Raw genomic sequence first — 57,671 nt, 5'->3', positions numbered from 1 at the left:
GAGATTCTACCATGTACCTGGAAAAATATATTCAGAACCCAAGACACGTGGAAGTACAGATTGTCGCGGACAGCTTTGGCAATGTAATCTGTCTTGGGGAGAGAGACTGCTCCGTGCAGAGAAGACATCAGAAGATGATTGAGGAGTCCCCGTGTACTGTGTTGGAGGATGAGACTCGTCTTCGTCTGCACGAAGCAGCAGTGGAAGCGGCGAAGGCGGTGGGGTATGAGAGTGCAGGTACCGTGGAGTTTTTGTGTGACAGTGATGGGAATTTCTATTTCATGGAGATGAATACGAGAATCCAGGTGGAACATCCAGTCTCCGAGGCGGTGACAGGTGTAGATTTGATAAGAGAACAGATTCGAGTAGCTTCTGGCCTTCCATTGTCGAAAAGACAGGAAGAGGTCTTCGTGAGAGGACATGCGATAGAATGCCGGATAAACGCAGAGGACCCTCAGCAGAATTTTTCTCCGTGCCCGGGAAAGGTAGAGTATTTGCATATTCCTGGTGGAAAAGGAGTGAGGGTGGATACGGCCATGGAGAGCGGAAGCGAAATTTTACCCTATTATGATTCCATGATTGTCAAGATCATTGTGCATGAGCAAAACCGGGAGCTGGCACTTCAAAAGATGCGATGTGCTCTCAAGGAGTTTCAGATCAGGGGAGTCAGGACAAACCGGGATTTTTTGGAGAAAATTTTAAACGAACCGGATTTCTGTGAGGGAAAGGTAACTACGGGATATTTGGAAAAACATTTTAATTGAAAACAGCTATGCAGAAAGGGGCAATTCCCAAATAGGAGGAATTGCCCCTTGTCATCGTCAAGTAAATCTAATATTTTGATAAGTCACAGCACATATCCGGGTCTAAAATACGTTCTTTTACGATTCCAGGCTTCTTTTTCATTAACATTTCGTAGAGTTTTTTATGCTCCTTGTAACGCTGAGCATTGGTCTTTTTTGTGACTCTTCCCACTTCCGCTAGATAGGAGCGATGAATGGGTTCTAAGTTTTCCATAGCATTGTAGAGAAAAGAATTTTTAGAACCACGGATGATTGCCATGTGGAAAGCGCGATCATAAATTGCGAATTGTTCTCGGTCTTCACCGCAGGCAAACATTCCATCCAGAGCTTTTTTTAGCTCCTCTTCGTCATTCTTTGTAGCGTGGATGACGAACAGTTCAATGGCTTTAAACTCAATGGCTTGCCGGAATTCAAAGAATTCGCGGAAAGCTTCTCCTGCGATCTGTTGTGTCAACAGTCCGTCCGGTTCGTTGTCTTTTTCCGGGCGGCAGACGAAAGACCCCACACCAGGTTTGGTGGTGATTAATCCCTGGCCTTTCAGTTTCTGAAGTGCTGCTCGAACACTGATCCGGCTTACATGAAACATCTCACAGAGCTGGCTTTCAGATGGAAGTTTTTCACCTTCCACCCAATCGCCCTCTGAGATACGGACTACGATTTGATTAAAGACTTCTTCACTCAATGGCAATCTGTCATCGTTCATATAGGCCTCCTACATTGGGTATGTGTTCTTACAGTAATCCACCAATGCTTGCAAACAGAGGTGCAAATACCAAGGCAATGATGGTCATTAGTTTGATCAAAATATTGATAGATGGTCCAGAAGTATCTTTAAACGGGTCACCTACTGTGTCTCCTACGACGCCAGCTTTGTGAACTTCACTGCCTTTTCCGCCGTAATTGCCTGCTTCGATATATTTTTTTGCATTATCCCAGGCACCGCCGGAGTTACTCAGAAAGATCGCAAGCAGAACACCAGTTACCAGTGCGCCGGCAAGCATACCTCCCAGTGCGGTCGGCCCGAGGAGTACGCCCATGACGATCGGTGCGAGTACAGCGATGATACCGGGACGAATCATTTCCCGCAAAGCTGCCTTTGTAGAAATATCCACACAGGAAGTGTAATCTGGTTTTCCAGTTCCTTCCATGATGCCAGGAATCGTGCGAAACTGTCTGCGGACTTCTTCGATCATGGAGTATGCGGCTTTGGAGACGGATTCCATGGTCCAAGAGGAGAACAGGAATGGCAGCATACCACCAATAAACAATCCGATGATAACGTCGGAGTCCAAAATGTCAATGGCCGTCAGGCCGACGGTCTGTGCATAAGATACGAATAGGGACAGAGCTGTCAAAGCGGCAGAACCGATCGCAAACCCTTTACCCATGGCAGCGGTAGTGTTTCCGACTGCGTCCAGTTGGTCTGTGATTTTGCGCACACCTTCATCTAAGCCAGCCATCTCAGCAATTCCACCGGCGTTGTCTGCGATTGGACCGTAGGCGTCTACAGCGACTGTGATACCTGTGGTGGACAGCATACCTACAGCGGCCAGAGCAATGCCGTAGATTCCAAAGGAAGCGAAGGATACATAGATTCCAACTGCGATACACAGAATGGGAAGCGCATTGGATTGCATACCCACAGCAATACCGGTGATAATGTTGGTTGCAGGGCCGGTCTGAGACTGCTCAGCAATCCGTTTTACATAAGAATAACGTTCGGAAGTATAAACTTCTGTAAAAAATCCAATTAATAGTCCAACGATTAATCCAGCGACAATAGCGATTGCGGCATTAAAATTACCGAAGGTTACATGGCTGAGCCAGAATGCCGCGATGGTTACAACGACTGCTGACACATAGGAACCCATTTTCAGAGCCTTATGAGGATTACTGTTTTCGTCACCGCGCACGAACAGGCAACCGATGACAGATGCGAGGACACCGATGGCAGCCAGCACCAGTGGGAAGATAGCTCCGTTGGCCTGATATTCCATGATTCCAAGAGTGACGGCAGATACGATGGCGCCCACGTAGGATTCGAACAGGTCAGCCCCCATGCCGGCCACGTCGCCCACATTGTCGCCCACATTATCAGCAATAACAGCGGGATTTCGCGGATCATCCTCTGGAATTCCACTTTCCACCTTACCAACCAGGTCTGCACCGACATCGGCGGCCTTGGTGTAGATACCGCCGCCCACACGGGCAAACAGTGCGATGGAAGAAGCTCCTAAGCTGAATCCTGACAGCACGTTTGCGTCTCCGGTGATATAGTAGATCAGCGTACAGCCCAAAAGACCGAGGCCTACGACACACATTCCCATCACGGCGCCGCCACGAAAAGCGATGGCCAGAGCGGAGACCATACCGCCTTTTTCAGCAGCACGGGCAGTTCTGACATTTGCCTTAGTAGCTACATTCATTCCACAGTAACCGGCCAGAACAGAGGCGCCTGCTCCGCAGACGAAGCAGATGGCAGTCACCCAGTTTCCCAGGCCGAAGCCGATAGCCAGGAATAAAACAATGACAAAGATGATTAATACTCGATATTCAGCAAACAGAAAGGCTTTTGCCCCCTCATGGATTGCGGTGGAGATCTCTTTCATTCGATCAGATCCCGATTCCGCTTTGCCAACAAAACTTGAGAGAATGTAGGCAAATATCAGACCTACAATTCCCATGGCGATGGCAAAATAAATACTCATTTTTGTTACCTCCTCTTTTTTCCTTTTACTCCTTTTTGATATTACCCCCCAACATTAAAAACGTAGGGTGCCGGACAAGAAATTGGGGTTTTCATGGCCGTGCGCCCATGCCGTTCTTAATAAAGTAATACCTGTAATACAGGTATTATATATCTGCGGATTTCTGATGTCAACAAAATAATTTATTGTTCTTATTAAAGTACAATATACGGGATAGTAGTATTATCAGGCAAAGATTTCTTTCGTGTACAAGGTTCTTTTATTAATAGTTAGCTAGATAAATAAAAGAAATGAGATTTATAGAAGGTTTATACAAATATTAAATATGAAATAAGTGTGAATCTTACAAAAAAAGGTTGAAAATAGAAATGGAAATGATTATAATTAGTTAATCGACTAACTAAATGAAAGAGGTGAGCACACGACTGTGAGACAAGAAGAAAAGATAGAAATTCAGGAACTCTTGATGGGTGTATCCCATGCGTATTTCGTAAAGATTTATCATCAACTGAAACAGATTGGAATTCATCCGGGACAGCTCCCGATCATCAAACTTTTGGACTTTCACGATGGTTTAAGCCAGAAAGAGATAGCGGGGAAATTGTTCTTGAGTGCGCCTACCGTGACCATGAGCATCCGGCGGATGGAGAAGGCCAATATGGTCAGCCGAAGGCAGGATGAGAAAGATCAGAGAATTAGTCGGATTTATTTGACTGAGGAAGGGCGTGCGAGCGCTGCCAAGATTGCGGCACTGCAGGAGGAGAATGAAAAAATGCTGCGTCGAGGTTTTAGTGAGGCTGAGATTTATCTGTTTAAGCGTTTCTGTGAGCAGATAAAAGAGAATATAAAGGAATTGGAAAGGGGATATAAGTTGGATGTTTAAAGTGCTGAAATATTTGAAACAGTCGCTAGGTTATGTGCTCTGCATTATTCTATTGCTGTTTCTGCAGGCCTATTGCGATCTCTCTCTGCCGGATTACACCTCGCGTATTGTGAATGTGGGAATTCAACAGCAGGGAATTGAGAATGGAGTGCCGGACAAAATACGAGTTTCTTCTATGGAACAGCTGTTTGTATTTATGGATGAGAAAGATCAGAGTGAAGTGGAGGATGCCTATAATAAAGAAGGAGATATCTATAAAATAAAAAAAGATGTCTCTGAGGAGAAGGAAGAGCGGTTAAACGAGATCTTTGGGGCTCCGATGCTGATGGCACAACAATTGTCACAAGACAGCGAGCAGACAGAGTTGATTCGGAAAAAACTAAAGCTTCCGCAGGATGCAGATTTGCTACAGGCTATTTCTCAGCTTCCACAGGATGCGAAAGCTCAAATGTTTCAGGAAGTGAAGGATCAGATTTCCCAGATGCCAGAGTCGATTGTGACGCAGACAGCCGTTACCTATGTACGCAGTGAGTATGAGCAGATGGGTGAAGATGTAGATCAGATTCAGATCACCTACATTCTTCACGCTGGCATTCAGATGGTTGGATTGGCCTTGGTTATCATGCTGGCTGCTGTCTCTGTGACGTTTCTGTCAGCAAGGGTTGCGGCGACTTTAGGACATGATCTAAGAAATGCAGTGTACCGCAAGGTCGTAGGTTTTTCTGGAGCAGAATACAATCGTTTTTCTACGGCATCGCTGATTACCAGGAGTACCAACGATATTCAGCAGATTCAGCTTATGACTGCCATGATTTTCAGAATTGCGCTTTACGCTCCTATCTTGGGAATCGGTGGTGTACTAAAAGTGGTGAAGACAGACGTGTCGATGTCCTGGATTATCGCCCTTGCCGTCGTGCTGATCTTGATTGTGATCGGACTCTTGTTTAAGATTGCAATGCCCAAATTTACGAAATTGCAGTATTTGATTGACCGTCTGAATCTAGTGACTAGGGAAATCTTGATGGGAATTCCAGTAATCCGAGCGTTCAGCAGGGAAAAGTTTGAGGAAGAACGGTTTGAAGGGGCGAATCAGAAACTGACTCGCACAAACCTGTTTGTGAATCGCTGCATGACTTTTATGATGCCGACGATGATGCTGATTATGAATGGAATCTCTGTGATGATTGTATTTTTCGGTTCTAAGGCGGTGGATGCGGGAACCATGCAGGTTGGCAATATGATGGCGTTCATTCAATACTCGATGCAGATCATTATGGCATTTCTTATGATTTGTATGATGTCAATTATGCTGCCGAGGGCGGACGTAGCTGCTAAGCGAATTAATGAGGTGCTAGAGACGACGGAGACAATTTTAGATCCAGAACAGCCGAAACAGCCAGAGGAGAGTCAAAGAGGCACAGTTCAGTTCGACCATGTATCTTTTACCTATCCGGGGTCCAGTGAAAAGATTTTAAGAGATATCTCATTTACAGCAGAGAGAGGGCAGACGGTGGCCTTTATTGGAAGCACAGGAAGCGGTAAGAGTTCTCTGGTAAATTTGATTCCTCGTTTTTATGATGTGACATCAGGAGCTGTACGGGTAGACGGTGTGGATGTCCGGGAGATGACGCAGAAGGAGCTGCGTTCCAAGCTGGGTTATGTGCCCCAGAAGGGCGTCCTGTTTTCTGGAACAATCGCCTCGAATATTCGGTATGGATGTCCGGATGCAGATATGGATGTGGTGAGACAGGCGGCGCAGGTAGCTCAGGCTACGGAATTCATTGAAAATAAGCCGGATACCTATGATTCTCCCATCGCTCAGGGAGGAACCAACGTCTCAGGAGGCCAAAAACAACGGCTTTCCATCGCAAGGGCAATTGCGAAAAAACCGGAAATCTTTATCTTTGATGACAGTTTTTCCGCTTTGGACTATAAGACGGATGTGGTTCTTCGACGTGAGCTGAAAAAAGCCACGAAAGATGCAACAACTTTGATTGTGGCTCAGAGAATCAGCACTATTTTACAGGCAGATAAGATTATCGTGTTAGATCTGGGCAAAGTAGTAGGGATGGGAACTCATAAGGAATTGCTGAAGTCCTGTGAGGTGTACCGCCAGATTGCAATGTCGCAGTTGTCAGAGGAGGAATTGGCCAATGAGTGAAAATCGTAGGATGCGCGGCCCTGGAATGCGCGGGATGCGCGGCGTGGAGAAAGCCAAAGACTTCAAGGGTGCCGTAAAAAAGTTAGTGAACTATTTGAAGCGCTATAAATATCGCTTTCTGCTGATGCTGATTTTTGCGGTCGGCAGTACTGTTTTTAATATTGTAGGACCTAAAATTCTGGGAAATGCCACCACGGAGCTGTTCTCCGGGCTGATGGAGAAAATACAGGGAACCGGTGGCATAGATTTCGGGAAGATCGGGTCCATCTTGCTGTGGGCTTTGAGTCTGTATCTGGTCAGTGCGTTGTTTTCCTTCGTCCAGGGGTTTGTGATGACGGGAATTTCCAACGATGTGACCTATTCTATGCGTAAAGAAATTTCTCAGAAGATCAACAAACTTCCGATGAAATACTTTGAGAGTCGTACCAACGGAGAAATCTTGTCCAGAGTGACCAATGATATCGACACGTTACAAGTCAGCCTGAATCAGAGTATCACGCAGTTGATTACTTCGATTACCATGTTGATCGGCGTGTTTGTAATGATGTTGAGTATCAATGTCTGGATGACGCTGATTGCAGTTTTGATTCTTCCGATTTCTGGGTTTATCATTGGAAAGGTCATGAAAAGATCACAGAAATATTTCCAAGCTCAACAAAAATATCTAGGCGAGGTCAATGGGCAGATCGAGGAGACTTATGGTGGGCACAATGTGGTGAGAGTGTTCAATCAGGAAGAAGCAGTTTTGGAGGAATTTGAGAGGGATAACCGCAAACTTTATGAGTCGGCTTGGAAATCTCAGTTCTTCTCTGGTATGATGATGCCGATCATGCAGTTTGTGGGAAACTTGGGATATGTGATGGTAGCTCTGCTGGGCGGTGTCTTTGCGATTAAGGGCGTGATTCAGGTGGGAGAAATTCAGTCTTTCTTCCAGTATATCCGAAATTTTACCCAGCCGATTCAGCAGATCGCTCAGGTCAGCAATATGCTTCAATCCTCAGCGGCTGCGGCGGAACGTGTCTTTGAGTTCTTAGAGGAAGAGGAAGAAGATCAGACTGTGGAACAGCCGGCGGATATCGCACAGCTTTCAGGAAATGTAGAATTTGAACATGTGAAGTTCGGCTACAATCCGGAAAACATCATTGTCAAAGACTTTTCAGCGAGAGTGAAGGATGGTCAGAAAGTGGCGATCGTAGGTCCGACCGGCGCGGGCAAGACGACGATGGTAAAACTCTTGATGCGTTTTTATGACGTCAATGGCGGAGCGATCAAGGTGGACGGCCATGATGTGAGGGACTTTAACCGGAGCCAGCTTCGAGAGATGTTTGGAATGGTGCTTCAGGATACCTGGCTGTTTTCGGGAACCATTATGGAGAATATTCGCTATGGCCGTCTGGATGCCACGGATGAGGAAGTGAAGGCAGCGGCAAAAGCAGCCCATATTCACAACTACATCATGACGCAGCCGGACGGTTATCAGACGATGCTGGATGAGGAGACCAGCAATATCTCCCAGGGTCAGAAACAGCTTTTGACCATTGCCCGCGCGATTCTGGCGGACAATAAAATTTTGATTCTGGATGAAGCTACTTCATCGGTGGATACCCGGACGGAGATGCAGATACAGAAAGCGATGAATAACCTGATGAAAGGAAGGACCAGTTTTGTGATTGCGCATCGTCTGTCAACGATCAAAGACGCAGATTTGATCTTGGTTATGAAGGACGGAGATATCATCGAACAGGGCAGCCACGAGGAACTATTGGCTGCGAAAGGTTTTTATTCTCAATTGTATAACAGCCAGTTTGAAAAAGCGGAGGCAGTGTAGGAGACTGGCGAATGTATGTTCGTGTAAACAATGCTGGTCAGGTTTAACGCGAAAAATATCCCGTATGGAGTCAATACTCTGTACGGGATTTCTTATGTTATAGAAGGTTACTGTTCACTTACTTGCAGTTCGTGGGCAGTAACACGCTTCGCGTTGCACATGAACTGCTGTAAACAGCAGTTTGGCGCGAGTATGTCTTGGGATTCTTGTACAAAATGTACGAAAACACCTCGTGGGAAATTGAAGGCATGGACTGTAACATAAGAAGGGCCTCGTCATGCCTAGGATTATTGATTGACGTGCTTTGCTGAAAAAGATACAATAGAAAAAAGAAAACTCTTTTGTGAGAGATAAAGGAGAAAAAGATGCGAAAAGCCTATAGAATTCAGTTGTGTTTGACTGCGGCGCTGTTGGCGGGTTGTCTGGCAGGTTGCGGCGGCAGTGAAAAGACCTCGGCACCTGTGAAAGAGGAGGCCCAGATTGCTGCAGAGACACCCACGGCGACTCCAAAACCCACGGCCACAATCACGCCGACGCCCATGCCGGAACCTGTGAAGTATCAGACAGAAGATAAAAAAATGATTTTATACCTTCCAGATAAGAGCTGGGAGAATGTCTCAGATCAGGACGGCATTCGGCTGTTTGAGTCAGAAGGAAAGGGAAATATTACAATTTTGCACGGGACAAAGGAAGAGCTAGAAGACTTCATAATTCCTGACAGTGAGAAAGCTGTGGGGCAGTTCTATAAGGAGAATGGAATTGGCAAGAGGGACTATGAAGTACAAAAGTATGTGAATAACTCTATAGGAGATGTGGGAATCTACCGGTACACAGTGAGGTTTGAGGAAGCTGCCGGGTTTGAATATGTATACAGTGTCAATTATGTGGTCACAGCTGGCAGCGAGATCTTCAGTGTCTCCGGGACTGTGCAGCAGGACGATGTAGCTTTGCTAGAACAGATCACAAATGCGGTGGAGAGCCTTCAGATCTGTGAGACGGACGCGACGGCAGCGGAACAGACGGAGGATGGGCATGAGGAAAGTAATGAGAAGGACGGCGGGACCAGTGAAGATTTTCAGGAAAATCCTCAGTTTGTTGAACCATAGGAAATCCTCCGATCAGGAATGGAAAAGACGTTTTGCTGTGAAGTCGAGGCTGTTCAGACTGGAAAAATCGTGCTACAATAACCAAGGAAAAACGGCGTCCAGGTAAATGAAAAAGCAGAGGGTAAGGGTGCTAAGGGAAGACAGGAGGAAGCAGGTGGAAGCATATGGAGAATTTGCCAGGGTTTATGATTTGTTCATGAGTGATGTGGACTATGAATCCTGGGAAAAATATATAACGGGTCTGTTACGAGACAATGGAATCTCAGAGGGTTTGGTGCTGGAACTAGGGTGTGGGACTGGCAGCTTGACCACTCTTTTGTCAGAGGCAGGCTATGATATGATTGGTGTGGACAACTCCCCTCAGATGCTACAGGAGGCTATGGAGAAGAAGGGGAAACAGGACATCCTCTACTTGTTGCAGGACATGCGGGAATTTGAATTGTATGGGACTGTGCGTGCGGTGGTCAGTGTCTGCGATTCTTTGAACTATATCATTGAAGAAGAGGAACTTTTGCAGGTCTTTCGTCTGGTAAATAATTATCTAGACCCAGGCGGCTTGTTTGTTTTTGACCTGAATACAGTTTATAAATATGAAGTTTTGCTGGGAGAGAAGACGATTGCGGAGGACAGGGAAGAAGGCAGCTTTATCTGGGAGAACGAGTATGACTCTAAAACGGGGTTAAATGTCTATGAATTGTCCTTGTTTCTTCCCAGGGAGGATGGCTTGTATGAGAAATACGAGGAAGAGCATTTACAGCGGGCTTATTCTCTGGAAACCATTCAAAGATTGTTGTCTGTGGCGGGAATGGAATTTCTGGCGGCCTACGATGCGTTTACCAGACAGCCGCCCAGGACAGACAGTGAGAGAATTTATGTGCTGGCCAGGGAGAGCGGAAAAAGTGAACAAGTGACGGAAAGGAAGAATTAAAATATGTCAGATTATATAGTAAGAGGAATGGCTGCGAATGGCCAGATTCGGGCATTCGCGGCGCTGACTAAGGATACGGTAGAGACAGCCAGGCAGGCGCACGACACCAGTCCGGTGGCGACAGCAGCTCTGGGTAGACTCCTGACAGCGGGAGGAATGATGGGTGCCATGATGAAAGGTGAGCAGGATGTATTGACACTGCAGATCAAAGCCGGGGGACCTCTTCAGGGTATCACGGTGACAGCGGATTCACAAGGAAATGTCAAAGGGTATGTAGGAAATCCCCAGGTGATATTGCCTGCCAACGAAAAAGGGAAATTGGATGTGGCTTCCGCTGTAGGGCCGGGTTTTCTCAATGTGATCAAAGACATGGGAATGAAAGAACCATATTCCGGGCAGACCATGCTTCAGACCTGTGAGATTGCTGAAGATTTGACTTACTATTTTGCTACCAGTGAGCAGGTGCCCTCGTCCGTGGGCTTAGGCGTGCTGATGGGTAGAGAAAACACAGTGAGACAGGCCGGTGGGTTTATTGTACAGTTGATGCCGTTTGCCGAGGAAGCGGTGATTTCTCAGTTAGAGGATAATCTAAAAGGGATTACTTCGGTGACGGGGTTGCTGGACGAGGGAAACACACCGGAGCAGCTGCTAGAGAGACTCTTGGGAAATCTAAATTTGGAGCTTTCCGATACCCTTCCGGTGCGTTTTTGCTGCAACTGTAGCAAAACCAGAGTGGAAAAAGCCCTGATTAGTATTGGCCGGCAGGAGTTAAAGAGCATGATACAGGAGGGAAAGCCGGTGGAGCTAAACTGCCATTTCTGCAATACAAATTATCAGTTTTCTATAGAAGAATTAAAAGATATTCTGCACAGATGCAGATAGGAAGAGGTGTGTGATGAGACAGGGATTTGTGAAAGTGGCGGCGGCTACGCCGGATGTGAGAGTGGCTGACTGCCGACACAACGGAAATGAGATTATCCGTCTGATTCGAGAGATGGAAAAAGAGGGCGCCAAAGTGATGGTATTCCCGGAGCTTTGTATCACGGGTTATACCTGCGCAGATTTGTTCTGGCAGGAACTGTTGGTGCGTTCAGCTAGGGAAGAGCTGGTACGGATTGTGCAGGAAACTTCGGATGTGGATGCTCTGATTTTCGTAGGACTTCCCTTTGAGCATTCCGGGAAACTTTATAATGTGGCAGCTGCGGTCAGTCACGGAGAGGTGCTAGGCATGGTGCCGAAGATTCATTTGCCAAATTATGGGGAATTCTATGAACAGCGCAATTTCGCATCAGGAGCTGGCGTTTGTGATTTGGCTATCTTAAATGGCGAGGAGGTCCTCTTTGGCAGTGAGTTGATTTTTGCCTGCACCAATATGCCCAAATTGACGGTAGCGGCGGAGATCTGTGAGGATTTGTGGGTGACGAGTCCGCCTAGTGCGAACCATGCAGCGGCCGGAGCGAATCTGATTGTGAACCTGTCTGCCAGCAGTGAGGCTGTGGGAAAGGATAGTTATCGGAAAAGTTTGGTGAGAGGCCAGTCCGCGCGCTTGGTCTGCGGCTACGTCTATGCCAATGCAGGAGAGGGAGAATCTACTCAGGACTTAGTTTTTGGCGGACAGAATTTGATTGCGGAGAATGGAGCGCTTTTGGCGGAGGGAAAGAGATTCCAAAATGAAATCGTCTATGGGGATGTGGATTTTGAGAGAATCAGCTCCGAGAGAAGAAGAATGACGACTTTTGAGAGTGATTTAGGGACTTATCAGATGGTGCCTTTCTGCTTGACTGTGGAGGAGACAAAGCTGACTAGGCAGTTCGCTCCCAATCCCTTTGTTCCTAGCAATGAGAAGGACCGGGATGACAGATGCGATGAGATACTGAACATCCAGGCCATGGGCTTGAAGAAACGTTTGGCCCATATTCACGGTGAGCGGGCAGTCGTGGGAATCTCAGGCGGTCTAGACTCTACGCTGGCTCTGCTGGTGACGGCCAGGACGTTTGATTTGCTGGGATTGCCCAGAGAAAATATTTTGGCAGTCACGATGCCATGTTTTGGAACTACAGACCGTACTTATCGGAATGCCTGCGAACTGACAAGGCGTCTGGGTGCTACCTTACAGGAGGTGGATATCAAAGAGGCAGTCCGTGTACATTTTGAGAATATTGGACAGGATCCAGCACTTCATGATGTCACCTATGAGAACTCTCAGGCCAGGGAGCGCACCCAGGTACTGATGGATTTGGCAAATCAGTGCAATGGCTTGGTGGTAGGTACGGGAGATCTGTCAGAGTTGGCTCTGGGATGGGCCACCTACAATGGAGATCATATGTCTATGTATGGGGTAAATGCCTCTGTTCCCAAGACGTTGGTCCGTCATCTGGTGCATTACTATGCGAGAACTTGCGAAGATGAACGGCTCTCTCAGATTTTGTTGGATGTGCTGGACACACCGGTGAGTCCGGAACTTCTTCCGCCGGAGGATGGAAATATTTCCCAGAAGACAGAGGATTTGGTGGGTCCTTATGAGCTTCATGATTTCTTTCTATATTATATGCTGCGTGTGGGCTATTCACCGAAAAAAATTTACCGGATTGCCTGCCGTACCTTTGAAGCGGTCTACGATCAAGAGACCATCCTGAAGTGGCTGAGGAAGTTTTATTGGAGATTTTTTAGCCAGCAGTTTAAGAGGTCTTGTCTGCCAGATGGCCCGAAGGTAGGAAGTGTGACTGTTTCACCCAGGGGAGATCTTCGGATGCCGAGTGATGCTTGTGTCCAGCTTTGGATTCAAGAGTTGGACGAGATGTGATAAAAAAAGCGGAGCGATTTAAAGCTCCGCTTTTTTTAATGCGGTCTGTATGGCATCCAAGAGCATCATGGAAGTATACTTGTTTTCTTCAGAGTACTGGATATCATCCAGAGATTGATTGACATATATTTGAGAAGCGAGGGATTCTAAAGCTGGTTCCATGAGAGGGAACATAGCAGTGGTACTCTCGCTTAGGTTCACCAATTCGATGGATTTAATGCGGTCGGAGTCCACGGTGACTTGCACATCAAAGGTATTGTCGTTTAGAGAGATGGATGTGGAATAGACTCCGGGCTGATACTTGCCGTCAGCCTGTGCGGCGGTTTCCTTGTCGTGACCTGGTCCGAACATCAGAAATAAGATGCCGCCCAGTACAAGGGCAAGGACAAGGAAGACGACCGTGTAGATCACCTCTTTCATATGTAGTACTACGATTTTGGTCTTAGCGCTCATGTGTACACCCCCTGGTTTACTTTCGGCGACCAGAGGATGGCGTGGCAATTTGGCCGGTTGCAGTATCCCACGGTCACACTTTATATATTTTATTTCGAAGAAAATGAAATTATGATATAATGAACGAAAAAGCAGCAGGTGGTTTTGCGCAAAGAAAGAGGAACAGACATGGCATTGCAGATGATTTTGGGAAATTCCGGGGCAGGAAAGTCCCATTTTATTTATCAGAAAATAATCAGGGAATCCATGGAGCATCCGGACAGACAGTATGTAATTTTGGTTCCTGAGCAGTTTACGATGCAGACTCAAAAACGTCTGGTACAGATGCATCCGGGCGGGGGGATTTTAAATATTGATGTGCTGAGTTTTGAGCGCCTGGCTTACCGGGTGTTCGAGGAAGTGGGAGGCGACGATGCGCCTCTTTTGGAGGAGACTGGAAAAAGTTTGGTTCTCCAAAAAATTGTTCAGGATAAGAAAAAAGAGCTTCCATATCTGGGAGTGCAGATGAAAAAACCTGGGTGCATTCAGGAGATGAAATCCCTAGTCAGTGAGTTGATGCAGTACGATGTGGGAGAAGAGACTTTGGGGGAGCTGGTCAAAAGATCGGAAGACCAGGCACTTTTACATTGTAAACTTCAAGATATCCACAGGATATATGAGGGATTTCGAGAGTATTTAAAGGAACGTTTTCTCACAGGGGAAGAGGTGCCGGATGTTCTGTGTCGGGTGATTGAGAAGTCAAAAAAGTTTCAAGGCGGTATTTTTGTTCTAGATGGTTATACCGGGTTTACTCCCATACAAAACAAATTGATTCGGGAATTGATGTTGTTGGGAGAACAGGTCTATGTGACGGTTACGATGGATGTGAAGGCGCAGCGGTTAAGTGGAAAGTACCAGCTGTTTTCCATGAGCGGGAAGATGAGAGACCAGTTGTTGAAGTTGGCTGGGGAAGCGCGAGTAGCGGTGGAGAAGGAACAGTGGGTGCTGCCTGGTGAAAATTCCAGATTTGGAAAAAATCCAGAACTGAATTTTCTAGAGCAGCATCTGTTTCGCTATCATCGGGTGGTCTACGAGAGAGAGCCGCAAGCTTTAGCGTTGACTCGGTGGGAGAACCCTCTTCAGGAGGTAAAAGGGACTGCTGCGGAAATTCTGCGTCTGGTAAGAGAAAAGGGGTACCGTTATGGTGAGATCGCAGTGATCACCGGCGATTTGCCTTCCTACGGGACCTATGCACGGCAGGTGTTCTCACAGGCGCAGATTCCATATTTTATCGACGAGAAACATTCGATTTTGATGAACCCATTTGTGGAATTTCTCAGAGCAGCTGTGGAGATGATTGTGGATCGATTTTCCTATGAGAGCTGTTTTCGTTATCTGCGCTGTGGGATGAGCTCTCTGAGTCTGGAAGAAATTGATGAGTTGGACAACTACGTGACTGCCCTTGGAATTCGAGGGTATTCCAAGTGGAAGGAGACTTGGGTGAGGCTTTACCCAGGACTGGACGAGGAAAGAATTCTAGAATTGAATCGGTACCGGGAGCAGTTTTTAAAAGAAATCTCTTGGCTGGTTCAGGGTTTTCGAGGCGGTGTAAAGACTGTAAGAGAGCGAAGCTGCGCACTCTATCAATTTATTTCGGACAATGAGATGCAGGAAAAGTTAAAAATTCAGGAGCTGGAATTTGCCGGAAGAAAAGACAAGGCCATGGAGAAAGAGTATGCTCAAATCTATGGAATCGTCATGCGGCTGCTGGATAAGATGGTGGAGATTCTGGGAGATGAGAAAGTAAGTGCCCGGGAGTATCAGCAGCTTTTGGAGGCTGGGTTGACCGAGGCGAAGGTGGCACTGATACCACCCAGCTCCGATCAGGTACTTGTGGGAGATATGGAAAGAACGCGGTTAAAAGAGATTAAAGTCTTATTCTTTCTGGGAGTGAATGAGGGAAATATTCCTAAGGATTCGTCCAGGGGAGGATTGCTCACGCAGATGGACCGAGAATTTTTCCAGGAGGAGAAGATCGAGCTGGCGCCTGACGCCAGGGAGCTCCTTGGTCAATCTAGGTTCTATCTGTATCTGAATCTGACGAAGCCGCAGGATTTCTTGTATCTGTCATACAGCCAGGCGAATGCCAAGGGAGAAGGACTGTCTGCGGCTTATCTGGTTGGGACGATACAGAAGCTCTTTCCAGCCTTGCGGCTTCGCTGTGGGCAAGGTTCATCCTTGGAAGGCTTGCAGAGGCCTTCGGGGAGTTTGGACTATTTTTTGGAAGGTCTCCAGGAATATGAGTATGGACAGGAGACAAAGGTCTGGAGAGAATTGTACCGGTGGTATCAAAAGGATGAGAGTTATCGTCCACAGGTGAACAGGCTGGTAGAAGCTTTCTTCAGTGAGAATCCTCAGGACAGAATCAGCAAGGCAGTGGCAAAAGCACTCTATGGGGAGGTATCTCCCTATGGGGCCACGCGCCTAGAGCAGTATGCAGCCTGCGCTTTTGCACATTTTCTTCGTTATGGTTTGCAGGTGACTGAGAGAGTTCAATACGAGTTCAGTGGGATGGACTTGGGAAATGTGATGCACAAAGCCTTGGAAATCTTCGCGCGTAAGGTCCGTGATCAGAGACTTTCCTGGGGCGAACTCTCGCGGGAAGACAGAGAACGGCTGGTCAGTGAGAGTCTTCAGGAAGTGACAGAAGACTATGGAAATACAATTTTACACAGTTGTGCCAGAAATGAGTATTTGATACGGCGTACGCAGCGCGTGTTAAACCGGACTGCCTGGGCTTTGCAGGAACAGCTAAGGAGAGGCGATTTTCAGCCGGAAGGCTTCGAGGTGGCTTTTGAAGGGGGACGGATTGACCGGGTGGATATCTGTGAGGATGAGAATAAGGTCTATGTAAAGGTGATGGATTATAAGACTGGAAATGTGTCGTTCGATCTGGTGGCGTTATATCATGGTTTACAGCTTCAGTTGATGGTCTATCTGGATGCAGCTCTTTTGGTGGAACAGAAGAAATACCCAGACCGAGAAGTGATTCCGGCAGCGATTTTTTATTATAATATCAAAGACCCAATGATTAAAGCGTCGATAGAAGAGGATATCGGAAAGGTGGAACAAAAAATTCTGAGGGAGCTGAAGGTCAATGGGCTGGTGCAGTCTGATCCCAGGGGGATTGAGCATCTAGACGTAACGATGGAGACTCTTCCGTTGACGAAGAATAAAGATGGCAGTTTTCGAAAGGGGTCTAGTGTGGCAAGCTTACATCAGTTTGGGCTTCTGTCTGATTATGTGAAGGGGAAGATTCAAAATCTGCGCCGGGAGATTCTGGAAGGCAATGCTCAGGCTGCACCCTATCAGATGGACAAAAAGGAAGCCTGCACTTACTGTCCCTACCGGGGCATCTGTGGATTTGACCAGAAAATACCAGGATTTTTTTATCGGAGATTGAAGAATCTGGAGGAGAAAGAAGTCTGGGAAAAACTGGAAGAGGAGGTGAAGTCATGGGTGTAAACTGGACGAGTGAGCAAAGAAAAGTGATTGAGCTGAGAGATCGAAATATCCTGGTCAGTGCAGCGGCCGGGTCCGGGAAGACCGCTGTGTTGGTCGAGCGGATAATTCAGAGGATTACCGATGAGGAAAAGCCGGTGGATATTGATCGTCTCTTGGTGATGACTTTTACCCGCGCTGCTGCCGGCGAAATGCGGGTGCGGCTGGAGCAGGCCCTGTCCAAGAGATTGGAGGAGGATCCAGAGAACGAGTATCTTCAAAGGCAGTCTACACTCCTTCACAATGCCCAGATTACCACGATTGACGGTTTCTGTAGCTATCTGATACGGAACTATTTCCATATGATTGATTTAGACCCAGGTTACCGAACCGCCGACGAAGGAGAGCTGAAGCTACTGCGGGTGGATGTGGTCAGGGAGGTTTTGGAAGAATGCTACGCACAGAAAAGCTCGGATTTTGAAGAATTTGCGGAATGTTTTGCCCCGGGAAAGAGTGACGAAGGGTTAGAAGAGCTGGTTTTAAAGCTGTATGACTTTGCCATGAGCGCGCCCTGGCCAGAGGAATGGCTGAGTCAGTGCGTATCCATCTATGAGGCGGAAGATTGGGAAAGCGTCTGTGATTCCGTGTGGATGAAAGAAGTCTGGAAACACACAGATAAGATTCTTTCGGACTTAAGAAACTTGATTCAGGAGAACATGAGCCTGACGCAAAAGAGTGATGGGCCTTATATGTATGAGCCTATGGTGGAGGCTGATTTGGCACTGGTCGAGAGGCTGTGTCGGATTACGGACTATGATGAGATGGGAGAAGCTTTAGAGGGACTTTCTTATGCCAGACTTTCCACCAAAAAGGACTTAGCGGTGTCTCAGCTGCTAAAGGAGAGGGTACAGGAAAACCGTAAGCAAATGAAAGAAAGGTTGGGAAAACTCCAGGAACAGTATTTTTATACCACATCCGAGGGGATTCTGTCTGATTTCAGGAGATGCCGGGGGCCTATGCAGGTTTTGATAACAGTGACGCTGCGGTTTCTGGAAAAGTTTTCCCAGAAAAAGAGAGAGAAAAATCTGGTGGACTTTGCGGATATGGAGCATTTTGCCCTGAATATTCTAGTGAAAAAGGAGGGTGAGCGCTGTACGCCGACTCAGGCGGCATGGGAGCTGTCTCAAAGGTATGAGGAAATTCTCATAGACGAGTACCAGGATAGTAATTATGTGCAGGAGATGCTGCTTACTTATGTGTCCGGCTGGGCGAAACAAAAGAAAAATATCTTTATGGTGGGAGATGTCAAGCAAAGTATTTATCGCTTCCGGTTGGCTGTGCCGGATTTATTCATGGAGAAATATCACCGGTATACTTTGGAGGATTCCCAGGAACAGAGAATTGACCTGCATAAAAACTTTCGCAGCCGCGCTCAGGTACTAGACGGGATAAACTTTTTATTCCGCCAGATTATGGGGCAGGAGCTGGGCAAGGTGGAGTACGATCAGGAGGCGGCTCTCTATCCGGGAGCGGTGTTTCCGGAGGAAAACTCTTTGGAGTCTTCCGATACAGAACTCCTGCTGATTCCCCAGGAAACCATGGAGCTGATGGAAGACAAAGAGGCCACGACTCAAAGAGAAGTGGAGGCTTTGGCCATTGCCCAGAGAATCCATCAGATGGTGGGAAAAGAGCGGGTGCTAGATAAGGACAGTGGGACTTACCGGCCAGTGAGATATGGGGACATCGTTGTGCTTTTGAGGACAGTGTCAGGCTGGGCGGAGGATTTTCTGCGAGTATTTGCAGGGCAGGGAATACCGGCCTACACTGCCTCGAAGACCGGATATTTCTCTGCGTTGGAGGTCGTGACGGTCCTGAATTATCTGCATATCTGTGATAATCCTCTTCAGGAGATTCCGTTTACGGCGGTGCTTCACTCGCCGATTGTGGGGTGTACGGCCCAGGAGCTGGCGATTTTGAAAACTTCGGCGCCGAAACTGCCGGTGTATGCCAGATGTCTGCACTATGTACAGGAAGGGGAGGAGGTGTGCCTGCGGCGGAAATTAGAAAGCTTTTTGAAGATTTTTCAGGAACATCGAAAAAAAGTGCCTTATACTCCGATTCACCAATTGATACAGGAAATTTTGGAGGAAACCGGGTATGGCAGATATGCCGGAGCACTTCCGGGAGGAAGACAACGGCAGGCCAACTTGAATATGCTGGTGGAAAAGGCCATGGATTTTGAGCAGACCAGTTACCGAGGACTGTTTAACTTTATCCGCTATATTGAGAAGATTCAGAAGTACAATGTGGATTTTGGGGAGGTGAACCTGTCCGGCAGCAGTGAGGACACGGTACAGATTCTCAGCATCCATAAGAGTAAGGGACTGGAATTTCCGATCGTCTTCGTGGCTGGGATGGGGAAAAAGTTCAACCAGCAGGATTTGAATGCGATGGTAGTGGTTCATCCAGATTTAGGGCTGGGAGTGGATGTGGTGGACCCGAAACTGCGCGTACGTTGTCCGACGCTTCCCAAGCAGTTGATACGGGCACAGTTGAAGGATGAAAATCTAGGAGAGGAGTTGAGAGTGTTCTATGTGGCTTTGACCAGAGCCAAGGAAAAGCTGATTCTCACGGGGACGGTCTCAAAATTGGAAAAACGCATCCGGGACTGTGCTGCACTGTTGGAGCGTGAGAAGGAGCGGCTGCCTTATTCCCTGCTGGCAGGCGCACAGTGTGGCTGGGATTGGATTTTGCCGGCATTGGCCAGGCATCCGGCCATGGAAGAACTCTATGACCGGTTCGAGGTATTCCACGGCAGAGCGCTTTTTGAACAGGAACCGGCGAAGTTTCACATCCAGGTGGCAGAGGCAGAGACTTTGGTTGTTGGAGAGCTGGAGGAGAAGCTGCAAAGGCAGCTTTTAAGAGAGCGGATGGAACAAGAAAATTGGGAGGAGCCGGAAGATGAGGAGACTTATCGAGTCTTGGAAGAGCGCTTTTCTTATCTCTATCCCTATGAGATTTTGGAACAGATTCCAGTAAAAGTTACCGTGTCAGAGCTAAAACGCCGCCAGCAGGCAGAAGAGGACAGCGATTTTCTGTATTTTGAGCCGGATGTGATACCTCTGGTGCCAGATTTTATCGAGAAGAAAGAAGAAGAGTACCAGGGTGCCTCCCGGGGAACAGTCTACCATCGGGTGATGGAAAGATTAGACTATACCAGAGCAGGCAGCGAGGAGCAGATTCAGGAGCAGCTGGAAGAAATGTGTCTCTCGGGCAGAATGTCCAGACAGGAAAGGGACTGTGTGAAAGTGGAGGATATCTGGAAGCTTTTGTGTTCAGAATTGGGAAAGCGGATGGCCTTGGCAGCTGCTCAGGGCAGGCTGTACAGAGAGCAGCCTTTCGTGATCAGCCAGCCGGCCTCACAGATTTCGAGAGAATGGCCAGACAGAGAGAACATTTTGGTACAAGGAATGATAGACGCATGGTTTTTGGAGGAAGACCATCTGGTTTTGGTGGATTATAAAACTGATAGAGTATATCCAGGGCAGGAAAGGCTACTCAGAGAAAAGTATCGGGTACAGTTGGAAAACTATGCGCAGGCTTTGAAACGTCTCACCGGGAAAAAAGTAGCAGAGAAAGTGATTTATTCATTTTCTATGAGTAAAGAAATACGAGTATAGGTACGTTTATGCATCTAAAAGATAGGATACGAGGAGGAAATGGGAATGAAAATTAAGAGTGCAGCAATCATTGGCTTAGGAGCAGTAGGTGGATTTTTTGCCCCTGCGTTTGCGAAAGTGTTAGGAGAGGAAAATTTTTGTGTGATTGCCCAGGGAGAGAGAAAAGAGAGATTGGAAAAAGGTTTGACAGTCAATGGAGAATTTTGCAAATTTTCTATTGTGACGCCTAAGGAAGCCAAACCGGTAGACCTGGTGATTATGGCAGTCAAAGAGTCCGGTTTTGCCCAGGCTGTGGAGGAAATCCGAAATCTGGTTGGGGAGAACACCCAGATTTTATGTGTGATGAACGGAGTAGGCCATGAGGAAGTGCTGGAGAAGACATTTGGGAAATCTCATGTGATGTATTCTTATATGAAGATCACAGCGTCTAAGAATGGAAATACAATTACTTATGATCCGGGATGCAGCTTTCGGTTTGGAGAGAAAAAGAACACAGTGCTCAGCGAGCGGGTTCGGGCAGTAAAAGATTTGATGGAAGAATGCAGCCTGCCTTATTGTATAGAGGAAGACATGGAACTGGGAATCTGGAGAAAATTCATGCTGAATGTGGGAACAAACCTACCTTGCGCTCTGTTGGGACTGCCCTATGGTCCGTGTTGCAAAAGTGAGCACGCAGTAAAAATTCAGAGAGCTTTGATGAGAGAAGTAGTGGCCATCGCTCAGGCGAAAGGAATCGCGCTGGATGAACAGGCTGCGGAGGCACAGTTAAAGATGAGCAAAGGTTTTCCTGCTCAGAGTAAGCCTTCTACACTTCAAGATTTGGAGCATAAGAGAAAGACGGAGATTGAAATGTTCGCAGGGGAAGTGGTGAAAATGGGGGAAAGCTTGGGGATTAGCACGCCATTTTGTTGGATGATTCAAGAGGCGATACAGACTCTTGAAGAAAAAAATGCCGGTGTGATTTAGGATAATAAGATGAGGTGAAAATGCAGTGAAGGGGAGAATAGGCCTGGTTATGACAGCGGTCCTTGTTCTGGGAACGTTAGAGTGTCCGTGGGCTGTGCCGGCTTGGGCGGCTGCAGAGTATGCGGCTGAGGCAGAACAGGAATTCGGTTCGGCCCAGGAGACGATGTCGGATGAGGAAAATTTTTTGGAGGAAGAGAGTTTTCAGACCAATGAATACGAAGCCGATCGGCAGGAAGGTGAATGTTCCACAGGAGACTCAGAGAAATTGATAAAGCCGTATGAGGAGATGATTGTGGAAACAGAGCTGATTGTGGATATGGAAGGCGGATGTACGGCAGAGGATATAAAAAGTGCTTTGGAGACTATGAGGGAAAGTACAGAGTACAGCCATATGACGGTGAATGTTCCGGCGGGTGAATACGAGTGCACAGAGCCGTTATACATCTATTCTAATACCACCCTGAATTCTGAGGAAGGAGCTCACTACTATCTGTCTCCGGATGCAAAAGACCATTTGATTGTCGCCTCTAACAATTGGGGACCTTTGAGAGAAAACGGATTGGAAGACAGAGGCGGATATAGCCATATCCAAAATGTGGTGATTCAAGGCGGCTCTTTTGATGGAAATAACGTGGGTGGGGAGTTGATTCGCTTTATCCATGGGAACAATATCACGGTCAGAGATTTGGAGATCTACAATGTAAAGGACAAGGGACACCATCTGACACTGGCAGGCGTGGATGGAGCTGTTGTAGAAAGATGCAGCTTCTATGGCTATCTAGGACAAAGCGCCAAGGAAGCTATTCACCTGGATGTGGTACACAATTCTATGGTTGTTCCCGGTACCCATTGTTATGATGACGCCGCTGTGAGAAATGTGACGATACAAGACTGTGAGTTTCGGAATCTGTCGAGAGGGATTGGTTCTCACAGTGCTGTCAGAGGTGTGTTCATGGAAGGAATACAGATTCTGGATAATCAATTTGTGGATATTCATAACTGGGCGATTAAAACCTTTCACTATAAGAATCTGAGAATATTTGGAAATGAGATTTACGATTCCGCGTATGGAATCATGGTCCACTCCGTTTTGAGTGGAAGAGAATCCTCTTTTTATGAGCCCTTAGAAGAAGTGAGCCTAGAGGAGATTCCATCTAAAGGGACTGGTTACGACTTCGGCATAGAGATTTCAGAGAATCACATAGAGAATGTGAATGAGGGAGTCCGGATTGTGGGACATTCTGAGCAGATGCTGGGCGGTGTCGAGCTGATGGACAATGTGATACAGGACAGTTCGTTTGGTGTGACCTTTAAAGGAAAGGTGACGAACAGCGAGATCAGCGGGAATGAAATCTCAGGGGCCAAGCGCAGCGCGGTGTTTTTGAGCGATTCCAGGGAAAATGAGATCAGTGGAAATGAGATTGATCATTCCGATAAGTATGGGATTTATCTGAACCGCAGATGCGAAAAGAATAAGGTGACTGGAAATCAGATGGATGGCAATAAGAATTATGGAATTTATATCAGCAACAGCATCGGAACTCAGGTACAGAAGAACAAGGTGGAGAATAATCGGGCATGTGCGATCATGGTCTCATGGAAGAGTAAAGATACTGTGGTGAGCGGTAATCAGGTACGCGGCGCGAAGGCGTCGGCAATCTTTGTGAATAATTCCAGCGATCGGTCGAGAGTAAAGTACAATAAGATCTATAAGCCGGTCTATTACGGGGTAAGGGTAAAAAATTCTGATAGTGTGCAGGCTTGCTCCAATTATTTTTATGAATCCGGAAAACACCAGAGCATCGCTTTTAGCGGGAGCAAAAACGGAGTGACCAAATGGAATCAGCTCTATCAACTGAGCGCCGCTCCCATGGCTTTTTGGTCTTGCAGCAAGTGCTCGGTTCCGCCGATGTATCTGATGAAGGTAAATCAGATTTCCAACGGCGCTGTGAAGGTGACGGGGACTCTGGGCTCTAGGCGGTCCAGAGCAATGATCGAGTTAAAGGGAAAAACCTATCATGCGTCGGTCAAAAATAAAAAATTCCAATCACCGAAACTGCCGAAATTAAAGAGGGGGATTTCCTTGACAGTGGTGGAACGGGATATCTGGGGGAATACCCACCGAAAAGAGATTACAGTATAACAAAATGAGAAGGCATACCTCAGTTTCTCTATAACATAAAATATCCCGCAGACTGGCCTAGAGACGCCAGCCTGCGGGATATTTATTTTTGAGGGTCTGACCGACTAGCTTGCCCCAACCGAGAGGGTATTCGTCGGCGCAGACTAATTGCCAGCCCTTTGACTTCTGAGTTTCACCGGGGGCGACAATTAAAGTCTCCCCTCTTAGATATTTGTGAAGGCGGTCGTCCTCGGGGGATAGCCGCAAGGAGGGAATGCTTTTTCCTTTCAGGGCGAGAGCTAGAGGCTGAGAGGGTTCGAAACGATTTTTCTTCAAGTCTCCCAGATAGAGCCCGTTGCGGAGAAAATGAATTCCGCGCAGATTGGCCTGCTCCACGGGGGGAAGGAGATAGACTTTGTCATTTCTGACTTCCACTCTCTGGAAGTCCCAAGAGAGTCCTAAATCCTGGAAGAAAGTCTCCAAAAGTTTTCGGGAACCTTTGTCAATCTGTGGCTTTTTCTTTATGGGAACGAGGGAATTTGGTTCTCCTTCTTTTTTCAGTAAGGCCAGAAAATGGCCTTCCCCATTCATCTTATGAGGCCAGATGCGTACACATTTTGCCAGCTCCGGGTTTTGGTCGGCCCATTCGGGCACACCGGAGGAGAAGCCAGGATAATCAGGCAGAGATACGAGATGCATGTCGTTTCTCTGATTCAAGAGAAAGGAGATGATTTCTTCATCTTCCGCGGGGGCGAACGTACAGGTGGAATATAGAAGCAGTCCTCCGGGCATCAGCATTTTAGAGGCAGTTAAAATCAATTCTTTTTGAAGCTTAGACAAATTTTCAGATTTTTCCACAGACCAGTCGGCGGCCAGGGAGTCGTCTTTTCGAAACATTCCCTCCCCGGAACAGGGAGCGTCCAGAAGGATCTTATGAAAAAATTCGGGAAAATACCGAGTCATTTTCTCAGGGATCTCGTTTGTGACAAAAATATTTGAGGCGCCGAAAAGCTCTAAGTTTCTTAGAAGGGCTCGTGCTCTAGAAGCGCTGATGTCATTTGCAACTAGGATTCCTTGGCCGGCCAGTTTTGTGGCCAATTCCGTGGCTTTTCCTCCAGGCGCCGCGCATAGGTCCAGAACTGCCTCGCCGGGAGTGACTGGCAGGCAGGCGGCCGGAGTCATGGCGCTGGGTTCCTGAAGATAATAAAGTCCAGCTCTGTAATAGGGGTGAAGAGACGGCCTCACCTCGGAAGGATAGAAATATCCATTGGGCACCCATGGGATTTTTTTAATTGGAAAAGGACAGATGGACTCAAATTCTTCACAGGAGATTTTCCGGGTGTTGACTCTGAGTCCATACTGGCGTTCCTCCTCATAACTTTTTTGAAATGCTTCGTATTCTTCTCCCAGCATGGTTCGCATACGGTTTAAGAAGTCAGCGGGTAAGTTTAATCTCATAAAAATTTCCTCTCTGTATCCGTTCTGTGATCGTAACCGCTTACAGTATAGTAAAGAATTTCGGCAAATGCAAGAAAAACTTATTGACAAAATAATATTATATGATATATAGTATTGATAACGAAATAATATCATACAATATAAAATATTAGATGTTGCAGAATATTGATGATGGAAAGGCAGGAGAGGGTGAGCAGATGGTATTTAACACAGGAGCAGCTCTGCTGGATGCGATTGTACTGGCAGTTGTGTCACAGGAAAAGGAAGGCACCTATGGCTATAAGATTACGCAGGATGTCCGAAAAGTTTTGGATGTCTCGGAATCCACTCTGTATCCGGTATTGCGTAGACTTCAAAAGGACGACTGTCTAGCGGTCTACGATATGAATTTTGGCGGGAGGAACCGAAGATATTATAAGATTACAGAGCGTGGCGCCGCACAGCTGAATTTATATCAGAATGAGTGGAAAAACTATTCGTCCAGGATTACGAGATTGTTTGAGGAGGGATGTAAAAATGAGTAGAAAGGAATTTATGGAACAGCTTGCGAGACTTCTGGGCGGAATATCAGAGAGTGAGCGCCAGGAGGCTTTGGATTACTATAACAGTTACTTTGACGATGCAGGCCCTGAAAATGAGGCAGCGGTTATTCAGGAATTGGGCAGCCCAGGTAAGGTAGCCGCGATTATCAAAGCCGATCTTGCAGATGATGGAGGGGATTTTGGGGAATATACAGAAAAAGGCTATGAGGACTCGAGAGTCCGTACAGAAGGCCAGATGCCGCAGACTTTTGAGAAAAGAGACTGTCGCAGGGACGGCTATCGGGTCAGAGGAAAAAGAAACCATTCCAACCTCATTTTGATTGTGATTCTGGTCATTTTGGCTTCACCGATACTGCTGGGAATCGGCGGTGGGATTTTGGGAGTTATTTTAGGAGCCGCCGGAGGTATCTTCGGTCTGGTTGCCGGTCTTCTGGCGGGAACGCTGGGTTGTTTCCTCGGTGGTGTAGGGGCAGTCATCGCCGGTATTGTAAAATGTTTTACGGCTCCTGTGTTAGGTTTAGCTGTCATTGGCGGCGGTCTTATTATGATGATGATCGGGATGCTTCTTGGGTTGGCTTTCGTATGGATAGCAGGTAGTTTTGTGCCGTGGCTGATTCGGAAAATGATTTCTTTTTGTCAGAGAAAAATGAGAGACAGAAGTAAGGGGGCGCAGAAAATATGAAAAAGTTTACAAAGATTTGTCTGATTGCCGCGGCAATCTGCGGAGTGCTAGGGCTGGGAACGATTGGATGTGCCATCGCTTTGGGAGGCTCTTTCTCAGAGGTGAAAGCAGAATTGGCGAATGACAGTTTGTGGAATCGTTTTCGTTATGAGCTTCATGAAGAATGGCGGGATTTCTGGGGAGATCACGATTATGACTATGACTATGATGAACATGAATATGAACACGGCCACGGGATGGGAGACGGATATGTGGATTTCGAGGAAGATGACGGGGAATATCATACGTATACATTCTCAGGAGCTGACACTCTGAAAGTGGAGGTGAAACGCTGCGAGGTTTATCTGGAAGAGTCGGAAGACCAGGATCTGCATGTGGAAGTGAGGAAAAACGAAGGCGGTCGGGAAGTAAAAGTCCAAAATTCTGGAAATGTGGTCGCTGTGACGTCCGAGTCCAAAGAAAAGCTGGACAGTGAGATCTATATCTACCTGCCGGAGAATGTGAAGATGAGAGATGTCCAGATTGACGCAGGAAGCAGCTATGTGCTTATGGAGAATGTGAAGACAGAGAATCTGGATGTGACTGTGGGAGCCGGCAGTGTGGAGGCTTATGACAGCGTGGCTGCGGAGAATTCCAGCTGGAGCGTAGGGGCTGGAGTGATCTATGCCTGTATGGAAGGAGCCAAGGAGGATTATAATTATACGGTCAGCTGTGGGGTTGGCACAGTGGAGCTGCCTGGAGAAGAGTATTCCGGCCTGGGAACAGCCCAAAAGATTGACAATGGAGCACAACAAGAGCTGAATATCGAGTGCGGAGTTGGCAGTGTAGAATTTGAATTCGAAGACTAGGAGGTGTTATTGTGAGCGATAAACGTCTGTATAAGTCCAGCGTAAATTATATGATCTGCGGTGTGTGCGGCGGGATTGCCGAGTATTTGGCGGTCGATCCTACGCTGATTCGGCTGGCATGGGTGATTTTTACCTGCCTGAGTGCCGGAACTGGAATCATCGCTTATATCATTGCAGCGATTATTATTCCAAGTTAAGTATTCCGTTGAATAAGGCCTATTCCATGTGGAAATACTCAATAGGAAAGTTTTGTCAGGCATAACAAAAACACAGAGCTTGACAGCTGAATTTATCAGATGGGGAAGACTCCGCCCCTATAGGCGGTGAGTAAGAAATTAGCATCCGTGGCGGGTGTCAATCTCCCATCTGATAAACGCTCCGCGAGGATGCGCAGGGATTCAAAGATGAATGATGTCGGCGAATGCCGACCCGAATCCCGCGCCAAGACTCGCGGGCGAGTCTTGAATTGAAAAGGAGGATTCCATGGGAAAGGACAAAGAGATTGAGGCATATTTGAATCATGAGTTGTCAGCTGAAGAGATGCTGAAATATGAGATTGCCCAAGAAATGGGACTTTTGGACCGAGTTTTGAACAATGGGTGGAAAAGTCTTTCCGCAAAGGAGACAGGGCGTATCGGAGGACTGATTACGCGAAAAAAAAGAGCTCTGAAAGAGTAAAAGCGGGCAGTGAAAGAACGCCGGATAGAATTTGAAGAACTATCCGGTGTTTTTTTGTAACTATTTAGCCATGCGCCTGATAAGAACAAAAATCCAACGTAAGCTTGCTTGCAGAGGCGGTTTGTTCTTATCAGACATATGGTGCTTAGCCATAAGAGAAGATTCTGACGTGTATGCGGCAAGAAGGTAGCGGCGTCTGCGAATCTGAGATTACATGGCTGAAGAATTGTTACTGTTCACTCACTTGCAGTTCATGAGCAATAATGCGCTTCGCAATGCACACGAACTGCTATGAGCAGCAGTTTGGCGTGAGGATGTCTCGGTATTTTTGTAAAAATGTACCAAAATACCTCGCGGGATATTGGAAGCCTAGATGGTAACGAAGAATTACGATTTTTGTGTGAAAAAGGGGAAGTTAGATTGAACTTTTATTGTCGAACATGTATAATTTAATGTAGTTAGAAGGAAGGAAAACACAAGACATGAACAAATATGCGGACCGCCTGATTTCCCAGGAGACTTCTCAAAAAAAAGACACTCTGTGGTATACAGCAGGCAGTATGAGCAGTGCCCTGTTTTCCATGTTGATTTCATTGGCAGTGACTAGGATTTTAGGGGCTAACCAGGCAGGGGTATTCGCAATCGCCTGGGCAGCGGCACAGCTGATGCAGTCGGTGGGGTGGTTTTCCATGCGGCAATTTCAAGTTTCTGATGTGGAAGATCAGTTTGACTTTCGGGATTATCTGAGTTCTAAAGTTTTAACCTGTGCGGCTATGCTGGCAGGTGGTTTCTTATATGCCGGGCTGTATGGTTACAGCGCACAGAAGGTAGGGCTTACGTTCTTGCTCTGCTGTTTTATGACTGCGGATGTGTTCGCGGATGTGTTTAGTGGTTTTTTTCAGCATAAAAGTAAGCTGCATTTGGCCGGAAAATCCTATGTGGTTCGAATCTGGACCAGTTTTTTTGTGATTGTGGCTGTTTTGTTGGCTTGTGGAAATCTAATCGCTGCTTTTACGGCAGGGTTTGGGGTTTCCGCTTTGTGGCTTTTGGGCTTCGATGTTCCTCTTGCGATGAAATTGGATAAGGTCAAGATTCAATTTCGCTGGGAGCAGCAGAGAAGACTTTTTAAAGAATGCTTTCCCCTGTTTTTAGGGTCTTTTTTGCTGATTTTTATTATGAATGTGTCCAAAAATGGAATCAATAGTTATCTGTCCGATGAGGTGCAGGCCTGTTACAGTATTATTTTTATGCCTTCTTCCGTGATCAATATGTTTAGCATGTTTGTCTGTGTTCCTCTCTATGGCCATGTGGCAGTGGCATGGCATCAGAAAGACAGAGGGCGTTTCTTGAAGCTTATGAGGAACATGTTGCTTTATATTTTTGCTTTGACCGCGGTGGTTTTGCTGGGGGGATATCTCCTAGGAATTCCAGTACTCTCGTGGATTTCTGGGCTGGATTTGAGAGAGTATAAAAGTGCATTGATGGTGCTGCTGGCAGCAGGAGGGCTGTACGGAATCATCATGATTTTGAACTATTGCATCACGGTAATGCGAAAGCAGAAAGTGATTTTATTCGTCTATGTGGCAGCGGCAGTGCTGGTCCAGCTTTTGAGTAAAACGATGATTGTCGGCTATGGAGTGATGGGGGCTGTCAGCCTCTACCTGCTGGCCATGGCGGTGATCTGTTTGGCTTTTGCGGCAGTCTGCATTTATTTTGTTGCATTAGAAAAATGACTTAGATGAGGTTAGGAGACATGGAGAATAGCAAAAAGAGAGGTTTCGTGGAACTGGACCGGGTTTCTAAAATTTATGGAAACAAAGATGTGAAAATTGTGGCAGTGGATGAGATTAGTTTTTCCATTGACAAAGGAGAATTTGTGGTCATTGTAGGGCCCTCCGGTGCAGGAAAGACGACGGTTTTGAATATTCTAGGAGGAATGGACCAGGCGTCCGGGGGCTCCGTGTGGGTGGACGGAGAGGATATTGCGAAGTACAATTCTCGGCAGCTGACCCAGTACCGACGTGAGGATATTGGATTTGTATTTCAGTTTTACAATCTGGTGCCAAATCTGACGGCTTTGGAGAATGTGGAGTTGGCATTGCAAATCTGCAAAGATCCACTGGATGCCAGACAAGTGCTTCGGGAGGTAGGTCTGCGAGAGAGGATGAAGAATTTTCCTGCTCAGCTTTCAGGAGGGGAACAGCAGAGGGTCTCCATTGCCAGAGCTCTGGCCAAAAATCCAAAGCTTTTGCTCTGCGATGAACCAACCGGAGCTTTGGACTATCAGACGGGCAAAGCGATTTTAAAGTTGTTACAGGACATGTGTCGGGAGAGGGGGATGACAGTGATCGTCATCACCCATAATTCTGCTTTGACTCCTATGGCAGATAAAGTGATACGTATCAAGAATGGAACAGTTTCTTCTATGGAACTCAATGAGAAGCCGATTCCGGTGGAAAATATAGAATGGTAGGGAAACAAAAATGAAAAAGGCGCTGCATAAAGATTTTTTCATGGAGATCAAAAAAAGCTATTCCCGTTTTTTATCTATATTTTTTATTGTCGCTCTGGGAGTGGCATTTTTCTCGGGAATACAGGCGGCTTCACCGGATATGCGCTATTCAGGGGACGCCTATTTTGACGATAACCGTCTGATGGACATCAAAGTGGTGAGCACGTTGGGGCTGAGTGATAACGATTTAAAGGCCCTAGAAAAGGTAGATGGAGTCCAGTACGTAGAAGGCGCTTACGGAACGGATGTTCTTTGTGGAGAAGGAGGAGCTCAAAAAGTTCTCCATGTGGAAAGTCTGAACGAAAAAGTAAACACGGTGACTGTAGAGGAGGGAAGACTTCCGCAGAAAGAAGGGGAATGTCTGTTAGACAGTGAGTTTCTTGAATCTGCGGGATATGAGATTGGCGATACCGTCACTTTCTCAGAGAACGATACGGAGCTGTTGAAGGTACATAAATACGAGATCGTGGGAAGCGGAAACAGCCCGCTGTACATATCTTTCAGCCGTGGAAATACGACACTAGGTTCGGGAGAAGTGGACGGTTTTGTGTATGTTTCCAAGGAGAATTTTGACCAGGATGCATATACTCAGGCCTATCTTCAGGTAGAAGGTTCCAGGGAATTGACCAGCTTTACGGATGAGTACAATGAATTGATCGAGCAGGTGGCCAAGAAAGTGGAGGGTATTGAAAAACAGCAGTGTCAGCTCCGCTATGATGAGGTGAAGACAGAGGCTAATCAGGAACTTACGGATGCACGAAAAGAGCTGGAAAACAAAGAGCGGGAGGTTCAAGAGGAGCTGCAAGATGCTTGGCAGCAGTTGGAGGACGGGAGACAAGAGCTGTCTGACGGCAAGGCGGAATATGAGGATGGAAAAAGGCAGTTAGAAGATGCGAAGAAGCAGGTCACAGACGGAAAAGCTCAGCTATCTGACGGTAAGAAAGAATTGGAAGATGGCAAAAAGCAGCTGTCTGATGGGAAGCAGCAGTTGGCCAGCGGCTGGAGCCAGGTGGCGGACGGCTGGGAGCAGGTAACTGCCAGTAGAAAAGAGCTGCAAGAAGGGAAGGAGGAACTGGAAGCCAGCCAGAAAAAGTTGGATGAAGAGATAAAAAAGGCGGATTTAGACGGCAAGTGGAAGGAGTACAAGCAGCAAAAGGAAGCCTTTGATACGCAAAAGAAACAGTATGAGCGGGGGGTACAGACAGTTCAAAACAGCCTGAACGAAGTGAAAAAAGCGCAGGAGCAGCTGACTGTGCTGCAGGCCCAGTATGACCAGCTGAAACAGGCAGTGGATGGGGGAACTCTCGAGGGAGAGGAATTGGAGAATGCCAAGGCTCAGTTAGAACAGCTAAAGGTAAGCATTGACCAACTCCAAACAGTTGTCGCGGCAAAACCGCAGCTGGAAGCAAAATTAACTGAGCTGGAAAAGCAAAAACCGGCTTTGGACGCGGCCGAAGCTCAACTGGCTGACGGCAAAAAGCAGTTGGAAGACGCCCAGGCTCAGCTGGATGCGGCTCAGGAGAAGATCGACGCTGGCAAAAAAGAGCTGGAGCAAGGGGAAGCGCAGATTGAAGAGGCCGTTCAAAAGCTTTTGAGCACTCAACAGACTCTCAAGGCTAGTCAGTCTCAGATCTCGGACAGTGAGAGACAGTTGGAAGACGGACAAAGGGAGATTGATGAAAATGAGCAGAAGCTGAAAGAGGCTCAGGAGGAGATTGATGAGAATGAGCAGAAACTCATAGAGGCGGAGCAGGATTTGAAAGACGGCGAGAGTGAATTGGCCGATGGGGAAAAGGAATATGAGGATGGAAAGAAAGAGGCGGACGAAAAAATTGCCGACGCAAAGCGCAAGTTAAAAGACGCGGAGCAGGAAGTCGCCGATTTGGAGGTGCCGCAGTGGTATGTGACGGACAGGAGCGATTTGCCTGAATATACAGACTATGGAGACAATGCGGATCGAATTCGAAACATCGGAAAGGTATTCCCGGTTTTGTTTTTCCTGGTAGCTGCCTTGATCAGTCTGACTACGATGACCCGAATGGTTGAGGAGCAAAGGGTTCAGATCGGCACCATGAAGGCTTTGGGATATGGAAAGCTGGATATTGCCTCGAAATATCTAAGTTATGCTTTTTTGGCTACAATTGGCGGCTGTGTTTTAGGCGTACTGGTGGGAGAGAAGTTTTTGCCTTATATTATCATCAAGGCATATGGAATCATGTACCATCATATGGCTACGGATTTGCAGATTCACTATGAGCTGACGTTTACCATGATTGCTTCTTTGGCGGCGATGATCTGCACAATGGGAGCCACATTTTCCGCCTGCTATAAGGAATTGGCGGAGACGCCTGCCTCCCTGATGAGACCGCCGGCGCCGAAAGAAGGAAAGAGAGTTCTGTTGGAACGGGTTACATTTTTGTGGAAGCGGCTGAATTTCAGTTGGAAGTCTTCGGTGAGAAATCTGTTCCGATACAAAAAGAGGTTCTTCATGACGGTCTTTGGTATCAGTGGGAGTATGGCCCTGCTTTTGGTAGGATTTGGACTGAGGGATTCCATCACGGATATTGCGAGATTACAGTATGAACAACTGCAGCATTTTGACGCCACGGTGATTATGGATGAGGATGCCAGTGGGAAAGAGCGGCAGGATGTGGACGTGTTCATTGAAGAAAACGGTGAGATTAAGAGGGCTACGAAGGTCTTGTTTAAGCAGGTGACGACCAGGGAGAATCATGCGAACCTCAGCGTGTATTTGTATGTGCCGGAGAACATGGAAGAATTTCAGCAGGATGTGACTTTCCAGGACAGGAAGACGAAGGAGCAGTACACGATGGATGATAACGGGGCGATTGTTTCTGAAAAGACAGCCTCCTTGGTGGGAGTAAAAGAAGGGGATGTGATCGTCTTAGAGGAAGATAACCAGAAATATGAGGTTCCTGTCTCACACATCTGTGAGAACTACCTGAGTCATTATATCTATCTGTCTCCAAAACTTTACCGTGAGACCTTTAAAGAGGAACCGCAGTTTCATGATATCCTGCTTACGTTCCACACGGAAGATGAGTCTGAAGAGGCAAAGATCGGCCAGCAGATTCTGGAATACCCAGGGGCTTTGAGCATTTCCTACAATCGAAATATCCAGGAGCAGTTGAATAATATGCTCAGTGCTCTAGATATGGTTATGATTGTCCTGATTGTCTCGGCGGGCCTTTTGGCCTTTGTGGTGCTGTATAATTTGAATAATATCAATATCACAGAGAGGCAGAGGGAATTGGCGACGATCAAAGTGCTGGGATTTTATGACGGAGAAGTCTCTGCTTATGTTTTTCGCGAGAACATCCTGCTCACAGTGATCGGTGTGGCAGTAGGAGGTATTTTGGGGATTTTCCTGCATCGGTTCGTAATCACTACGGTGGAGGTGGATGCCTGTATGTTCGGCCGAAATATCTCTGCGCTTAGTTTTATTTTCAGTGGTCTGATTACCTGTGGCTTTTCAGCTTTTGTCAATGGAGTCATGCACTTTAAGCTGAAGAAGATCGATATGGTGGAATCTCTGAAAAGTGTGGAGTGACGGCGGCAAGTTTCGGTCTTGACAAATCTAAAAAATGCACTTATGATAGAAAAATAAAAGGTGTTGAGAAAGAGGAGTACATCTGTGGCGCTGTCAGAGAGAAATGTTCGTGGGCTGAGAGACATTTTCAGAGAGTGCAGATGGAAAGTAGCTTTTGAACCGGGGGGCTGAAGGTCGAAGATTGGTAGGTCCTCACGTGTTGTTCGCGTTACAGGACAATAGAGATATGCGCTGTGCGCATAACGAAGGTGGTACCGTGATTATTCGCCCTTCACACGAGAGTGTGGAGGGTGTTTTTATTTCATAGGAGCATATGATAAGGAGGAAGTTATGAGCAAAGAGTTGGCAAAGACCTATGATCCAAAGGGAATAGAGGAAAAGCTCTATCAAAAATGGATGGACCGTGGCTATTTTCATGCGAAAGTAAATCCAGATAAGAAACCATTTACCATAGTGATGCCGCCGCCAAATATTACCGGGCAGCTGCATATGGGCCATGCTTTGGATAATACTTTGCAGGATATCATGATTCGTTTTAAGAGAATGCAAGGTTATGAGACTTTGTGGCAGCCAGGCACAGACCATGCGGCCATCGCCACAGAAGTAAAGGTCATCGAGAAATTGAAGGAGCAGGGGATAGACAAAAACGAAATTGGCCGCGAGGAATTTTTAAAACATGCTTGGGCTTGGAAAGAAGAATATGGTGGAAGAATCAACAATCAGCTAAAGAAGATGGGTGTGTCTGCGGATTGGGACAGAGAACGCTTTACGATGGATGAGGGATGTTCCAAAGCAGTTCAGGAGGTCTTTATCCGCATGTACAACAAGGGATATATCTATAAAGGTTCCCGTATTATCAACTGGTGTCCGGTGTGCAAGACTTCCATCTCAGATGCAGAGGTAGAGCATGAGGACCAGAATGGTTTTTTCTGGCATATTAAATATCCGATTGTGGGAGAAGAAGGCCGTTATGTAGAGATCGCGACTACCCGTCCGGAGACTCTTCTGGGAGATACCGCGGTGGCTGTAAATCCAGAGGACGAGAGATATCAGGATTTGATCGGAAAGATGCTGGAGCTGCCGCTGACAGGGCGCCAGATTCCGGTGATCGCGGATTCTTATGTGGACAAGGAGTTTGGAACAGGATGCGTAAAAATTACACCGGCCCATGACCCCAATGACTTTGAGGTGGGCAGACGCCATAATTTAGAAGAAATCAATGTGATGAATGACGATGCCACCATCAATGAGCTGGGCGGAAAGTATGCAGGAATGGAGCGCTATGAGGCCAGAAAAGCGATTGTGGCCGATCTGGAGGCCGAGGGGCTTTTGGTGAAGGTGGTTCCTCATTCTCACAATGTGGGAACCCATGATCGCTGCGGAACTACGGTGGAACCAATGATTAAGCCTCAGTGGTTTGTGAAAATGGATGAGATGGCCAAAGCAGCCATTGAGGTACTGAATAAAGACTTAAAATTTGTACCTTCCCGTTTTGACAAGATCTACCTGCACTGGTTAGAGAATATCCGTGACTGGTGTATTTCACGTCAGCTCTGGTGGGGACACAGGATTCCGGCTTACTACTGTGATGAGTGTGGACAGGTGGAAGTGGCTCATGAGATGCCGAAAAAGTGCAGCAAGTGCGGATGTACGCATTTTACCCAGGATGAGGATACCCTGGATACCTGGTTTTCCTCCGCGTTGTGGCCGTTTTCTACCTTAGGCTGGCCAGAGAAAACTCCTGAGCTGGAGTATTTCTATCCGACGGATGTCCTGGTAACAGGCTATGATATCATTTTCTTCTGGGTAATCCGTATGGTCTTTTCCGCGTTGGAGCAGACAGGAAAGACGCCATTTCACCACGTGCTGATTCATGGACTGGTGAGAGATTCCCAGGGGCGCAAAATGAGCAAGTCTCTGGGAAATGGCATTGATCCGCTGGAAGTCATAGACAAGTATGGAGCGGATGCGCTGAGACTGACCCTGGTGACGGGCAACGCGCCGGGAAATGATATGCGTTTCTACTGGGAAAAGGTGGAAGCCAGCAGGAATTTTGCCAATAAGGTTTGGAATGCCTCCCGGTTTATCCTGATGAATCTGGAAGGAAAGACGGTGACAGAGCCTGATCTGGCTCAGCTGAATCCTGAAGACAGATGGATTTTATCAAAGTTAAATACGGTGGCCCAGGAAGTCACGGAGAACATGGAAAAATATGAGCTGGGAATCGCGGTTCAGAAGATCTATGATTTTCTCTGGGATGTATTTTGCGACTGGTATATTGAGATGGCAAAGGTACGCATCTGGAAAGCCGAGGAAGCGCCGAAGGAAGCGAACGATGCACTTTGGACTCTGCGCACAGTGCTGACAGAAGGGCTGAAGCTGTTGCATCCATTCATGCCGTTTATCACAGAGGAAATTTATTGTGCCCTGCTGCCGCAGGAGGAATCCGTTATGATTTCCCAGTGGCCTGAATATCAACAGGCATGGAATTTCCCGAAAGATGAGTTGGCAGTTGCTTCTGTTCAGGAGGCTGTCAGAGGAATTCGAAATACCAGAAGTCAGATGAATGTTCCACAAAACCGCAGAACGAATGTATTCATCGTGGGAACGGACGCGGCTGCTTGCGCTAGATTTGAGACTTTGAAAACGGCGTATATGAATCTGGCTTTGGCGAAAGAAATTCATGTGCAGTCAGACAAGGCCGGAATAGGGGAAGACGCAGTGTCTGTGGTGATATCCGACGCAGTGGTGTATCTGCCGATGGAAGATCTGGTAGACAAAGAGAAAGAATTGGAGAGACTGAAGAAAGAAGAACTCCGCCTGACAAAAGAGATTGCGCGCGGAGAGGGAATGCTCAGCAATCAGAGCTTTGTAGCCAAAGCTCCGGCTGCTAAGGTTGAGCAGGAAAAAGAAAAATTGCAGAAATATAAAGAGATGATGGAAAAGGTTAGAGTGCAGCTGGAACAATTGCAGAAATAGCATAAGGGAGAGTTTGTATGAGACCGTGGGTTGAGAAACTAAACAAAGTATCACTGCTGGTGCAGGCGCTGGTCGTCTGCATCGGCTATTACCTGATTGAGACAATATCCAGGCATTCTTTTCGAGAAGCCTGGGAGTACATGACGACCCGGCCATTGGTGTTTTTATATAATGCAGGGTTGATTTTTACTACAACTTTAATTGTGTATCTGGTGCGCAGGAGGGTGTTTGTCAGAACCCTCCTGGCAATTTTTTGGATGACTCTGGGGATTATCAATGGAGTACTCCTGGCACAGAGAGTCACGCCTTTTACTGGACCGGATCTTCACCTGATTACGGACGCTTTTAAGATTGCCAAAAAGTATCTTCCAATTCCTGGACTGATCTTAGCAGGCATCGCTTTTGTGCTTGTGATTCTGGGACTGGTCTGGCTTTTCTGGAAAGGGCCTAAGTTTCAGGGGCCGCTGAAATATAAGTATAACGTACCTCTGGTTTTGGCAGGGGTTCTGCTGTTCATGGGCTCGACGAAGCTGGCACTGGAAAAGCGGGTGCTGTCTAATTATTTTGGGAATATTGCTTTTGCCTATGAGGATTATGGATATCCTTATTGTCTGGCTACGACGATTTTCAACACGGGTATTAGCTGTCCGCAGGACTACTCACAAGAAGAGATAGACAGGATAAAAAGTACAGAGTCAGAGCTAGGAGAGACACAGGAGGATTCTAGGCCCAATATTATTTTTCTGCAATTGGAGTCATTTTTTGACCCTACAGAGGTGAATTTCCTAGAGTTCTCTGAGGACCCGATACCGACATTCCGAAAACTGATGAAGGAGTATTCTTCCGGGTATTTTCGGGTCCCTTCCGTAGGAGCAGGAACGGCGAATACAGAGTTTGAGACAATCACAGGTATGAGTTTGAGGTATTTCGGACCGGGAGAGTATCCGTACAAGTCGATCTTAAAGGAGACTACCTGTGAGAGTGCGCCTTATGTACTAAAAGAGCTGGGCTATACGACCCATGCAATTCATAATAATGAGGCGAATTTTTATGGGCGCAGAACTGTGTTTCCAAATTTGGGATTTGACACGTTTACATCTGAGGAATACATGCCCCGGGAGGATGAGAAGAATCCTCTGGGCTGGGTGGAGGACCAGGTATTGACGGACCATATTCTAGATTGTTTAGAGTCCTCGGAAGGACCAGACTATGTGTACACAATTTCTGTGCAAGGCCATGGCGCTTATCCTGACGAGCCTTTGTTGGAGGACCCTGAGATCGAGGTGACTGGGGCAAAGACAGATGCAGAAAATAACAAGTGGGAATATTACGCTAACGAAATTCACGAGATGGACAAGTTCGTCGCTCAGCTTGTCAAGGCGCTGGAAGATTACGACGAAGATGTGGTTCTCGTAATGTACGGAGATCATCTACCGACTATGGGGTTGGAAGTGGAAGACTTAAAGAACCGCTATCTGTTCCAGACAGAGTATGTGATGTGGGACAATATGGGCTTGAAGAAAAAGGATGAGAATGTGGCGTCTTATCAGATGGCGGCGGTGACCATGGACAGGTTGGGAATCCATGAGGGAAATATTTTCCGGTACCACCAGGCAAGGCGTAATACGAGAAATTACCAGGTGGATTTGGAGACTTTGCAGTATGACATTCTCTATGGAGAAGAGTATGTGTACGGAGGAAAGAGTCCGTATGAGAGGACTTCCATGAGAATGGGAATTCATGACACGGAGTTTAGGGAGGTCAGAAAGGATGTCAGCGTGGAGGGAAGCTATTATATCATTGGAAATTATTTTACGCCTTCCAGTGAAGTCCAGATCAACGGAGACTGGGTGGATACCAACTATCTGGACACCAACACCTTGTTGATTACGGGCCAAAACTTGACAGATTATGACCGGATTTCCGTGGTGCAAAGGAGCAACAGTTCGACGAGAAGAGCTCTGACTAAGACGAATAACCGACTGTACTATGCAGTAAAAAGTGAAAATAAAGGAATTCTGAGTTTTGATAGTGAGGAGTAAGGCTGTGCGCTTTGCGGTTGCTGTCGTATAAAATATTACGATTAGGTCTGGACATCTATCACCACTATATTATAATGTAAAGGAGGCCGCTTTTCCTTTTTGACTTTTGGTCAACCGTTTGGCCATACCGTGTACGGGAAGCATAAAATATACTTGTATGTTTTTGCGAACGGACATCTGTATGAGCTGAGCACCTTTCCATGAGTAAAACGGTGGCATCAGCCACGATAAGTACGCAGTGCGGTTTTACGAATGGCGCTGGCTGAACGGTTGCGCTTTTGGAAGAAGGAAAGCAGGCTATTACATTAGATAAAGTGGTGATATTTTTGAATTATAATGAAGCAGTTGCTTATATTGATGAAACTCCGAAATTTACAACGAAAAACAGTCTGGAGCATACCAGAGAATGTCTGAGAAGACTGGGAAACCCCCAGGAAGCATTTCGGGTCATTCACGTAGCCGGGACGAATGGAAAGGGCAGTACCTGCGCATTCTTGACATCCATGCTCAGGGAAGCGGGGTATTCTTGTGGACTGTTTACCTCTCCACATCTGATTGAGATCAACGAGCGCTTTCAGATCAATGAGGTTCCTGTGGACAATGAGATCTTTCTGGCCGCCTTCCACAGAGTGAAAGAGATGGCGGATGAGCTAGTGGCTCAGGGCAGTCACCATCCCACGTATTTTGAGATGCTGTTTTTGATGGGAATGCTGATTTTTAAGGAAGCGGGCGTGGATTACGTGACTTTAGAGACGGGATTAGGAGGCAGGCTCGATGCGACGACATCCATTGAAAATCCTATGGCTTGTGTGATCACGTCGATCAGTATGGACCACATGGAGTACCTGGGAAACAGTCTGGAAGAAATAGCATCAGAGAAGGCTGGAATCATTGTTCCTGGAGTGCCGGTGATCTTCGATGGAAACCATGGCGCGGCGGCAGAGGTTGTGAGAAAGAAGGCACAGGAACTGGGAAGTCCCTTCTACGAGGTCTGTGAAGCGGACTGTGAGATTTTGAGAAATACCCGGGATGGAATTGATTTTTCCATGAAAAACGGGTATTATGAGAAGAACATTTTTTCCATTCCGTTTGTGGCACGATATCAGGTGATGAACGCGGCACTAGCTCTCAAAACGATGGAAGTCATGAGAGAGCAGTTTTCTTTCACGACTCGGCAGCTCCAAATGGGAATGGCCCAAACTCGTTGGCAGGGACGGATGGAGACCGTGTTGCCAGGAGTGATTGTGGATGGAGCTCACAATGAAGATGGAGTATTTCGTTTCGTGGAGACTGCGAGATATTTCCAGGAGGAATCCAAGATTACTCTGCTGTTCTCAGCAGTGTCAGACAAGGATTACAAGGATATGATTCGGACAATCTGCCAGGGCATTCATCTGGACCAGGTGGTGACGACGCAGATTGACGGTTACAGGGTAGTGCCGGCGCAGGAGTTGGCACAGCTGTTTCGGGACTGTGGGTGCTCGGATGTGATTGCGGAGCCAGAAATTCCAAAAGCCTTTGTGCAGGCCAGAAAGAAGCAGGGAGATGGACTTCTTTTTTGTGTGGGTTCGCTGTACCTGGTAGGTGAGATCAAAGATGAGATCAGGAGGCAGACCGATGATTAATTATGAAGAGGAACTGAAGAAATTTAAGCCAGTTCAGGATGTGACTGACGCGGAAGGCGCCATCTACAACCGTGAATTGACAGATGTGATGGATTTGATGAAAGAGATACTAAAGGAGACAAATCCAGGGACTCGCAGGAAATAAGGAGAACTGCATGAACTGTATAAATTGTGGAGCACTTCTGACAGATCTGGATTACTGCGGGCATTGTGGATGCAACGTGCTGGTTCAGAAGAAGGCCTATTATCTGTCCAATGTCTATTACAACCAGGGGTTGGAGAAAGCAAGTATTCGTGACCTGTCCGGGGCAATTAGCTGTCTGCAAAGAAGTCTGACTTTCAATAAACATAATATACAGGCGAGAAATTTGCTGGGGCTGGTGTTTTTTGAGACCGGAGAGGTGGTCTCTGCGCTGAGTGAGTGGGTAATCAGCAAAAACCTCAGGCCGATCAAAAATCAGGCAGCTGAGTATATTGAGAAGGTACAGGCGAATCCTAATAAACTGGAATCAATCAATGAGTCTATTCGCAAGTACAATCAGGCTTTGGAGATGTGCCGGGAAGGGCATGAAGATGTGGCCGCAATTCAATTGAAGAAGATTTTAGCTCAGAATCCAAAGTTGATAAAGGGCTATCACTTGTTAGGTCTGATTCAGATCAAACATGGAGCATATAACAAGGCCAGAAGAACTCTGAAAAAAGCAGCCAGAATTGATAAGACGAATACGACGACTCTGCGTTTTCTGCGGGAGGTGGACGAGCAGACTGGTGTTACCACCAAATTAGAAGAAAAACGCAAAGGGAGGAAAAAAGAGATACCTGACGAGAGAGAGAACAGAAGTGTGGTGTATCAGTCAGGAAACGATATTGTGATTCAGCCCCCGGCTTATCGGGAAAATACGATGATGAGTACGTTGATTAACATGGGGGTGGGATTTGCCATTGGCGCGGCAGCCCTCTGGTTTTTAGTGGTCCCGTCAATACGGCAGGGAATTTATCGAGAAGCCAATGAACAGATTGTGGACTACAGCGAATCTATGGCGAGCCAGAGCGCAGAGCTTAGTCGGGCGCAGAGTGAATTGGAATATTCAGACTCAGAAAAGAAAGAAGTTCAGACTCAGATCACCCAGGCACAAAAAGAGAGCGAGAGTTATGAGGCGCTCCTTGCGGCTTACAAGGCTTATCAGGAAAAGGATATGGACGAGGCGGCAGCACAGCTGCAGAAAGTCTATGTGTCCTCTCTGTCGGAGAGTGCCAGCGGAATTTATTCCATAATCAGTAATGAGACTGGAGCTACTGGTATTGTGGATGACGAAGCTGCCTCGGATGAGGGACAAAGTGATGGGGACAGCTCGGATGAAGACAGCCAGGATACTTCCGGTTATGATGACTATGGAGATTATGATGCGGATTATCAGGACGATGGGAGTGACTGGTATACAGGTGAGGAATAGTACAGGAGTGGGAGAGACGAAGGAGAAACCTCCAAATAGGGGTTGCTGTCAGATGACAGCAGCCTTTTTTTGTAGGGAAGTTGAAGCGGGTTTGCTCACTTTGTTCTGTTATAGGGAAGATTTTGAAAAATTGGGAATGAAATTGTAAAAAAAGGGGAGAATAAAATGGACCAGATGTTTCAGATAGGGGACTCTATCCTGACAGTCAGTCTGCCAGTAGAATTGGATCATCCCAATTCTCAGGCGATCAGCCAACAAATTGATGAGATTTTACAGGAGCAGTATATCAGGGGGATTGTCTTTGATTTTGGGAATACGACCTTCATGGACAGCTCGGGAATTGGTATGATTATGGGAAGATATAAAGCTTTGGGGATGAGACAGGATTCGATACGGGCAATCCGGGTAAATCGCCGGATTTATAAAATCTTAAATTTATCAGGAATTTATAAGGTGATGAAGATCTGTCGTCAGGTTGAGGAGTGAATATGAGGGAGGAAGGTATCATGGAACGGACGAATGAAATGCAGATTGAGTTTGATGCAAGGTCCTGCAATGAGGGGTTTGTGAGAGTGTCAGTGGCAGCTTTTTGTACGCAGTTAAACCCCACGTTAGAAGAAGTAGCAGACATCAAGACCGCAGTGTCGGAGGCGATCACAAACGCGATGATTCACGGATACGAGGGTGAAATACATAAGATTTTAGTAAAATGCAAAATTGAGGGAAAGGATTTTTACATTGATGTGATCGACCATGGGGTGGGAATATCGGATATCGAGAAGGCTATGGAGCCGATGTTCACTACGAAGCCTGAGTTGGAGAGGTCTGGTATGGGATTTGCTTTCATGGAGGCGTTTATGGATGAGGTGGAAGTGGAATCTACCGTAGGGCAGGGAACCGTCGTTCATTTGAGAAAACGAATCGGGAGGTGAAAATGGAACATACTCTTGCTCTGATAGCACGTGCACACCAGGGAGATAAAGAGGCAAGAGATACCATTTTTGAGGAAAACATCGGCTTGATTTGGAGCATTGTGAAGAGATTTCAAAACCGGGGCGTGGAGCTGGAGGATTTGTTTCAGATCGGTAGCATAGGGCTGTTAAAAGCTGTTGATAAGTTCGATCTGTCCTACGATGTGAAGTTTTCTACCTATGCGGTTCCGATGATATCAGGGGAGATTAAGAGATTTCTGAGGGATGACGGAATGATAAAAGTCAGTCGTTCTCTAAAGGAGGTTTGCTATAAAGCCTATCTGGCCAGGGAAAAGCTGGAAAAAGAGCTGGGGAGAGATCCCCAGATTGCGGAGATGGCCGGGGAGATAGGGATTCCTCAGGAAGAACTGATGATGGCACTTGATTCCAATGTGGAGATCGAGTCACTTCAGAAGACGATCTATCAAGGCGAAGGAAATGATATTCGGCTGATTGATAAATTAGAGGAAAAAAAGAATCGTCAGGAGGAATCTCTAAATCGGATTTTGTTAGAGGAAATATTAGGACAGCTCACTGTGTCGGAGAGACGGCTAATCTATATGAGATATTTCCAAGAGAGGACACAGACAGAGATTGCCAGAGAATTGGGGGTATCTCAGGTTCAGGTCTCAAGGATGGAGAAGAAAATACTAAAGAGATTGAGGGATAAAATGTGAGCCCTGCTAAGGACTGGCGCAGCCTGTTTTGCTCATTGCATTTAGCGAGCAAAGCAGGCTGCGCTCTTCAAGACTGAGGAGAAGTTGAGAGAGGCTTGTCCACTTTGTGATAGATTCTAATTGTCAAAGACCGTTTTGGCATTCTTTGGCAGTGTGTATATATGTTTTAAAAAATAATAACCGGCTTTTGCCTCTTCCCAAAGATAGAAGAATCCTGAGTGTTTTGCTACTTCGAGGGCAGTATTCTGGAACAAATCGCACATGATAAATATAGAATTCCAGATGTCGTTTAACTCTCCGTTGATATATGTCTTGAGAAATTTATTCCAAATATCCGCAGATAGGTATTCTTTTAGATATTTGGAAGCTTTTCCCGTCGAAACTTGAAAGTTTGTCTCGTAACCGATTTTCCAGTTTAGCAGTTTTACTAATTCTGGATGGCTTCCATCATAGAGTACTCTATGGACATAGGGAATTTCTTCACGCCACAACCCCTTTGCAATATTGTTGAGACACCACCAAAATTCATTGCAGCAGGCATAAAATTCATCTTGGGTGGGTCTTTTAATTAGATAATCTTCGTCGGAAGGCTCAGGGATTGCCGGCAGCAGGCCGTCTTTGTCCAATAATATGATACATAGTTTGTCACTCTTAATATCTACTTCTTCTACCGGTACTACATGGAGATCTAGGCGATTTCCGTCTTTAAATTGTATCAACCAGCCGTAGCGTTTATCAAAGTTTACTTCGATTCCGTTGCAACGGTCTATCTCATCAGGGCATTGCATGTATAATCTTTCACCAAAAATATCAATCCAATATTTGTCTTCATAAAAAGGGCGATTCTGTTTTACTACATATACAATGTCGTAATCTTGGAGTAGATCTTTTTTTACTTTCTTATTGGTTCTTGACCCATTCATATTAGACAGCTCTGATTCTGTCATCTCTCTGGGCAGTGCTTATGATCAAATCGAACATTTCTTTTTCTTTGCGCATGGCGCACCATCCTTTCAACGCTTTTTTTCACAAAATGTGTGTCGTAGAGATTCCAATATTTTAGATATACGCGACCTTTTTGTCCGTCAAAATTTTACTTTCAACCATTATACCATGAGATATGTCTGTAGTCATTTTTGTAAAGGGACCCAATTTTAGGAAGTATGAGGTTTGCGCTTGCAAAGATAGAGTGTTGTATAAAAAATGGGAGATTAGGGATAATAAACGTTGATATTTAGGAGAAATATTCTCAGTATGAGATTTGTGGACAGAGGGAAAATACGAAATGTCTGAAAAATCCAGTAGGAGGCAAATTATGAGTGATACGTTATATCTCCAGATCGATCAAAATGTCGAGGTGCATCATCCTCATGTGTATCTTCAGGATGTGGCGCAGCTAAGTTGCAGTAATTCGAAGGTTTTGAATCGTTGTAGAGTACTGCCCGTGGCGAATCTGGAGCCGGGAAAGCCTGGACGGTATGTATTTTCTGTGGTGGATTTGATCGAGCTGATTCAGAAAAAAGAAGAGAATCTGGATATCTCAGCTCTGGGTGAGGCATCGTTCCTTGTGACTTATCGGGAGGAAGCTGTCAAGAGTAAGGTGTGGACTTGGGTGAAAGCGGTGATTATCTGTATGGCCACTTTTTTTGGAACGGCATTTGCAATTATGTCTTTTAACAATGATGTGGATTTGACTACTTTGTTCGGACAGATCTATCAACAGGTCACAGGGGCAAAATCAAGCGGATTTACTATTTTGGAGATCACATACTCAATAGGAATTGGAGCAGGCGTTCTTTTTTTCTTTAATCATTTTGGAAGTATGAAGTTGACTCAGGATCCTACTCCTATGCAAGTACAGATGAGGGTTTATGAAGATGACGTAAATACGACGATCATTGAGAAAGTGGAGAGGGGAAAGGAGCAGTAGATGGCGGAACAGATTTTTCTGGGAGTGCTGGGACTATGTGCAGGTTTTACAGTGGCAAGTGGGATGGTAGGGTTGATTATCGGCCTTTCCATTGTGCCGCGCTATGCTGGCATTACACGCACGGCAGATAAGATACTGCTCTATGAAGATTTCACGATGTTAGGAGCCACTCTGGGAAATATGGCAATGGTTTTTCAGTGGCATCTGCCTGGTGGACAAATACTGCTGGCAATTTTTGGCATATTCGCGGGAGTATTTATGGGAAGCTGGATTCTGGCGTTGGCGGAGATGGCGAAAGTCTTTCCAATTCTGGCCAGGAGAGTAAAACTGACAAAAGGGCTACCTTGGATTATTGTGAGTGTGGCCGCCGGCAAGGTGATCGGCGCTCTATATTTCTTTTATAAAGGATGGTGACAGTAAATGCAAGAAAAGGCAATGAAAGAAAAAGAACAGAAGGCAAAAGAGTATGAGCAGTATGTCAAACAGGTAACACCTACACACAGCCTTCCCATGAACATGGCAAAAGCTTTTTTCGTGGGAGGACTGATCTGTGTCATCGGACAGGCAATTTTAAATGTGGCCGGCAGCTACGGCTTGGACCAGGAGACTGCCGGGTCTTGGTGTTCTCTGATTCTCATATTTGTGAGTGTACTACTGACTGGGCTTAATATTTATCCGAAGATTGGAAAGTTTGCGGGGGCTGGAGCACTTGTACCGATTACCGGGTTTGCGAATTCTGTCGCGGCATCTGCGATTGAATATCAAAAAGAAGGGCAGGTTTTCGGAATCGGCTGCAAGATCTTCACGATTGCGGGGCCAGTGATTCTGTATGGAATCTTTAGCTCTTGGTTATTGGGAGTAGTCTATTACATTTTACAGTGGATAGGAGTGATAGGATGAATCAGATGTTAGGAAAACAGAGTATCTGTTTTGAACAGCCAGCGTATGTACTGAGCAGTGCCTCTGTGGTGGGGAAGAAAGAAGGGGAAGGCCCTTTAAAAGACTATTTTGACAAAATTCATGAGGACCCTGCTCTGGGAGAGGAAAATTGGGAGACTGCTGAGAGTGCGATGCAGAAGGAGGCCTTAGAGCTGGCGGTTCAAAAGGCGGGGCTTCAGAACAGTCAGCTACGCCTGATTTTTAGCGGCGATCTTCAGGCTCAGTCCGTGGCGTCTTCTTTTGGACTTCAAGGGTTTGAACGGCCGGTTTATCAGCTATATGGGGCTTGCTCTACGATGGGGGAAGCTTTGGGCTTGGCAGCTATGTCTGTGTCGGGTGGCTATGCCGACTATACGGCGGCTGTGACTTCTAGCCATTTCGGGACTGCTGAGAAGGAGTTTCGATTTCCCCTGGAATATGGGAATCAAAGGCCGTTATCAGCTACCTGGACGGTCACAGGAAGTGGTGCCTGTGTACTTGGAAAAGAAGGAGGAAAAGTGGTTGTCACCGGAATTACTTCAGGAAAGATTGTGGATTATGGGTTCAAAGACTCACTGAACATGGGAGCGTGTATGGCTCCAGCAGCCTGTGATACGATCTATCAGAATCTTCAGGATTTTGGCCGCAAGCCGGGGGATTACGACAGGATCATAACCGGAGATTTAGGACAGGTAGGGCAGAAGATCTTGTTTGATTTGCTAAAGGAAAAGAACGTGGATATCAGTAGTCAGTACATGGACTGTGGGCTGCTGATTTTTGACAACGAAAAACAAGATACACATTCAGGTGGCAGTGGCTGTGGCTGTTCTGCCACGGTATTTTCTTCTTATATCCTGCCCAAGCTAGAAGACGGAACCTGGAAGAGAGTGTTGTTTTTGCCTACAGGAGCCTTGTTGTCGAAGGTTTCTTTTAACGAGGGAAGAACCATACCTGGGGTTGCACAGGCTGTGGTGGTAGAGAGTGCGCAGGAGGAAAAATAATGGATTATATCAATGCATTTTGGGTAGGTGGTTTGATCTGTGCGTTGGTTCAGATTCTGCTGGACCGGACGAAGCTGATGCCGGGGCGGATTATGGTGATTCTGGTGTGCACTGGGGCTGTACTGAGTGCACTGGGAATTTTCCAGCCTTTGTTGGAGTATGCCGGTGCCGGTGTGAGCGTGCCGCTGTTGGGGTTTGGAAATATTCTCTGGAAGGGGATGGAGGAAGCGATTGCCGAAGAGGGAATCCTAGGACTTTTTATGGGGGGATTTCAGGCGTGTGCCACAGGGGTGTCGGCGGCTTTGATTTTTTCTTATCTAGCCAGCTTGATTTTTAAGCCTAAGATGAAAGATTAGGGATAGGACTTTTACGAATTAGCGTGACAAGGCTTTTCCTTTTATATCAAAAAGCCAGCCTCCTGTGCATTTGGGAGGCTGACTCGTTAGTGGAACAGACAGGCTGTCACGCTGTTTGTCGGTGACTTATTCTACCGTGACAGACTTGGCCAGATTTCTGGGTTTATCCACATCCAAACCGCGTCCCAGTGAAATATAGTAAGCAAAGAGCTGAAGAGGCACAATCGCCAGGGAATTGGTGAAAAAGTTGTCTGTCTTAGGAATATAGATGACATAGTCGGCATTTTTTTCGATTTCTTTGTGGCCGAAGTTGGTGACGGCCAGCACGAAAGCACCACGGGTCTTCACCTCCACGATGTTGCTGATCGTCTTTGGATACAGCTGTTCTTGGGTCGCCAAGGCTACTACCAGGGTATTATCCTCTATCAGAGAGATCGTACCATGTTTTAATTCTCCTGCGGCATAGGCTTCTGAGTGGATATAGGAGATTTCTTTTAACTTCAGAGAGCCTTCTAGAGAAATTGCGTAGTCGATGCCGCGGCCGATGAAAAACATGTGGTCAGCGGCTAGATAACGATTTGCGAAACGCTGAATCTTTTCTTTCATTCCCAGCAGATTTTCAATCTGCTCAGGAAGTTGAATCAAATCAGACTGGAGAGAGAGATAGCGATCCTGGGTGATGACTCCACGGACTTTAGCAAATTTTAGGGTTAACAGGTACAAAGCTGCCAGCTGGGCGCTGTAGGCTTTGGTAGTGGCAACGGAGATCTCAGGTCCAGCCCAGGTATACATAACGTTGTCAGCTTCGCGGGCGATGGAGCTGCCTACGACGTTGACGATGCCAAGTACCCGGACACCGTGATTTTTAGCTTCCCGCAGGGCTGCCAAAGAGTCTGCTGTCTCACCAGACTGACTGATAATGATGGCTAAGCTGTCTGGCTCGTAGATAGGGTTCCGATATCGGAACTCACTGGCCAAGTCCACTTCTACAGGGATGCGTGCCAGTCCTTCGAGAACGTATTTGCCAGTGATTCCAGCGTGGTAGGCAGAGCCACAGGCGATAATCAGAATTTTTTTGATTTTACAGATATCTTCATCGCTCATTCCTAATTCTTCGATGTTGATTTCCTTGTCTTTTAAACGGGGATTTAACGTGTCACGGACGGCTTTGGGCTGTTCGTAGATTTCTTTCAGCATGAAATGCTCATAGCCGCCTTTTTCTGCTGCGTCGATATCCCACTCAATAGTCACGGGAGTCTTTTCTAGGGGCTCTCCGTCAATGTTGTAGAAACGAATATGTTCTCTAGAGAGGCAGACTAGCTCCTCGTTTTCCATATAATATACATTCCGGGTATACCGCAATATAGCGGGGACGTCAGAGGCGATGAGGTTTCCTTCTTTGCTAGCTCCCACGATCAGCGGGCTGTCTTTGCGGGCGGCATAAATATGATTGGGATGATCCAGAAACATGATTCCGAGAGCATAGGAACCTTCTACGCGCTGCATAACTTTCTGAATGGTCTCAGCCGGATTGCCATTATAGTACTCAGAGAGTAGATGGGCGAGTACCTCGGTATCTGTCTCTGATACAAACTCGTAGCCTTTTTTTTCGAGGACTTTTTTGAGTTTCGCGTAGTTTTCGATGATTCCATTGTGAACTACGATGATGGAATGATCTTTATTAAAATGGGGATGAGCATTGGTGTCGGAGGGACAGCCGTGCGTCGCCCAGCGAGTGTGACCGATACCGGCGGTACCTTCCATCGTCGCGCCACCGTGGGTGAGCTCTTCGAGAACCTTCAGCCGGCCCATTACTTTTTCCATCTTGATTTCTTTTCCATCGAAAACGGCGATTCCGGCGGAGTCATAGCCCCGGTATTCTAGTTTGGCCAGACCGTCTAGCAAAATAGGGGCAGCCTGGTTGTCACCGATGTATCCAACAATTCCACACATAATGATAGTACCTCCATATTAGTCTAAATCAAATCTGCCCTCAGCTGTGCTGATGAGGCTCTGCGCGTACAAGGACATGTTTTCAGTATAAACAAAAATGAGTTCCTGTCAAGTTTTTCTGACTTTTATACTTCAGCGTGACAGGGCCTTTCATGCATTAGCGTGATAAGGGTTTTCCTAATTACACAAAAATGCCAGAATGACCGCAGATCATTCTGGCATAAAAGTGTCAATATTTTTTCTGATACAGGATGCGGATGGAATTCAGCACGCAGATCATGGCAACACCAGTGTCGGCAAACACGGCGGCCCACATAGACGCAAACCCTAACAGTCCAAGAATCATGACGAAGATTTTTACTGCGAGAGCAAAAATTACATTCTGCCAGGCAATTTTTTTTGCTGCTCTTGCAATTCGGATAGATATAGGAATTGCCTCCATATAGGATGTCATATATACTACGTCTGCAGCTTCGATGGCGGCATCTGCGCCGCTTCCCATAGCGGCTCCGACATCTGCCGCTGCTAGCACAGGGGCATCATTAATGCCGTCGCCCACGAACATAACGGATTCATGCTGTTTTCTTAAAGTGCCGAGACGATTCAATTTGTCCTGCGGCAGAAGACGGGCGTAAACCTCGTCGATGGCGAGTTCTTTGGCGACTGCCGTAGCAGTTGCTTTTCCGTCTCCTGTTAACATAGCTGTACTGATTCCCATTTTTTTCATGGCGCGGACAGCTGACCTCGCGTCTTTTTTGATGGTATCTGCAATCAGGAAATAGCCGGCTAACTTTCCGTCTACAGCGACGAGAACTTCTGAACCGTAGGAGGCTTCCTGGTGATTCTGAATATCAACATGGAAGCGCTCCATCAGCTTTTGATTTCCGCAGAGAATTTCGTGTCCGTCTATGATGGCCTGGATTCCGTGTCCGGCGATTTCTTCCATGGTCTCAGGTTTTTTCAGGCTAAGACCACGTTCCACGGAGGCGGAGTGAATACTTACCGCAATGGGATGGGTAGAAAACTGTTCGCAGGATGCGCAATAGGCCAACAGTTCTTCTTCTTTAAGATCGCCAGTCAGGGTGATTTTCTGCACGACAAAATTTCCTTCCGTGATGGTTCCTGTTTTGTCCATCACGACAGCTTTAATCTCACTCATGGCTTCCAAAGAAACTCCGCCTTTAAACAGAATTCCCTGTTTGGAGCCCGCGCCGATTCCAGAGAAGAATGCCAGTGGAACACTTAGCACCAGGGCGCATGGACAGCTCATTACCAGGAAGGTCAAAGCAGTGTATACCCAATAGTTCCAATTACCGGTTGCCAAAGATGGAACAATCGCGATTGTGGCCGCGAGAATTACAACGATAGGTGTGTAAACCTTAGCGAACCGGGTGATGAACCGGTCAATTTTAGGCTTGCTGGCCGCCGCATTTTCCACAGAGTCCAAGATTCTGGTTACCATGGATTCGGAAAGTGGTTTTTCCACACGGATTTTCAGCTGGCCGGTGGTATTTACGCAGCCGGAAGTTATGGAGTCCCCTGCGCTGACCTTTACAGGTACTGGTTCTCCGGTTATTGCGGAGGTGTCGACGCGGCTCTCACCTTCTAACACGATACCATCAAGGGGAATGCGGTCACCGGCACGAACCAGAAGTACGTCTCCGACCTGAGCTTGCTCTGACGGGAGTACAGTCACCTCTCCTTGTGGGGAGAGAAGGTTGACGGTTTCCGGCCTTAGATCTACAGCGTCCATGATCTGGCTTCGACTCTTTTCAACAGCCTTGTGTTCAAAGAATTCTCCGATGCGGTAGAAAAGCATAACTCCCACCGCTTCGTCAAAGGAACGAATGCAGAACGCGCCTAAGGTCGCGATGCTCATCAGGAAATTTTCATCGAAGATATGTCCTTTGGTTAAGTTTTTAGCTGCTGTCAGCACAATAGATCTTCCCAAAATGATGTAGGCTACAATACAGATGGGAAGTATGACGGCGTCACCGAATCCCAAATGGGCCAATATCTCTGACAGAACAAAGAGTGCTGCGCCGCTTCCGAGTTCTAAAAGATCTTTTCTGTCGGAAGTTTTGTCATGCTCTGCATGGCTGGCGGAGGAATTGAGAGACTCACGTTTGTGGATTTTGACTTCTGATTCGATGGCAGTACAAATCTGCCGAATCTGAGGCAGATATTTGTCTGGATCTTTTGCCGTCAGTCTCAGTTGTTTTGTGGCAAAGGTAATTGTGGCAGCTTCGATTCCAGGGAGAGCCTGTATCTGGGCTTCCATTTTAGAAGCGCAGTGGGCACAGCCTAAGTTTTCTAAGATATAGACATTTCTGAGCATCCCCGGAGCGACCGGTGTATTGTCTTCCACAACTGCGGCTGCTACATGTTCACGATGGTGGTCGTGACCACAACTACAGTGTTCCCCGTGTTTGTGATGGTGCTCATGGTGGTCGTGACCACAGTCGCAGTGTTCCCCGTGTTCGTGATAGTGCTCGTGGTGGTCGTGACCACAGTCGCAGTGTTCCCCGTGTTCGTGATGGTGCTCGTGACCACAGCCGCAGTGCTCCCCGTGTTCGTGATGGTGCTCATGGTGGTCGTGACTACAGTCGCAGTGCTCCCCGTGTTCGTGATGGTGCTCGTGGTGGTTGTGGCCGCAGCCGCAGTGCTCATCATGCTCGTGACTATGATGATAAGGCTCACCAGTTGATTCTGTGGATATATGTTCCAGAGAATTTAACTTTTTCATAGGGTAATCCTCCTCTAAACAATTTTATATATGAATGATTGTTCATATGTTAATATAATCATATTTTGTGTTGTTTGTCAATAGATTTTGGAAAGATGTAGAAGTTTATCGTGACAGTTCAGCCAGCGCCATTTGTAAAACCGTACTGCGTGCTTGTCGTGGCTGACGCCACTGTTTTACTCATTGAAGGGCGCTCAGCTCATACAGATGCCAGCTCGCAAAAACATACAAGTATGTTTTATGCTTCCTGTACACTGTATAGCTGAACAGTTACACTGGAATTCTTAAGAATCTATGAAAAACTGTACATTTTATATTGTGGTATAGTATAATGTACAAAGAGTAAAATAATAGGAAAAAGGCAAACTGACTTTGAAGTTCGCTTTTGCGTCAGGAAGATTGAATTTCTGTTTGTCTGGAAAATACTGTTTGTGTTGAGTATGAATTTTTAGGAGGATTATCATGCTAAATGAGTTTACCCGCATGGAGATGTTGGTAGGAGAGGATGGAATAAGATGCTTAAGTTCGGCGAAAATTGCTGTATTTGGGCTGGGCGGTGTGGGCTCTTATGTGGCTGAGGCCTTGGCTCGCTGTGGGGTGGGTAGTCTGACTTTAGTGGACCATGATACAGTGTCTGTCACGAATATCAATCGTCAGCTCTATGCGTTGCATTCTACGATAGGGAGAGCAAAAGTGCAGGTGGCGAAGGAGCGTATTCGAGATATCAATGAAGATATCCTTGTGCATATTTATGAAACCTTTTATAATGAGGATACAGCAAGCCTGTTTGATTTTCAGATGTATGATTACGTGGTGGACGCGATTGACACAGTTTCTTCTAAACTTCTGCTGATTGAGACAGCGAAAAAGTATGGAGTACCTATTATCTCCTGTATGGGTACAGGAAATAAAATGGACCCGTTTCGTTTTGAGATCGCGGATATTTCTAAGACCAGTGTGTGCCCTTTGGCGAAAGCTGTTCGGACGGAACTTCGCAAGCGAGGAATTAAGAAGGTAAAAGTGCTATATTCAAAAGAAAAACCTTTGAAGTGTTTGGAAAATACACAGGAGATCAAAGGTACAGGCAGGCGTCCTGTTCCGGGAAGCATTTCTTTTGTGCCAAGTGTCGCAGGGCTTCAGATTGCGGGAGAAGTGGTGAGAGATCTTCTACGGGTACAGAAAAAATAATGAAGATAGAATTGAGAGGAAGTATTTTGAAAGAAGAAATAAAGAATGAATTTTGTAGAATATTGGGAAGCGATCATGTATTAGTCGAAGAACCAATGAGCGCTCATACTACTTTTCGAATTGGAGGACCGGCTGAGTATTATGTTTGTCCTCATTCTGTGGATGAATTGCAGAGGACATTGGATGTCTGCCGCAGATATCAGCTTCCTTACTTTATCCTGGGCAATGGAAGCAACTTATTGGTGAGCGATCAAGGCTACCGAGGTGTGATTATTCAGCTTTTTCGGAATATGAGTCAGATTGATGTACAGGATGAGCGGATAAGGGCGCAGGCAGGTGCGTTGCTTTCTTTGGTGGCAAAGCAGGCATTGGCTCACAGTCTGACAGGATTTGAGTTCGCAGGCGGGATACCAGGAACGCTGGGCGGAGCTGTCGTGATGAATGCTGGTGCTTATGGAGGAGAGTTGAAGGATGTTTTAGAGGAAGTGACGGTTTTAAATCAGGAAGGTGAAATTTTGAAGATACCTTTTGAGAAACTTGAGATGGGGTATCGGACTAGCATAGTGAAAAAGAAAAATTACATTGTGCTTGAAGCAGTTTTAAAACTGAGATATGGGGATGAGGACAAAATTCGCCAGACTATGAGGGAGCTAACGGAAAAAAGAACCAGCAAGCAACCATTAGAATTGCCAAGTGCAGGAAGTACTTTTAAACGGCCAGAGGGATACTTTGCGGGAAAGTTGATTATGGATTCTGGTCTGAGAGGATACCGTGTAGGAGGAGCTCAGGTATCAGAAAAACACTGCGGTTTTGTGGTAAATATTGACAATGCCACAGCTGAGGATGTGCGAAGGTTAATGAGAGATGTGACGGACAAAGTCTATGAGAAATTTCAGGTGACTCTGGAACCGGAGGTTAAATTCCTGGGGAATTTCTCAACAGGAGAGTGACCCATGCGATTTGTGATTGTGACAGGTATTTCGGGAGCGGGAAAGAGTACCGCCTTAAAATTTTTGGAAGATGCCCAGTATTTTTGCGTGGACAATCTTCCAATTCTTCTGCTAGAGAAGTTTGCGTCTATGACATTAAGTATGAATTCAGAAGAGATCCGAAACGTAGCTTTGGGAGTGGATGTGAGAAGTGGCCAGCAGCTTGGCGATTTGGAAGAGATTTTAAAAAAGATGAGAAAGCAGGGCTACCAATATGAAATTTTGTTTCTGGATGCTTCCGATGAGGTACTGATAAAAAGATACAAGGAGAGTCGAAGAAATCATCCTCTGGCTCCTGATGGAAGGGTGGATGAGGGGATTCGCCTAGAACGCAGGAGACTGGAGTTTCTGAGAAATCAAGCGGATTATATCATCAATACATCTCGTATGCTGACACGGGAATTGCGAAAGGAGATTGTACGAATTTTTGTGGACAATCAGGATTTTCGAAGTTTAGTTGTGTCGGTGGTATCTTTTGGATTCAAATATGGAATTCCCAGTGATGCCGATCTTGTGTTTGATGTGCGTTTTTTGCCTAATCCATATTATATTGATGAGCTTCGTCATCTGACAGGAGAAGATCAAGCTGTTTTTGATTATGTCATGGGGGCCAGTGCTGCAACAGAATTTGCAGATAAGCTGGAAGATATGGTGAAGTTTTTGATTCCGCATTACATGAATGAAGGAAAGAACAGCCTGGTGATAGGAATTGGATGTACTGGCGGAAAGCACCGATCCGTGACTTTAGCCAGAGAACTTTTTCATCGTCTTGCCAGTGACGCTGACTATGGGCTTAGAATTGAGCATCGTGATTTGCAGAAGGATACATTGAGAAAGAAAAATCAGGAGTAGGTGGAGATATTGTCTTTTTCCAGAAATGTAAAAGAGGAACTTGCCAGACATCACAGTACAGCGAGACACTGTCAGATTGCGGAACTTGCGGCAATTCTCAGTATGAGCGGAAAGATTTGCTATAATGGGCAGGGACAAAGACAGCTCATTTTCCAGACGGAAAATGAAGTAGTTGTGAGAAAATGCTTTACATTATTGAGAAAAACATTTAATATAGAGACAGAAATTCGAATTCGGCAGCACACGGGGTTAAACAAGGGAAGTGTGTATACCATTGACTTGAAAAGTGTTAGTCTTACTAGAAGAGTGCTGGAAGGTATCAAGGCGGTGGAGGCGGATAAGAAGGTTTCTGATCAGTTGATTGAAGTTGATCCGATAGTGTACCAGAAGAACTGTTGTAAGAGAGCTTTCGTAAGGGGAAGTTTTTTGGCGGCTGGCTCTATCAGTGATCCCGAAAAATTTTATCATTTTGAAATTGTCTGTTCGACGCAGGGAAAGGCGATTCAGATACAGCAGGTGATTGCCAGCTTTGATGTGGATGCAAGGATTGTGATGCGTAAGAAGTCATATGTGGTGTATATAAAGGAAGGGGCGCAGATTGTCGAGATCCTTGGCATCATGGAGGCGGGCAAGGCTTTGATGGATCTGGAAAATATACGGATTTTGAAGGAGATGAGAAATTCTGTAAACCGTAAAGTCAACTGTGAGACAGCCAATATTCATAAGACAGTAAATGCGGCGGTGAAACAGATTGACGATATTCGACTGATTGAGGAGAAAAGGGGCTTGGGGAGTCTGAATCCGGGGCTGGAGCAGATTGCCAGACTTAGGTTGGAGTTTCCAGAGGCTACCTTGAAGGAATTGGGTGAAATGCTTTCCCCCACAGTTGGGAAGTCTGGAGTGAATCATCGTTTGCGTAAGCTAAGCGTTCTTGCAGAAGAACTCAGGGGGAACAAGGAGGAAGTATTATGATTGAAAAACCAGTGAAGATTAACTTATCCACGGGATTGGAGGCGAGACCGGTTGCACAATTAGTCCAGGTGGCAAGTCAGTACAACAGTGAAATTCATGTGAAGGTTGGAGAAAAGAAGGTCAATGCAAAGAGTATTATGGGGATGATGACTTTGGGGCTGGATGCCGGGGAAGAAGTAACTCTGCTGGTAAATGGCGAAGATGAGGAGGACGCCATTCACAGCATAGAGAAGTATCTAAGTAATCAGTAAGTGGTTTTTACATAACAGACGAAAAAAGGTTTTACAGAGCTGAGTGCGGTTCTGTAAAACCTTTTTTTATGTAATAGGAAAGACCTTGTCACGCTAATGCGCGAAAGTCCTTTCCTATTACATAAACGCTCCGCTAAGGATGCGCACGCCGCAATAAGGTAGTACACCGCTAGGCGGTGTTGCGGCGGCGCGCAAAGTGGGACTGCGCCCCCTCAAAGATTGAGGGGATGGGGGAGTTGAAGTGGGCTTGCCCACTTTGTTATGTTGCAAGAAAGACCTTATTACGCCGCACCGAGAATTGGAAAAAATATCAAAAAGAAGTTGACAAAATTTTGGAAGGGGTAGTATACTGCAATTAGTTAGTGATAACTAACTAATTAATTTCGCTTAATGGGAGATTTATGCGCTATGGTGAATGGCAGGGGGTGCTGGTAAGTGATGAAAAAAGATAAGAAAAAAGTGATAGGTTTAACTATTGTTCTTGCAGCCGTGGCAATTGGTGTTTACTTTTATACAAGGCCGAAAGAAGTGACAAACTACGATACTCGATTTGAG

Annotated in this window: 47 protein-coding genes and 1 other annotated feature (2 of these 48 only partly in view); of the genes, 39 read left to right on the top strand and 8 right to left on the bottom strand. The window is 46.5% G+C overall.

All coding sequences use genetic code 11. The features are described from left to right. Window positions 1-764, top strand: the 3' portion of a protein-coding gene (gene accC / locus BLHYD_RS13290; RefSeq protein ID WP_005950297.1) for an acetyl-CoA carboxylase biotin carboxylase subunit. 577 nt of this gene lie to the left of the window's left edge; the window shows 764 of its 1,341 coding nt (coding positions 578-1,341); the start codon falls outside the window, past its left edge; the stop codon is at window positions 762-764. A 67-nt stretch (window positions 765-831) separates the two neighbouring features. Here accC and BLHYD_RS13285 read toward each other — a convergent pair whose 3' ends face one another. Both BLHYD_RS13285 and BLHYD_RS13280 read right to left on the bottom strand, forming a co-directional pair. Further along, window positions 832-1,506 (bottom strand): FadR/GntR family transcriptional regulator, encoded by a 675-nt coding sequence (locus tag BLHYD_RS13285; protein ID WP_005950299.1) that lies wholly within the window; start codon window positions 1,504-1,506, stop codon window positions 832-834. 28 nt (window positions 1,507-1,534) lie between these two features. Beyond that, window positions 1,535-3,511: a sodium-translocating pyrophosphatase gene (locus tag BLHYD_RS13280; protein ID WP_005950300.1), complete on the bottom strand. Its 1,977-nt coding sequence runs from the start codon at window positions 3,509-3,511 to the stop codon at window positions 1,535-1,537. Between the two features lie 427 nt (window positions 3,512-3,938). Here BLHYD_RS13280 and BLHYD_RS13275 point away from each other — a divergent pair, with 427 nt between their 5' ends. From BLHYD_RS13275 to BLHYD_RS13245, 7 genes are all read left to right on the top strand, one after another. Then, window positions 3,939-4,394: a MarR family winged helix-turn-helix transcriptional regulator gene (locus tag BLHYD_RS13275; RefSeq protein ID WP_005950302.1), complete on the top strand. Its 456-nt coding sequence runs from the start codon at window positions 3,939-3,941 to the stop codon at window positions 4,392-4,394. Then, on the top strand, window positions 4,387-6,555 hold the full coding sequence (locus tag BLHYD_RS13270; protein ID WP_260784528.1) for an ABC transporter ATP-binding protein: 2,169 nt from the start codon (window positions 4,387-4,389) through the stop codon (window positions 6,553-6,555). The genes BLHYD_RS13275 and BLHYD_RS13270 overlap by 8 nt, the downstream gene beginning before the upstream one ends. Then, window positions 6,548-8,383 carry an ABC transporter ATP-binding protein gene (locus BLHYD_RS13265; RefSeq protein WP_005950308.1) on the top strand — a complete coding sequence of 612 codons (1,836 nt, stop codon included), beginning with the start codon at window positions 6,548-6,550 and terminating at the stop codon, window positions 8,381-8,383. Before BLHYD_RS13270 ends, BLHYD_RS13265 begins: the two co-directional genes overlap by 8 nt. A gap of 365 nt (window positions 8,384-8,748) precedes the next feature. Next, a complete protein-coding gene (locus BLHYD_RS13260; RefSeq protein ID WP_005950310.1) occupies window positions 8,749-9,489 on the top strand; it encodes an alpha/beta hydrolase family protein in 741 nt (246 codons plus the stop codon). A gap of 154 nt (window positions 9,490-9,643) precedes the next feature. After that, entirely contained in the window at window positions 9,644-10,417 is a 774-nt protein-coding gene (locus BLHYD_RS13255; protein WP_021845119.1) for a class I SAM-dependent DNA methyltransferase, read from the top strand. A 3-nt stretch (window positions 10,418-10,420) separates the two neighbouring features. After that, window positions 10,421-11,299, top strand: coding sequence for an Hsp33 family molecular chaperone HslO (gene hslO, locus BLHYD_RS13250; protein ID WP_005950315.1), 879 nt, complete (start codon window positions 10,421-10,423; stop codon window positions 11,297-11,299). A 13-nt stretch (window positions 11,300-11,312) separates the two neighbouring features. Continuing rightward, entirely contained in the window at window positions 11,313-13,220 is a 1,908-nt protein-coding gene (locus BLHYD_RS13245; RefSeq protein ID WP_005950316.1) for an NAD(+) synthase, read from the top strand. An 18-nt stretch (window positions 13,221-13,238) separates the two neighbouring features. On the opposite strand, the gene BLHYD_RS13240 is transcribed toward BLHYD_RS13245, so the two are convergent. Continuing rightward, on the bottom strand, window positions 13,239-13,673 hold the full coding sequence (locus BLHYD_RS13240) for an FMN-binding protein (protein WP_005950318.1): 435 nt from the start codon (window positions 13,671-13,673) through the stop codon (window positions 13,239-13,241). 168 nt (window positions 13,674-13,841) lie between these two features. On the opposite strand from BLHYD_RS13240, the gene BLHYD_RS13235 reads away from it, so the two are divergent. Genes BLHYD_RS13235 through BLHYD_RS13220 form a run of 4 tightly spaced genes read left to right on the top strand, consistent with a single transcriptional unit; the run spans window position 13,842 to window position 23,942 of the window. Next, the gene (locus BLHYD_RS13235; RefSeq protein WP_005950320.1) at window positions 13,842-17,177 is read left to right on the top strand and encodes a PD-(D/E)XK nuclease family protein; all 3,336 of its coding nucleotides are present in this window, start codon (window positions 13,842-13,844) and stop codon (window positions 17,175-17,177) included. Further along, on the top strand, window positions 17,168-20,833 hold the full coding sequence (gene addA / locus BLHYD_RS13230; protein WP_005950322.1) for a helicase-exonuclease AddAB subunit AddA: 3,666 nt from the start codon (window positions 17,168-17,170) through the stop codon (window positions 20,831-20,833). The genes BLHYD_RS13235 and addA overlap by 10 nt, the downstream gene beginning before the upstream one ends. A 45-nt stretch (window positions 20,834-20,878) precedes the next feature. Further along, entirely contained in the window at window positions 20,879-21,799 is a 921-nt protein-coding gene (locus BLHYD_RS13225) for a ketopantoate reductase family protein (RefSeq protein WP_050769909.1), read from the top strand. 25 nt (window positions 21,800-21,824) lie between these two features. Beyond that, window positions 21,825-23,942, top strand: a complete 2,118-nt coding sequence (locus tag BLHYD_RS13220; RefSeq protein WP_148391257.1) for a right-handed parallel beta-helix repeat-containing protein — start codon at window positions 21,825-21,827, stop codon at window positions 23,940-23,942. 57 nt (window positions 23,943-23,999) lie between these two features. Here BLHYD_RS13220 and BLHYD_RS13215 read toward each other — a convergent pair whose 3' ends face one another. After that, entirely contained in the window at window positions 24,000-25,379 is a 1,380-nt protein-coding gene (locus tag BLHYD_RS13215) for an RsmF rRNA methyltransferase first C-terminal domain-containing protein (protein WP_040350746.1), read from the bottom strand. A 197-nt stretch (window positions 25,380-25,576) separates the two neighbouring features. Between BLHYD_RS13215 and BLHYD_RS13210 the strand changes: the two genes are divergently transcribed. The 16 genes from BLHYD_RS13210 to BLHYD_RS13135 all read left to right on the top strand — a co-directional run bounded on the left by BLHYD_RS13210 (window position 25,577) and on the right by BLHYD_RS13135 (window position 43,960). Next, the gene (locus tag BLHYD_RS13210) at window positions 25,577-25,903 is read left to right on the top strand and encodes a PadR family transcriptional regulator (RefSeq protein ID WP_040350812.1); all 327 of its coding nucleotides are present in this window, start codon (window positions 25,577-25,579) and stop codon (window positions 25,901-25,903) included. After that, window positions 25,896-26,603, top strand: coding sequence for a DUF1700 domain-containing protein (locus BLHYD_RS13205; RefSeq protein ID WP_005950333.1), 708 nt, complete (start codon window positions 25,896-25,898; stop codon window positions 26,601-26,603). Before BLHYD_RS13210 ends, BLHYD_RS13205 begins: the two co-directional genes overlap by 8 nt. Next, window positions 26,600-27,451 carry a DUF4097 family beta strand repeat-containing protein gene (locus BLHYD_RS13200; RefSeq protein WP_005950335.1) on the top strand — a complete coding sequence of 284 codons (852 nt, stop codon included), beginning with the start codon at window positions 26,600-26,602 and terminating at the stop codon, window positions 27,449-27,451. Before BLHYD_RS13205 ends, BLHYD_RS13200 begins: the two co-directional genes overlap by 4 nt. 11 nt (window positions 27,452-27,462) lie before the next feature. Beyond that, entirely contained in the window at window positions 27,463-27,648 is a 186-nt protein-coding gene (locus BLHYD_RS13195; protein WP_005950337.1) for a PspC domain-containing protein, read from the top strand. Between the two features lie 286 nt (window positions 27,649-27,934). Then, entirely contained in the window at window positions 27,935-28,129 is a 195-nt protein-coding gene (locus tag BLHYD_RS13190) for a small, acid-soluble spore protein, alpha/beta type (RefSeq protein WP_005950339.1), read from the top strand. 482 nt (window positions 28,130-28,611) lie between these two features. Further along, window positions 28,612-29,862 carry a lipopolysaccharide biosynthesis protein gene (locus BLHYD_RS13185; protein ID WP_005950341.1) on the top strand — a complete coding sequence of 417 codons (1,251 nt, stop codon included), beginning with the start codon at window positions 28,612-28,614 and terminating at the stop codon, window positions 29,860-29,862. A 20-nt stretch (window positions 29,863-29,882) separates the two neighbouring features. Further along, window positions 29,883-30,602 (top strand): ABC transporter ATP-binding protein, encoded by a 720-nt coding sequence (locus BLHYD_RS13180; RefSeq protein WP_021845130.1) that lies wholly within the window; start codon window positions 29,883-29,885, stop codon window positions 30,600-30,602. A gap of 10 nt (window positions 30,603-30,612) precedes the next feature. Next, window positions 30,613-34,212: an FtsX-like permease family protein gene (locus tag BLHYD_RS13175; protein WP_005950346.1), complete on the top strand. Its 3,600-nt coding sequence runs from the start codon at window positions 30,613-30,615 to the stop codon at window positions 34,210-34,212. A 54-nt stretch (window positions 34,213-34,266) separates the two neighbouring features. After that, window positions 34,267-34,487 (top strand) — a binding site (T-box leader). A gap of 55 nt (window positions 34,488-34,542) precedes the next feature. Next, complete coding sequence (locus BLHYD_RS13170; protein WP_021845132.1) at window positions 34,543-37,191, top strand: valine--tRNA ligase; 2,649 nt, start codon at window positions 34,543-34,545, stop codon at window positions 37,189-37,191. Between the two features lie 17 nt (window positions 37,192-37,208). Then, window positions 37,209-39,233, top strand: coding sequence for a sulfatase-like hydrolase/transferase (locus tag BLHYD_RS13165; RefSeq protein ID WP_005950353.1), 2,025 nt, complete (start codon window positions 37,209-37,211; stop codon window positions 39,231-39,233). Window positions 39,234-39,559: 326 nt separating this feature from the next. Then, window positions 39,560-40,858 (top strand): bifunctional folylpolyglutamate synthase/dihydrofolate synthase, encoded by a 1,299-nt coding sequence (locus BLHYD_RS13160; RefSeq protein WP_040350813.1) that lies wholly within the window; start codon window positions 39,560-39,562, stop codon window positions 40,856-40,858. Further along, window positions 40,851-41,003 carry a hypothetical protein gene (locus BLHYD_RS13155; protein ID WP_005950359.1) on the top strand — a complete coding sequence of 51 codons (153 nt, stop codon included), beginning with the start codon at window positions 40,851-40,853 and terminating at the stop codon, window positions 41,001-41,003. Before BLHYD_RS13160 ends, BLHYD_RS13155 begins: the two co-directional genes overlap by 8 nt. 10 nt (window positions 41,004-41,013) lie before the next feature. After that, window positions 41,014-42,312 (top strand): hypothetical protein, encoded by a 1,299-nt coding sequence (locus BLHYD_RS13150; RefSeq protein WP_021845133.1) that lies wholly within the window; start codon window positions 41,014-41,016, stop codon window positions 42,310-42,312. A 165-nt stretch (window positions 42,313-42,477) separates the two neighbouring features. Beyond that, window positions 42,478-42,798 (top strand): anti-sigma factor antagonist, encoded by a 321-nt coding sequence (locus BLHYD_RS13145; RefSeq protein WP_005950365.1) that lies wholly within the window; start codon window positions 42,478-42,480, stop codon window positions 42,796-42,798. Between the two features lie 20 nt (window positions 42,799-42,818). Next, window positions 42,819-43,244, top strand: coding sequence for an anti-sigma F factor (gene spoIIAB / locus BLHYD_RS13140; RefSeq protein WP_040350814.1), 426 nt, complete (start codon window positions 42,819-42,821; stop codon window positions 43,242-43,244). Window positions 43,245-43,246: 2 nt separating this feature from the next. After that, the gene (locus tag BLHYD_RS13135) at window positions 43,247-43,960 is read left to right on the top strand and encodes a SigF/SigG family RNA polymerase sporulation sigma factor (RefSeq protein ID WP_021845135.1); all 714 of its coding nucleotides are present in this window, start codon (window positions 43,247-43,249) and stop codon (window positions 43,958-43,960) included. Window positions 43,961-44,076: 116 nt separating this feature from the next. On the opposite strand, the gene BLHYD_RS13130 is transcribed toward BLHYD_RS13135, so the two are convergent. Both BLHYD_RS13130 and BLHYD_RS13125 read right to left on the bottom strand, forming a co-directional pair. Next, a complete protein-coding gene (locus BLHYD_RS13130) occupies window positions 44,077-44,883 on the bottom strand; it encodes an aminoglycoside 6-adenylyltransferase (protein WP_313901934.1) in 807 nt (268 codons plus the stop codon). Between the two features lies 1 nt (window position 44,884). Further along, a complete protein-coding gene (locus BLHYD_RS13125) occupies window positions 44,885-44,941 on the bottom strand; it encodes a hypothetical protein (RefSeq protein WP_276901982.1) in 57 nt (18 codons plus the stop codon). 334 nt (window positions 44,942-45,275) lie between these two features. Between BLHYD_RS13125 and BLHYD_RS13120 the strand changes: the two genes are divergently transcribed. From BLHYD_RS13120 to BLHYD_RS13100, 5 genes are read left to right on the top strand one after another with little or no spacing between them, the layout of a single operon-like run. After that, the gene (locus tag BLHYD_RS13120; RefSeq protein ID WP_040350749.1) at window positions 45,276-45,890 is read left to right on the top strand and encodes a stage V sporulation protein AA; all 615 of its coding nucleotides are present in this window, start codon (window positions 45,276-45,278) and stop codon (window positions 45,888-45,890) included. Beyond that, complete coding sequence (locus BLHYD_RS13115; RefSeq protein ID WP_005950375.1) at window positions 45,891-46,304, top strand: stage V sporulation protein AB; 414 nt, start codon at window positions 45,891-45,893, stop codon at window positions 46,302-46,304. Window positions 46,305-46,310: 6 nt separating this feature from the next. Beyond that, a complete protein-coding gene (locus BLHYD_RS13110) occupies window positions 46,311-46,790 on the top strand; it encodes a SpoVA/SpoVAEb family sporulation membrane protein (protein WP_005950377.1) in 480 nt (159 codons plus the stop codon). Further along, a complete protein-coding gene (locus tag BLHYD_RS13105) occupies window positions 46,787-47,809 on the top strand; it encodes a stage V sporulation protein AD (protein WP_005950380.1) in 1,023 nt (340 codons plus the stop codon). Before BLHYD_RS13110 ends, BLHYD_RS13105 begins: the two co-directional genes overlap by 4 nt. After that, complete coding sequence (locus BLHYD_RS13100) at window positions 47,809-48,165, top strand: SpoVA/SpoVAEb family sporulation membrane protein (RefSeq protein WP_005950382.1); 357 nt, start codon at window positions 47,809-47,811, stop codon at window positions 48,163-48,165. The genes BLHYD_RS13105 and BLHYD_RS13100 overlap by 1 nt, the downstream gene beginning before the upstream one ends. A gap of 126 nt (window positions 48,166-48,291) precedes the next feature. Here the strand turns inward: BLHYD_RS13100 and glmS are convergent, their stop codons facing one another. After that, window positions 48,292-50,118 (bottom strand): glutamine--fructose-6-phosphate transaminase (isomerizing), encoded by a 1,827-nt coding sequence (gene glmS, locus BLHYD_RS13095; RefSeq protein WP_005950384.1) that lies wholly within the window; start codon window positions 50,116-50,118, stop codon window positions 48,292-48,294. 229 nt (window positions 50,119-50,347) lie between these two features. Beyond that, window positions 50,348-52,864, bottom strand: coding sequence for a heavy metal translocating P-type ATPase (locus BLHYD_RS13090; RefSeq protein ID WP_081447153.1), 2,517 nt, complete (start codon window positions 52,862-52,864; stop codon window positions 50,348-50,350). A 462-nt stretch (window positions 52,865-53,326) separates the two neighbouring features. Here BLHYD_RS13090 and BLHYD_RS13085 point away from each other — a divergent pair, with 462 nt between their 5' ends. The 6 genes from BLHYD_RS13085 to BLHYD_RS13060 form a co-directional block, all read left to right on the top strand. Beyond that, window positions 53,327-54,052 (top strand): tRNA threonylcarbamoyladenosine dehydratase, encoded by a 726-nt coding sequence (locus BLHYD_RS13085; protein ID WP_005950389.1) that lies wholly within the window; start codon window positions 53,327-53,329, stop codon window positions 54,050-54,052. After that, complete coding sequence (gene murB, locus BLHYD_RS13080) at window positions 54,052-55,002, top strand: UDP-N-acetylmuramate dehydrogenase (protein WP_005950391.1); 951 nt, start codon at window positions 54,052-54,054, stop codon at window positions 55,000-55,002. Before BLHYD_RS13085 ends, murB begins: the two co-directional genes overlap by 1 nt. Window positions 55,003-55,005: 3 nt before the next feature. Continuing rightward, window positions 55,006-55,893, top strand: coding sequence for an RNase adapter RapZ (gene rapZ / locus BLHYD_RS13075; protein ID WP_005950393.1), 888 nt, complete (start codon window positions 55,006-55,008; stop codon window positions 55,891-55,893). A gap of 9 nt (window positions 55,894-55,902) precedes the next feature. After that, window positions 55,903-56,865 carry a DNA-binding protein WhiA gene (whiA, locus tag BLHYD_RS13070; protein ID WP_021845140.1) on the top strand — a complete coding sequence of 321 codons (963 nt, stop codon included), beginning with the start codon at window positions 55,903-55,905 and terminating at the stop codon, window positions 56,863-56,865. After that, window positions 56,862-57,116, top strand: a complete 255-nt coding sequence (locus BLHYD_RS13065; RefSeq protein WP_005950396.1) for an HPr family phosphocarrier protein — start codon at window positions 56,862-56,864, stop codon at window positions 57,114-57,116. Before whiA ends, BLHYD_RS13065 begins: the two co-directional genes overlap by 4 nt. A gap of 438 nt (window positions 57,117-57,554) precedes the next feature. Continuing rightward, window positions 57,555-57,671, top strand: the 5' end (the start) of a protein-coding gene (locus BLHYD_RS13060) for a hypothetical protein (RefSeq protein WP_005950398.1). Its footprint extends 360 nt past the window's final position; the window shows 117 of its 477 coding nt (coding positions 1-117); it begins with the start codon at window positions 57,555-57,557; the stop codon falls past the right edge of the window.

It is taken from the genome of Blautia hydrogenotrophica DSM 10507, assembly GCF_034356035.1.
Classification (GTDB): domain Bacteria; phylum Bacillota; class Clostridia; order Lachnospirales; family Lachnospiraceae; genus Blautia_A; species Blautia_A hydrogenotrophica.
Note: the sequence above shows the minus strand (reverse complement) of the source record. Positions and strands in the feature narration are given on the sequence as shown.

Excerpts from the sequence above, each read along its gene's own strand:
- BLHYD_RS13285 (WP_005950299.1), bottom strand. The coding sequence starts at position 1,506 with ATGAACGATGACAGATTGCCATTGAGTGAAGAAGTCTTTAATCAAATC.
- BLHYD_RS13280 (WP_005950300.1), bottom strand. The coding sequence starts at position 3,511 with ATGAGTATTTATTTTGCCATCGCCATGGGAATTGTAGGTCTGATATTT.
- BLHYD_RS13270 (WP_260784528.1), top strand. The coding sequence starts at position 4,387 with ATGTTTAAAGTGCTGAAATATTTGAAACAGTCGCTAGGTTATGTGCTC.
- BLHYD_RS13265 (WP_005950308.1), top strand. The coding sequence starts at position 6,548 with ATGAGTGAAAATCGTAGGATGCGCGGCCCTGGAATGCGCGGGATGCGC.
- BLHYD_RS13260 (WP_005950310.1), top strand. The coding sequence starts at position 8,749 with ATGCGAAAAGCCTATAGAATTCAGTTGTGTTTGACTGCGGCGCTGTTG.
- hslO (WP_005950315.1), top strand. The coding sequence starts at position 10,421 with ATGTCAGATTATATAGTAAGAGGAATGGCTGCGAATGGCCAGATTCGG.
- BLHYD_RS13245 (WP_005950316.1), top strand. The coding sequence starts at position 11,313 with ATGAGACAGGGATTTGTGAAAGTGGCGGCGGCTACGCCGGATGTGAGA.
- BLHYD_RS13240 (WP_005950318.1), bottom strand. The coding sequence starts at position 13,673 with ATGAGCGCTAAGACCAAAATCGTAGTACTACATATGAAAGAGGTGATC.
- BLHYD_RS13235 (WP_005950320.1), top strand. The coding sequence starts at position 13,842 with ATGGCATTGCAGATGATTTTGGGAAATTCCGGGGCAGGAAAGTCCCAT.
- addA (WP_005950322.1), top strand. The coding sequence starts at position 17,168 with ATGGGTGTAAACTGGACGAGTGAGCAAAGAAAAGTGATTGAGCTGAGA.
- BLHYD_RS13225 (WP_050769909.1), top strand. The coding sequence starts at position 20,879 with ATGAAAATTAAGAGTGCAGCAATCATTGGCTTAGGAGCAGTAGGTGGA.
- BLHYD_RS13215 (WP_040350746.1), bottom strand. The coding sequence starts at position 25,379 with ATGAGATTAAACTTACCCGCTGACTTCTTAAACCGTATGCGAACCATG.
- BLHYD_RS13210 (WP_040350812.1), top strand. The coding sequence starts at position 25,577 with ATGGTATTTAACACAGGAGCAGCTCTGCTGGATGCGATTGTACTGGCA.
- BLHYD_RS13205 (WP_005950333.1), top strand. The coding sequence starts at position 25,896 with ATGAGTAGAAAGGAATTTATGGAACAGCTTGCGAGACTTCTGGGCGGA.
- BLHYD_RS13200 (WP_005950335.1), top strand. The coding sequence starts at position 26,600 with ATGAAAAAGTTTACAAAGATTTGTCTGATTGCCGCGGCAATCTGCGGA.
- BLHYD_RS13190 (WP_005950339.1), top strand. The coding sequence starts at position 27,935 with ATGGGAAAGGACAAAGAGATTGAGGCATATTTGAATCATGAGTTGTCA.
- BLHYD_RS13185 (WP_005950341.1), top strand. The coding sequence starts at position 28,612 with ATGAACAAATATGCGGACCGCCTGATTTCCCAGGAGACTTCTCAAAAA.
- BLHYD_RS13180 (WP_021845130.1), top strand. The coding sequence starts at position 29,883 with ATGGAGAATAGCAAAAAGAGAGGTTTCGTGGAACTGGACCGGGTTTCT.
- BLHYD_RS13175 (WP_005950346.1), top strand. The coding sequence starts at position 30,613 with ATGAAAAAGGCGCTGCATAAAGATTTTTTCATGGAGATCAAAAAAAGC.
- BLHYD_RS13170 (WP_021845132.1), top strand. The coding sequence starts at position 34,543 with ATGAGCAAAGAGTTGGCAAAGACCTATGATCCAAAGGGAATAGAGGAA.
- BLHYD_RS13165 (WP_005950353.1), top strand. The coding sequence starts at position 37,209 with ATGAGACCGTGGGTTGAGAAACTAAACAAAGTATCACTGCTGGTGCAG.
- BLHYD_RS13155 (WP_005950359.1), top strand. The coding sequence starts at position 40,851 with ATGATTAATTATGAAGAGGAACTGAAGAAATTTAAGCCAGTTCAGGAT.
- BLHYD_RS13150 (WP_021845133.1), top strand. The coding sequence starts at position 41,014 with ATGAACTGTATAAATTGTGGAGCACTTCTGACAGATCTGGATTACTGC.
- BLHYD_RS13145 (WP_005950365.1), top strand. The coding sequence starts at position 42,478 with ATGGACCAGATGTTTCAGATAGGGGACTCTATCCTGACAGTCAGTCTG.
- spoIIAB (WP_040350814.1), top strand. The coding sequence starts at position 42,819 with ATGGAACGGACGAATGAAATGCAGATTGAGTTTGATGCAAGGTCCTGC.
- BLHYD_RS13135 (WP_021845135.1), top strand. The coding sequence starts at position 43,247 with ATGGAACATACTCTTGCTCTGATAGCACGTGCACACCAGGGAGATAAA.
- BLHYD_RS13130 (WP_313901934.1), bottom strand. The coding sequence starts at position 44,883 with ATGAATGGGTCAAGAACCAATAAGAAAGTAAAAAAAGATCTACTCCAA.
- BLHYD_RS13120 (WP_040350749.1), top strand. The coding sequence starts at position 45,276 with ATGAGTGATACGTTATATCTCCAGATCGATCAAAATGTCGAGGTGCAT.
- BLHYD_RS13115 (WP_005950375.1), top strand. The coding sequence starts at position 45,891 with ATGGCGGAACAGATTTTTCTGGGAGTGCTGGGACTATGTGCAGGTTTT.
- BLHYD_RS13110 (WP_005950377.1), top strand. The coding sequence starts at position 46,311 with ATGCAAGAAAAGGCAATGAAAGAAAAAGAACAGAAGGCAAAAGAGTAT.
- BLHYD_RS13105 (WP_005950380.1), top strand. The coding sequence starts at position 46,787 with ATGAATCAGATGTTAGGAAAACAGAGTATCTGTTTTGAACAGCCAGCG.
- BLHYD_RS13100 (WP_005950382.1), top strand. The coding sequence starts at position 47,809 with ATGGATTATATCAATGCATTTTGGGTAGGTGGTTTGATCTGTGCGTTG.
- glmS (WP_005950384.1), bottom strand. The coding sequence starts at position 50,118 with ATGTGTGGAATTGTTGGATACATCGGTGACAACCAGGCTGCCCCTATT.
- BLHYD_RS13090 (WP_081447153.1), bottom strand. The coding sequence starts at position 52,864 with ATGAAAAAGTTAAATTCTCTGGAACATATATCCACAGAATCAACTGGT.
- BLHYD_RS13085 (WP_005950389.1), top strand. The coding sequence starts at position 53,327 with ATGCTAAATGAGTTTACCCGCATGGAGATGTTGGTAGGAGAGGATGGA.
- murB (WP_005950391.1), top strand. The coding sequence starts at position 54,052 with ATGAAGATAGAATTGAGAGGAAGTATTTTGAAAGAAGAAATAAAGAAT.
- rapZ (WP_005950393.1), top strand. The coding sequence starts at position 55,006 with ATGCGATTTGTGATTGTGACAGGTATTTCGGGAGCGGGAAAGAGTACC.
- BLHYD_RS13065 (WP_005950396.1), top strand. The coding sequence starts at position 56,862 with ATGATTGAAAAACCAGTGAAGATTAACTTATCCACGGGATTGGAGGCG.